The 57,671-nt window shown below is 28.5% G+C and carries 67 protein-coding genes and 1 pseudogene; 13 read left to right on the forward strand and 55 right to left on the reverse strand.

What is annotated here, in order from left to right:
* Positions 1-40: 40 nt before the first annotated feature.
* The 13 genes from JK634_RS07540 to JK634_RS07600 form a co-directional block, all read right to left on the reverse strand.
* Positions 41-463: a transposase gene (locus JK634_RS07540; RefSeq protein WP_202767035.1), complete on the reverse strand. Its 423-nt coding sequence runs from the start codon at positions 461-463 to the stop codon at positions 41-43.
* A gap of 69 nt (positions 464-532) precedes the next feature.
* Complete coding sequence (locus JK634_RS07545; protein WP_202767036.1) at positions 533-1,609, reverse strand: glycosyltransferase; 1,077 nt, start codon at positions 1,607-1,609, stop codon at positions 533-535.
* 92 nt (positions 1,610-1,701) lie between these two features.
* Positions 1,702-2,316, reverse strand: a complete 615-nt coding sequence (locus JK634_RS07550) for a sugar O-acetyltransferase (protein WP_202767037.1) — start codon at positions 2,314-2,316, stop codon at positions 1,702-1,704.
* Between the two features lie 25 nt (positions 2,317-2,341).
* The gene (locus tag JK634_RS07555) at positions 2,342-3,229 is read right to left on the reverse strand and encodes a PHP domain-containing protein (RefSeq protein WP_202767038.1); all 888 of its coding nucleotides are present in this window, start codon (positions 3,227-3,229) and stop codon (positions 2,342-2,344) included.
* 15 nt (positions 3,230-3,244) lie between these two features.
* The gene (locus JK634_RS07560) at positions 3,245-4,276 is read right to left on the reverse strand and encodes an ROK family protein (protein ID WP_202767039.1); all 1,032 of its coding nucleotides are present in this window, start codon (positions 4,274-4,276) and stop codon (positions 3,245-3,247) included.
* 164 nt (positions 4,277-4,440) lie between these two features.
* Entirely contained in the window at positions 4,441-6,552 is a 2,112-nt protein-coding gene (locus JK634_RS07565) for a GGDEF domain-containing phosphodiesterase (protein ID WP_202767040.1), read from the reverse strand.
* Between the two features lie 136 nt (positions 6,553-6,688).
* Positions 6,689-7,126: a hypothetical protein gene (locus tag JK634_RS07570; RefSeq protein ID WP_202767041.1), complete on the reverse strand. Its 438-nt coding sequence runs from the start codon at positions 7,124-7,126 to the stop codon at positions 6,689-6,691.
* Positions 7,127-7,156: 30 nt separating this feature from the next.
* Entirely contained in the window at positions 7,157-7,771 is a 615-nt protein-coding gene (locus tag JK634_RS07575) for a nucleotidyltransferase family protein (RefSeq protein ID WP_338031220.1), read from the reverse strand.
* 134 nt (positions 7,772-7,905) lie between these two features.
* Complete coding sequence (locus tag JK634_RS07580; protein WP_202767042.1) at positions 7,906-9,072, reverse strand: AI-2E family transporter; 1,167 nt, start codon at positions 9,070-9,072, stop codon at positions 7,906-7,908.
* Positions 9,073-9,258: 186 nt separating this feature from the next.
* Positions 9,259-10,167 carry a chymotrypsin family serine protease gene (locus tag JK634_RS07585; protein WP_202767043.1) on the reverse strand — a complete coding sequence of 303 codons (909 nt, stop codon included), beginning with the start codon at positions 10,165-10,167 and terminating at the stop codon, positions 9,259-9,261.
* A 139-nt stretch (positions 10,168-10,306) separates the two neighbouring features.
* Positions 10,307-10,894, reverse strand: a complete 588-nt coding sequence (locus JK634_RS07590) for a CDP-alcohol phosphatidyltransferase family protein (protein WP_202767044.1) — start codon at positions 10,892-10,894, stop codon at positions 10,307-10,309.
* A gap of 36 nt (positions 10,895-10,930) precedes the next feature.
* Complete coding sequence (locus JK634_RS07595) at positions 10,931-12,523, reverse strand: FMN-binding protein (protein ID WP_202767045.1); 1,593 nt, start codon at positions 12,521-12,523, stop codon at positions 10,931-10,933.
* Between the two features lie 63 nt (positions 12,524-12,586).
* Positions 12,587-13,564 (reverse strand): FAD:protein FMN transferase, encoded by a 978-nt coding sequence (locus JK634_RS07600; protein WP_243425582.1) that lies wholly within the window; start codon positions 13,562-13,564, stop codon positions 12,587-12,589.
* A 193-nt stretch (positions 13,565-13,757) separates the two neighbouring features.
* Here JK634_RS07600 and JK634_RS07605 point away from each other — a divergent pair, with 193 nt between their 5' ends.
* The 3 genes from JK634_RS07605 to JK634_RS07615 all read left to right on the forward strand — a co-directional run bounded on the left by JK634_RS07605 (position 13,758) and on the right by JK634_RS07615 (position 17,328).
* Positions 13,758-14,447 carry a response regulator transcription factor gene (locus JK634_RS07605; RefSeq protein ID WP_202767047.1) on the forward strand — a complete coding sequence of 230 codons (690 nt, stop codon included), beginning with the start codon at positions 13,758-13,760 and terminating at the stop codon, positions 14,445-14,447.
* Positions 14,444-15,982, forward strand: a complete 1,539-nt coding sequence (locus JK634_RS07610) for a sensor histidine kinase (RefSeq protein WP_202767048.1) — start codon at positions 14,444-14,446, stop codon at positions 15,980-15,982. Before JK634_RS07605 ends, JK634_RS07610 begins: the two co-directional genes overlap by 4 nt.
* A 74-nt stretch (positions 15,983-16,056) precedes the next feature.
* Positions 16,057-17,328 (forward strand): ferredoxin reductase family protein, encoded by a 1,272-nt coding sequence (locus JK634_RS07615; protein WP_202767049.1) that lies wholly within the window; start codon positions 16,057-16,059, stop codon positions 17,326-17,328.
* Positions 17,329-17,375: 47 nt separating this feature from the next.
* On the opposite strand, the gene JK634_RS07620 is transcribed toward JK634_RS07615, so the two are convergent.
* The gene (locus JK634_RS07620) at positions 17,376-17,876 is read right to left on the reverse strand and encodes a nitroreductase family protein (protein ID WP_202767050.1); all 501 of its coding nucleotides are present in this window, start codon (positions 17,874-17,876) and stop codon (positions 17,376-17,378) included.
* Between the two features lie 171 nt (positions 17,877-18,047).
* On the opposite strand from JK634_RS07620, the gene JK634_RS07625 reads away from it, so the two are divergent.
* Positions 18,048-18,515, forward strand: coding sequence for a YsnF/AvaK domain-containing protein (locus JK634_RS07625; protein WP_202767051.1), 468 nt, complete (start codon positions 18,048-18,050; stop codon positions 18,513-18,515).
* Positions 18,516-18,545: 30 nt separating this feature from the next.
* Positions 18,546-18,896, forward strand: a complete 351-nt coding sequence (locus JK634_RS07630) for a YsnF/AvaK domain-containing protein (RefSeq protein ID WP_202767052.1) — start codon at positions 18,546-18,548, stop codon at positions 18,894-18,896.
* A gap of 62 nt (positions 18,897-18,958) precedes the next feature.
* Here the strand turns inward: JK634_RS07630 and JK634_RS07635 are convergent, their stop codons facing one another.
* From JK634_RS07635 to JK634_RS07645, 3 genes are all read right to left on the reverse strand, one after another.
* On the reverse strand, positions 18,959-20,428 hold the full coding sequence (locus JK634_RS07635; RefSeq protein ID WP_202767053.1) for a family 1 glycosylhydrolase: 1,470 nt from the start codon (positions 20,426-20,428) through the stop codon (positions 18,959-18,961).
* A 118-nt stretch (positions 20,429-20,546) separates the two neighbouring features.
* Complete coding sequence (locus JK634_RS07640) at positions 20,547-21,593, reverse strand: MerR family transcriptional regulator (protein WP_202767054.1); 1,047 nt, start codon at positions 21,591-21,593, stop codon at positions 20,547-20,549.
* A 299-nt stretch (positions 21,594-21,892) separates the two neighbouring features.
* On the reverse strand, positions 21,893-22,102 hold the full coding sequence (locus JK634_RS07645) for a hypothetical protein (RefSeq protein WP_202767055.1): 210 nt from the start codon (positions 22,100-22,102) through the stop codon (positions 21,893-21,895).
* Positions 22,103-22,178: 76 nt separating this feature from the next.
* Between JK634_RS07645 and JK634_RS07650 the strand changes: the two genes are divergently transcribed.
* Both JK634_RS07650 and JK634_RS07655 read left to right on the forward strand, forming a co-directional pair.
* The gene (locus JK634_RS07650) at positions 22,179-22,430 is read left to right on the forward strand and encodes a hypothetical protein (RefSeq protein WP_202767056.1); all 252 of its coding nucleotides are present in this window, start codon (positions 22,179-22,181) and stop codon (positions 22,428-22,430) included.
* 23 nt (positions 22,431-22,453) lie between these two features.
* The gene (locus JK634_RS07655) at positions 22,454-23,353 is read left to right on the forward strand and encodes an RICIN domain-containing protein (protein ID WP_202767057.1); all 900 of its coding nucleotides are present in this window, start codon (positions 22,454-22,456) and stop codon (positions 23,351-23,353) included.
* Positions 23,354-23,429: 76 nt separating this feature from the next.
* On the opposite strand, the gene JK634_RS07660 is transcribed toward JK634_RS07655, so the two are convergent.
* The 5 genes from JK634_RS07660 to JK634_RS07680 all read right to left on the reverse strand — a co-directional run bounded on the left by JK634_RS07660 (position 23,430) and on the right by JK634_RS07680 (position 28,143).
* Positions 23,430-24,668, reverse strand: a complete 1,239-nt coding sequence (locus JK634_RS07660; protein ID WP_202767058.1) for a hypothetical protein — start codon at positions 24,666-24,668, stop codon at positions 23,430-23,432.
* A 70-nt stretch (positions 24,669-24,738) separates the two neighbouring features.
* Positions 24,739-25,305, reverse strand: coding sequence for a DJ-1/PfpI family protein (locus tag JK634_RS07665; protein ID WP_202767059.1), 567 nt, complete (start codon positions 25,303-25,305; stop codon positions 24,739-24,741).
* A complete protein-coding gene (locus JK634_RS07670; protein WP_202767060.1) occupies positions 25,305-26,141 on the reverse strand; it encodes a DUF2785 domain-containing protein in 837 nt (278 codons plus the stop codon). The genes JK634_RS07665 and JK634_RS07670 overlap by 1 nt, the downstream gene beginning before the upstream one ends.
* A gap of 68 nt (positions 26,142-26,209) precedes the next feature.
* Positions 26,210-27,133, reverse strand: a complete 924-nt coding sequence (locus tag JK634_RS07675) for a helix-turn-helix transcriptional regulator (RefSeq protein ID WP_202767061.1) — start codon at positions 27,131-27,133, stop codon at positions 26,210-26,212.
* Positions 27,134-27,171: 38 nt separating this feature from the next.
* Complete coding sequence (locus JK634_RS07680; RefSeq protein WP_202767062.1) at positions 27,172-28,143, reverse strand: tocopherol cyclase family protein; 972 nt, start codon at positions 28,141-28,143, stop codon at positions 27,172-27,174.
* Between the two features lie 183 nt (positions 28,144-28,326).
* On the opposite strand from JK634_RS07680, the gene JK634_RS07685 reads away from it, so the two are divergent.
* Together JK634_RS07685 and JK634_RS07690 are read left to right on the forward strand one after the other, a co-directional pair.
* Positions 28,327-30,060, forward strand: a complete 1,734-nt coding sequence (locus JK634_RS07685) for an ABC transporter ATP-binding protein (RefSeq protein WP_202767063.1) — start codon at positions 28,327-28,329, stop codon at positions 30,058-30,060.
* Positions 30,057-31,784, forward strand: a complete 1,728-nt coding sequence (locus tag JK634_RS07690; RefSeq protein WP_202767064.1) for an ABC transporter ATP-binding protein — start codon at positions 30,057-30,059, stop codon at positions 31,782-31,784. The genes JK634_RS07685 and JK634_RS07690 overlap by 4 nt, the downstream gene beginning before the upstream one ends.
* 67 nt (positions 31,785-31,851) lie before the next feature.
* On the opposite strand, the gene JK634_RS07695 is transcribed toward JK634_RS07690, so the two are convergent.
* From JK634_RS07695 to JK634_RS07705, 3 genes are all read right to left on the reverse strand, one after another.
* Positions 31,852-32,280, reverse strand: a complete 429-nt coding sequence (locus JK634_RS07695) for a GNAT family N-acetyltransferase (RefSeq protein WP_202767065.1) — start codon at positions 32,278-32,280, stop codon at positions 31,852-31,854.
* Positions 32,281-32,341: 61 nt separating this feature from the next.
* Complete coding sequence (locus JK634_RS07700) at positions 32,342-32,977, reverse strand: class I SAM-dependent methyltransferase (protein ID WP_202767066.1); 636 nt, start codon at positions 32,975-32,977, stop codon at positions 32,342-32,344.
* Between the two features lie 228 nt (positions 32,978-33,205).
* Complete coding sequence (locus tag JK634_RS07705) at positions 33,206-34,627, reverse strand: aspartate ammonia-lyase (RefSeq protein WP_202767067.1); 1,422 nt, start codon at positions 34,625-34,627, stop codon at positions 33,206-33,208.
* Between the two features lie 352 nt (positions 34,628-34,979).
* Between JK634_RS07705 and JK634_RS07710 the strand changes: the two genes are divergently transcribed.
* Entirely contained in the window at positions 34,980-35,423 is a 444-nt protein-coding gene (locus JK634_RS07710) for an Lrp/AsnC family transcriptional regulator (RefSeq protein ID WP_202767068.1), read from the forward strand.
* 52 nt (positions 35,424-35,475) lie between these two features.
* Here the strand turns inward: JK634_RS07710 and JK634_RS07715 are convergent, their stop codons facing one another.
* From JK634_RS07715 to JK634_RS07725, 3 genes are all read right to left on the reverse strand, one after another.
* Positions 35,476-36,348, reverse strand: a complete 873-nt coding sequence (locus JK634_RS07715; RefSeq protein ID WP_338031221.1) for a DegV family protein — start codon at positions 36,346-36,348, stop codon at positions 35,476-35,478.
* A 146-nt stretch (positions 36,349-36,494) separates the two neighbouring features.
* Complete coding sequence (locus JK634_RS07720; protein WP_202767070.1) at positions 36,495-36,779, reverse strand: hypothetical protein; 285 nt, start codon at positions 36,777-36,779, stop codon at positions 36,495-36,497.
* Positions 36,780-36,944: 165 nt separating this feature from the next.
* Positions 36,945-37,337: a hypothetical protein gene (locus JK634_RS07725; protein ID WP_202767071.1), complete on the reverse strand. Its 393-nt coding sequence runs from the start codon at positions 37,335-37,337 to the stop codon at positions 36,945-36,947.
* Positions 37,338-37,370: 33 nt separating this feature from the next.
* On the opposite strand from JK634_RS07725, the gene JK634_RS07730 reads away from it, so the two are divergent.
* Positions 37,371-37,634, forward strand: a complete 264-nt coding sequence (locus tag JK634_RS07730; RefSeq protein WP_202767072.1) for a hypothetical protein — start codon at positions 37,371-37,373, stop codon at positions 37,632-37,634.
* Between the two features lie 91 nt (positions 37,635-37,725).
* On the opposite strand, the gene JK634_RS07735 is transcribed toward JK634_RS07730, so the two are convergent.
* The 12 genes from JK634_RS07735 to JK634_RS07790 all read right to left on the reverse strand — a co-directional run bounded on the left by JK634_RS07735 (position 37,726) and on the right by JK634_RS07790 (position 46,666).
* Positions 37,726-38,745, reverse strand: a complete 1,020-nt coding sequence (locus tag JK634_RS07735) for a DUF1048 domain-containing protein (RefSeq protein WP_202767073.1) — start codon at positions 38,743-38,745, stop codon at positions 37,726-37,728.
* A gap of 12 nt (positions 38,746-38,757) precedes the next feature.
* Positions 38,758-39,084 (reverse strand): PadR family transcriptional regulator, encoded by a 327-nt coding sequence (locus JK634_RS07740; protein WP_202767074.1) that lies wholly within the window; start codon positions 39,082-39,084, stop codon positions 38,758-38,760.
* 156 nt (positions 39,085-39,240) lie between these two features.
* Positions 39,241-40,110, reverse strand: a complete 870-nt coding sequence (locus JK634_RS07745; RefSeq protein WP_202767075.1) for an N-acetylmuramoyl-L-alanine amidase family protein — start codon at positions 40,108-40,110, stop codon at positions 39,241-39,243.
* Positions 40,111-40,249: 139 nt separating this feature from the next.
* Positions 40,250-40,528 (reverse strand): DUF503 domain-containing protein, encoded by a 279-nt coding sequence (locus JK634_RS07750; protein WP_202767076.1) that lies wholly within the window; start codon positions 40,526-40,528, stop codon positions 40,250-40,252.
* Between the two features lie 20 nt (positions 40,529-40,548).
* The gene (locus JK634_RS07755; RefSeq protein WP_202767077.1) at positions 40,549-41,451 is read right to left on the reverse strand and encodes a 3'-5' exoribonuclease YhaM family protein; all 903 of its coding nucleotides are present in this window, start codon (positions 41,449-41,451) and stop codon (positions 40,549-40,551) included.
* 119 nt (positions 41,452-41,570) lie between these two features.
* Positions 41,571-42,212: a GyrI-like domain-containing protein gene (locus JK634_RS07760; RefSeq protein ID WP_202767078.1), complete on the reverse strand. Its 642-nt coding sequence runs from the start codon at positions 42,210-42,212 to the stop codon at positions 41,571-41,573.
* A 3-nt stretch (positions 42,213-42,215) separates the two neighbouring features.
* Positions 42,216-43,016 (reverse strand): MerR family transcriptional regulator, encoded by an 801-nt coding sequence (locus tag JK634_RS07765; RefSeq protein ID WP_202767079.1) that lies wholly within the window; start codon positions 43,014-43,016, stop codon positions 42,216-42,218.
* 293 nt (positions 43,017-43,309) lie between these two features.
* On the reverse strand, positions 43,310-43,849 hold the full coding sequence (locus tag JK634_RS07770; RefSeq protein WP_202767080.1) for a GNAT family N-acetyltransferase: 540 nt from the start codon (positions 43,847-43,849) through the stop codon (positions 43,310-43,312).
* A gap of 23 nt (positions 43,850-43,872) precedes the next feature.
* Complete coding sequence (locus tag JK634_RS07775; protein WP_202767081.1) at positions 43,873-44,325, reverse strand: hypothetical protein; 453 nt, start codon at positions 44,323-44,325, stop codon at positions 43,873-43,875.
* A gap of 96 nt (positions 44,326-44,421) precedes the next feature.
* Complete coding sequence (locus tag JK634_RS07780) at positions 44,422-44,796, reverse strand: nuclear transport factor 2 family protein (RefSeq protein ID WP_202767082.1); 375 nt, start codon at positions 44,794-44,796, stop codon at positions 44,422-44,424.
* A gap of 39 nt (positions 44,797-44,835) precedes the next feature.
* Positions 44,836-45,516 (reverse strand): DUF5680 domain-containing protein, encoded by a 681-nt coding sequence (locus JK634_RS07785; RefSeq protein ID WP_202767083.1) that lies wholly within the window; start codon positions 45,514-45,516, stop codon positions 44,836-44,838.
* A 145-nt stretch (positions 45,517-45,661) separates the two neighbouring features.
* Positions 45,662-46,666 carry a MerR family transcriptional regulator gene (locus JK634_RS07790; protein ID WP_202767084.1) on the reverse strand — a complete coding sequence of 335 codons (1,005 nt, stop codon included), beginning with the start codon at positions 46,664-46,666 and terminating at the stop codon, positions 45,662-45,664.
* A 193-nt stretch (positions 46,667-46,859) separates the two neighbouring features.
* On the opposite strand from JK634_RS07790, the pseudogene JK634_RS07795 reads away from it, so the two are divergent.
* Positions 46,860-47,726: pseudogene (locus tag JK634_RS07795) on the forward strand (MerR family transcriptional regulator); the annotation flags it as partial.
* An 84-nt stretch (positions 47,727-47,810) separates the two neighbouring features.
* Here the strand turns inward: JK634_RS07795 and JK634_RS07800 are convergent.
* The 11 genes from JK634_RS07800 to JK634_RS07850 all read right to left on the reverse strand — a co-directional run bounded on the left by JK634_RS07800 (position 47,811) and on the right by JK634_RS07850 (position 53,472).
* A complete protein-coding gene (locus JK634_RS07800) occupies positions 47,811-48,413 on the reverse strand; it encodes a histidine phosphatase family protein (protein WP_202767086.1) in 603 nt (200 codons plus the stop codon).
* A gap of 111 nt (positions 48,414-48,524) precedes the next feature.
* A complete protein-coding gene (locus JK634_RS07805; RefSeq protein ID WP_202767087.1) occupies positions 48,525-48,695 on the reverse strand; it encodes a hypothetical protein in 171 nt (56 codons plus the stop codon).
* Positions 48,696-48,789: 94 nt separating this feature from the next.
* Positions 48,790-48,969: a hypothetical protein gene (locus JK634_RS07810; protein ID WP_202767088.1), complete on the reverse strand. Its 180-nt coding sequence runs from the start codon at positions 48,967-48,969 to the stop codon at positions 48,790-48,792.
* A 22-nt stretch (positions 48,970-48,991) separates the two neighbouring features.
* Entirely contained in the window at positions 48,992-49,606 is a 615-nt protein-coding gene (locus tag JK634_RS07815) for a DUF2812 domain-containing protein (RefSeq protein ID WP_202767089.1), read from the reverse strand.
* A gap of 16 nt (positions 49,607-49,622) precedes the next feature.
* Positions 49,623-49,937, reverse strand: coding sequence for a PadR family transcriptional regulator (locus tag JK634_RS07820; protein ID WP_202767090.1), 315 nt, complete (start codon positions 49,935-49,937; stop codon positions 49,623-49,625).
* A gap of 144 nt (positions 49,938-50,081) precedes the next feature.
* Complete coding sequence (locus JK634_RS07825; RefSeq protein ID WP_202767091.1) at positions 50,082-50,924, reverse strand: MBL fold metallo-hydrolase; 843 nt, start codon at positions 50,922-50,924, stop codon at positions 50,082-50,084.
* A gap of 14 nt (positions 50,925-50,938) precedes the next feature.
* A complete protein-coding gene (locus tag JK634_RS07830) occupies positions 50,939-51,253 on the reverse strand; it encodes a DUF3795 domain-containing protein (protein WP_202767092.1) in 315 nt (104 codons plus the stop codon).
* 4 nt (positions 51,254-51,257) lie between these two features.
* The gene (locus JK634_RS07835) at positions 51,258-51,845 is read right to left on the reverse strand and encodes a DUF1349 domain-containing protein (RefSeq protein WP_202767093.1); all 588 of its coding nucleotides are present in this window, start codon (positions 51,843-51,845) and stop codon (positions 51,258-51,260) included.
* Between the two features lie 3 nt (positions 51,846-51,848).
* Positions 51,849-52,568, reverse strand: coding sequence for a HEAT repeat domain-containing protein (locus tag JK634_RS07840; protein ID WP_202767094.1), 720 nt, complete (start codon positions 52,566-52,568; stop codon positions 51,849-51,851).
* A 22-nt stretch (positions 52,569-52,590) separates the two neighbouring features.
* Complete coding sequence (locus JK634_RS07845) at positions 52,591-53,004, reverse strand: NUDIX hydrolase (RefSeq protein WP_202767095.1); 414 nt, start codon at positions 53,002-53,004, stop codon at positions 52,591-52,593.
* A 3-nt stretch (positions 53,005-53,007) separates the two neighbouring features.
* Positions 53,008-53,472, reverse strand: a complete 465-nt coding sequence (locus JK634_RS07850) for a GNAT family N-acetyltransferase (RefSeq protein ID WP_202767096.1) — start codon at positions 53,470-53,472, stop codon at positions 53,008-53,010.
* Between the two features lie 215 nt (positions 53,473-53,687).
* Between JK634_RS07850 and JK634_RS07855 the strand changes: the two genes are divergently transcribed.
* A complete protein-coding gene (locus JK634_RS07855) occupies positions 53,688-54,551 on the forward strand; it encodes a Cof-type HAD-IIB family hydrolase (RefSeq protein ID WP_202767097.1) in 864 nt (287 codons plus the stop codon).
* Positions 54,552-54,621: 70 nt separating this feature from the next.
* Here JK634_RS07855 and JK634_RS07860 read toward each other — a convergent pair whose 3' ends face one another.
* The 4 genes from JK634_RS07860 to JK634_RS07875 all read right to left on the reverse strand — a co-directional run bounded on the left by JK634_RS07860 (position 54,622) and on the right by JK634_RS07875 (position 57,569).
* Positions 54,622-56,577 carry an elongation factor G gene (locus tag JK634_RS07860; protein WP_202767098.1) on the reverse strand — a complete coding sequence of 652 codons (1,956 nt, stop codon included), beginning with the start codon at positions 56,575-56,577 and terminating at the stop codon, positions 54,622-54,624.
* Between the two features lie 140 nt (positions 56,578-56,717).
* On the reverse strand, positions 56,718-56,858 hold the full coding sequence (locus tag JK634_RS07865; protein ID WP_202767099.1) for a hypothetical protein: 141 nt from the start codon (positions 56,856-56,858) through the stop codon (positions 56,718-56,720).
* 66 nt (positions 56,859-56,924) lie between these two features.
* Positions 56,925-57,368: a hypothetical protein gene (locus JK634_RS07870; RefSeq protein ID WP_202767100.1), complete on the reverse strand. Its 444-nt coding sequence runs from the start codon at positions 57,366-57,368 to the stop codon at positions 56,925-56,927.
* A gap of 3 nt (positions 57,369-57,371) precedes the next feature.
* On the reverse strand, positions 57,372-57,569 hold the full coding sequence (locus JK634_RS07875; protein ID WP_202767101.1) for a helix-turn-helix transcriptional regulator: 198 nt from the start codon (positions 57,567-57,569) through the stop codon (positions 57,372-57,374).
* Between the last annotated feature and the right edge of the window lie 102 nt (positions 57,570-57,671).

Below are 57,671 nucleotides of genomic sequence, written 5' to 3' on the forward strand. Positions count from 1 at the left end.
TCTTCGTCTTTTGAACTATGTGCATTAGGCTTATCTTTTTTCACTTTTGCCTTCCTCCCTCTGTTATCTCTATACAGAGCTTCTGGACCATCCTCAAAATATATATGATCCCATTTGTCAGTAGGAATATCCCATGTTCCTGCCTTAGGTTGAGATCCTCAAAATATATATGATCCCATTTGCCCACGGTCGAATCACTTGGAATTCCAAAATGAACTGCCCCTTGGAATAGGGATAATCCATTCTCATGGATATATTCTACAACATGAACTTTAAAATCACCAGTATATGTTTTAGACTTCATATGTAGCCCTTCAACCCCAAACTTTTCATAAAGTGCAACCCATCTTTGGACTACAGAATGTACTGTGTTGAGTCCTTTGGCAACTGCACAAGCTGACATACCTAACTCTAGCACATCATTCACTGCTTTGATTTTAACTTCTAATGAATGTTTTGCCATAAAAAATACACCTCCAAATATTATTTTTGTCTAACATTTGGGGTGCACTTCAAAAAATTAGCTCTTTTTCTACTTACTCTTTAAACTTTCAAAATATTTTTTATTATAAAGTACTGCTTGATCATTTGGTTTACATTCTGCTGCTTTGTTATTATATCTCATAGCTTCATTTATATTTCCTAGCCTATCATAACATACGCACAGTTGCATAAATGGAATGTAGTCCCAGTAATCATTATAAATAAATCCCCATCCACTTTCTGGTTTCTCAATGCTTGTAGCTAACTTATACCAAAAGATTGCTCTTTTATAATCATTTTTTTCAAAATAATAATAGCCAATATTACAACATGCCTCAGCTCTTGGTGTATCATATTCAAAGCTTCTTAATAAAATTCTTAAACAATTCTTTTTATCATTTAAATTACTATAACATTTAGCCAAGTCTAAACAAGCATTTATATTGTCTTCTTGCCATCCTTTATTTGAATCTAGAAATTTATTAAAACTTTCTATTGCCTCACTATAATATTCATTATAATAAAGCTCTCGTGCATAATAAAATAATCCTCTTATAGTAAGTTTTTTCCCTTCAGATAAATACTTCCTATAAATTATTAGATTTCTTCCTTTTTCATTTTCATGTTCTTTTTTATGTGTTATGCAAATATCAGAATTAATTACTTTTCCGTTAATTTCAAGGTATTCATGAACTGGTTCATGCCACTTATATCCTTTATTTCTTTTAGAAAGTCTTTCTCTATAATAGGATAAAGTCACTTCCCCTCTTTGATTTAGTCCCACATTATACTTCATCATTACCTCATCAATATCAGGCATCATAGTTTCTTTTAGCTTAAAAAACTTCTTTCGATCTTCTTCTAATAATACATCATCAGCATCTAGCCACAAGATATAATCCATGGTTGCCCTATCAAACGAAAAATTTCTTGCAGCCGAAAAATCATCAATCCACTTAAAATCATATATTTTATCTGTATAATCTCTTACAACATCCTTAGTTTTATCTGTTGAACCAGTATCTACTATAATTATTTCATCTACAATATCTTTGATGGAATTAAGACATCTACATATAACATTTTCTTCATTTTTTACAATCATACATAAACTTATAGTAATCATAAATACCTCCATATAAGTTAACATTATAAAATATGTTTAACTACATGAAGGTATAACTTAAAAATTGCTCTTTTTTTTAATTAAGGATGAGACTAACCGTTATAATCATCTACATCAAATTCCTTCTGTTTATAATAATACTTACGATCATCCTCTGTTATTTCACGAATAACCTTACATGGATTTCCTACAGCAATAACATTATCTGGAATATCTTTTGTAACCACACTTCCCGAACCAATAACAACATTATTTCCTATGTTAACACCTGGGTTTACTACAACATTTCCGCCAAGCCAAACATTATTTCCTATTGTTATACCTATACCATATTCATAACCAGAATTTCTTGAGTCTGGGTGTATTGGGTGTCCAGCAGTATATAGAGAGACATTTGGTGCAAATTGCACATTATCCCCTATAATGACTTTCCCAACATCTAAAATTGTACAGTTATAGTTTGCAAAAAAATTATCTCCAACCTCTATATTCTTTCCATAGTCACAATGAAACGGTGCTTCGATATTTATACCTACACCTGTTTTTCCAAGAATTTCTCTTATTAATTTATCAATTTTCTCTTTTTTTTCTGGGTGACAGTGATTATACTCATATATCTTCTTTTGATTTTCCATTCGTTCTTCTGGCAAGGTATCTAACCATGCTTTATAGGGCAATCCTGCTAACATTCTATCTTTTTGATTCATAGTTATTCCCACCTCTCAACCTAAACTAAAATTCTATAAATTTTCTTAACCCCTTTATTATCTCTTCTTCAGAATTTTCGCATTCTGTACTTCCTAACTTGATACTTGGTTTTGTTTTTCCGTGAAAATCACTTCCGCAGGTTGATATTAAATTATTTTTTAAAACACTTTCTTTATAGTACTCAGTCTGCTCTTTATTATGATAGCTACTATAAACTTCCATACCCTTTATTCCGCTTTCTATAATCGCCTTAAGTAATTCCTCTTTTTCTTTAACATTATTACCTGGATGTGCAAGTACAGGTACCCCTCCTGATTCTAAAATTATGTTTATTGCTTCTTTAAGACTTATAAACTTAACTTCTGCATAGGCTTGCTTGCCTTGAGAGCAATAATCCCAATAAAAATTAACATAAGGATTATCACTTCTTCCCCCATTTTCATAATAAGGTTTCAATAAAGGATTTTTCTTATGCTTATCAAATTCCATTGCTGCTTCTGCTATCATCTCTCCATTCACAACACCATTTCTTGAAATAGAGTTAATATAGTCATCTGAAAAGTCTATTCCCAGTTCTCTAACAAGCTTCATTCTTTTTTTTGATGCAAATTTCTCTTGAGATATTATATCTTCCTCAATTTCATTAAATATAGGATTATTATAGTCAACTCCATATCCTAATAAATGAAGATTAACCCCATTAATAGTGCAGTCTAATTCTATGCCAGGTATTATTGTTATATTTTTATCCTGACAATATTTTTTTGCTTCACTTATTGCTTTTACAGAATTATGATCTGCAATTGAAAAATATTTTAATTTCTTCTCTAAACATAAATCCACTATAGTTTTAGGTGAAAATTCACCATCATCACTGTAATTTGAATGCATATGCAAGTCTATATAACTCATTTTAAACCCTCCACCTTATAATTTTCTTTCAATTAATTTAATATTATAATTTAAACTTTCTAACGTAATTGAAACAATTCCATTCATATAATCTTCATGTATATCCTCTTTTATAAAAATATTAGCCATGTGTTCTTTTGGAATGATTTTTGTACATTCTTTGTAAATATCATCTAGTTCATTACCTTTAAATAAATCACCACTTAACACTATAGTTTCAGGATTAATTATAGCAATGATTGAAGTAATTGATTTTACTACAATCTTTAAAAAATCTCTATTATTATTTAACTTTATAAGTTGTTCTTCTCTTTTCATATCAAAAGGCAGAAAGGATAATTCACCTGCAAACTTGGTATTACCTTTAAACATATGTCCATCGATTATGATACCTGCTCCAGGCAAGTTATCTTTAGGGAAAAGAGCATAAACTAAGGTTTTATCTTCATCATTTTCCTGTTTTTCATAGAAACCAAAAGCAGTAAAATTCATATCATTTTCAATAATAACTTCCACTTGATATTTTTCCTTCAACTTTTCTCCAAGTGGGAAATTAACTAAATCACTGATATCACAAACCCCAATATGACCATCATGTACTACTCCAGGGACTCCGATTCCTAAAGCCATTATGTTTTCATATCTCATAATCAATTCTTCAATGGTAGTATCTATAAGTTCAAAATTTATTGATTTTACAATAATCTTTTCCTCTTGAATGTTCTCCCCAAGCAAATTTGTTATTACATAATTTATCGAATTTTCTTTGCCTTCAGTTCTAAGATACATACATGCAATATATGCGTAATCGGCATTATATATAAAACGTCTTGCTGGGCGCCCCCCATTAGATTCCTCTAAGTCTATTTCAAGCACTTCACCTTTTTCTAAAAGTTCATTTAAAATATTTCCGCAGGTTGCAATACTAAGTCCAGTGGCCTTAGCTATAGTAGTTTTTGTTCCATAACTTGAGGCTTTTAATGCATTCTTTACTAATTGTGTATTTATTTGCTTTACTCTGATTGTATTATTAGATATTTGTAGCATTTTTCCTCCTTAAACTTTCAATAATACTTATCAAAAGTCTTTTCTTAAGTTAAATTATAAATGTTTATTTTATCCTTGTAAACATTTAATTATATCTTTTTATTATTGACTAAAGGGCTATGTAATAAATATCACATAGCCCTTAAAATCAACTAATTTTATATTTAGTTTAAAACAAATTGTGAAAGCATTAATAACTTTTCAATTTCTTCTTTATCAACTGGCTTTTTAAATAAATAACCTTGCCCATAATTGCATTTTTTATCTTTTAGAAATTCTAGCTGCTCCTTTGTTTCTATCCCTTCTGCAACTACCTTTAATTTTAAGTCATGCGTAAGCTTTATAATATTCTCTAAGATTATATTATCTTCTTTTGATTGAGAAACCCCATCTATAAAACTTTTATCAATTTTGACTACATCAATTGGTAGTTTTTTCAAGTATGTTATTGAAGAATATCCTGTTCCAAAGTCATCTAGTGCTATTTTAATCCCTTTAGCTTTTAAAACATTTAATACTTCTATTGCAGCATCAACATCTTTCATTACCGCTGTTTCGGTTATCTCTAGTTGAATTTCTTCAAATTTTAATCCTACTTCATTTATAATATTGATAATATCTTCAGTTAAACTCTTTCTAGTAATTCTACTTCCTGAAATATTTACTGACATTTGTATATTGTGGTAACCCATTTCCTCCCATTCTTTTTTTTGTAACATTGCAGCTTTAAATACCCAACTGCCAATATAAAATATAAGCCCTGTTTCTTCTGCTAACGGAATAAATTCCCTTGGAGATATAATTCCCTGTATGGGATGATTCCATCTAATTAATGCTTCTACACCTATTAATTCAAATGTATTTAAATTTATTATAGGTTGATACACTAATTTAAATTCTTCCTTTTCAATTGCACTTCTAAGATCATTTACTAACTCAACATATTTTAGTTCTTTCTCCTGCATTGCTTCGGTATAAAAACATAAGTTGTCTTTTGAATTTTTTTTAACATTATACATTGCTATATCTGCATTTTTTAGCAGTGTAGATAAAGTACAGCCATTTTCAGGGTACTGCGCTATTCCGATACTATATGAGTTGAAAAACTTATGTTTATTACAAACCCAAGGCTCTTTTAGCTTAACTAATATATTATTTAATTTTATCCTAACCTCTCTTTTATTCTCAGGATTCTTAAATAAGATTGCAAATTCATCTCCACCAAGTCTTCCTGCAAAATTTGGTTCTTTGATTTCTTCAATTAAAATGCTTGATATATATTTTAACAGTATGTCGCCTGTCTCATGTCCTAATGTATCATTAATATTTTTAAAATTATCCACATCCATATAAACTAGCGAAAATCTACTATCTTCACTGCAGTTATAAATTATCTCATTAACTTTTTCTTCAAAGTAAAGTCTATTAGGTAATTTTGTAAGCGAATCATACCTAGCAAGAAAATTCAATCTATCATCAGCAATTTTATGTTCTGTGATATCAGTATGTGAACCAGCAACTCTTATTGGCCTGCCTTCCTTTGTCCAAATTCCTTTTCCTTTACTCAATATCCATCTATATTCTCCATTTTTACTTTTCATTCTATATATGCTTTCATAAGGCCCTTCCCTAGAAGATAAATACTCATTGATTTTTTCTATCACATCTTCTCTTTCATCTGGATGTATTAGATATACCCATGCATCAAAGTTATTACTTATTTCATTTTTCTCATACCCTAAATAATTTTTCCACTTATCTGAAAAGAAGTAAACTCCATTTTCTATATCCCAATCCCAAATTCCACAATCAGCTCCTTCAACAGCTAATTCATAACGTTGCTCACTAATTGCTAATGAGTTTTGACTTTCCTTTAATTGTTCATTTTGTTCTCTTAATTCATCTTCAAGAACAAGAAGCTCTTCATTTACTTCATTAATTTCATCTAAATAATTATAGATTTTATCCACTGCTTTTTTAAATAACTTTAATCTTCTTTCAATTAATACAAGTATTAGTGCTGTTGTTATAGCAACATACACCCAGCCTTTATACATAGCAACTATTTTATAATCAGTAAAATTTGGAACAAACTTGCTTACTATTTCATCGGATAAAACAATCCATAATACACCTGCTACTCCGTATATTATTGAAATTCTTATTGATTCTGTTAATGGATTGATTTTATAATTTTTATTCAAATAATAATTTATATCATTTTTCATGTTTGAATTATTCCTTACATATCCCTTAATCTTATTAAATACCGTCATTAATAACATCACCACTTTATAATTAATTAAATAATTTAATTATAATTTTATGATTTCCTAGATTACTTTAAATATGTAATCGGTAAATTTGTATAAAAAAATACCATTGAGAATTTACTCCCGATGGTATTAAATACTATCTTCGTAGTTTACTATAAAGGCTTAAAATTATATTTGTAGGGAATTGACGTCTCTCAAATAAAACTGCTATAGATAAAACTGCTTGTACAACTCCGATTGAAAAAAATAATACATGTAGAAAAACAATATCATTTAACATTATACATTGAACTATTATCCAAATTACTAATGCAAAACTTATAACTCCACTTATATAGCCTTGTAGTTTAGTTTTAAAAATAAAAACTAATGCACTTATTATATTTCCTAAGCCAATTACCACAAATAAAATTATTCCTGGAATTAAAAAATTAGTGAATGGTGAATTTTTCAATGTCGTTGTTGGCATTCCCATAGGCGATTGTGGATTAAGAATTGCTTCCAATCCTCCCGCCATTGCTCCAATCCCAACAATAAGATGTAAAATAAGTAATAACCTATATACTATTTTCATATTAAATCCTCCCAACAAATTTCTAATAACTTATCTTTCCCATGGTATAATATTTAAATCTGGCCATTTTGATATCCATTTCTCTACTTTATCTTCATAAATTTCTTTAGTTATCTGTGCTTTATTAGCACGTACTATTTTCCCAAATAAATCATTAAGTCCATAAGGTGCATAAATCTTTAATTTATTATTTTTATCTTTCCTTACACCAATTGCTGTTGCAGTAGTTGGCCAAGTATTTATTGCTTCTTCAAGATTGTTATATGGTGTAATATCATACCCGAAATGTTCTTTATACCAAAGGTGTACTCTTGCTTGGTTTTTAATATCAATTTCTATATTCATATCAGAATATAAGCTTCTAATCTTATTAATTATTTTATTTTCAGATTCAATATTTAAGTTTTCATTATCAAAGTATACAAAATCAATATCTTTTATTCCATAACTTAAAGTCTTATTAGAAATATAATTCCAAACTGTTTGTGCAATACTCCCTGCCCCAATATAATAATTTTCTATTTCTAACTTTTCAGCTCTTTCTAGAGCAGTTTTTATCATTTCACTTGAATAAAGTATTTTTTCTAAGGCTTCTATTTGTAATCTTAAGTCTAAGTTATATGCTTTAATTATATTATTCTCCACTTTAAGCTTCACCTCTGTATTTTTTTGTTACTTATACCCTATTATACCATAACATCCTAAGTTTATTTTTATTCATTAGAAAACTAAAAAGTCTTACCAAACTTGTAAGACTTTCTAATTATAATTTTATTTAATTATTCTTGAGCTCTTTCCATATAGGAAGCATACCACTTGCTAAATAAGATTTTCATTGAAGCTGCAACAGGAACTGCTATTAACATTCCTATTAGTCCTCCGACATTACCCCCAATAAGAATTGCAAGCATAGTGAACACTGGATGTAGTCCAACACTATCTCCAACTATTTTGGGAGCCAATAAATTATTGTCTAATTGTTGAACCACAAGCATTCCAATTACTGCATATAAAGCTGTTATTGGCTCACCACTAAGTAGTGCCATTACAACTGCAAGAACAGTTCCTACAAGTGGTCCTATATATGGGATCATATTACAAATACCTGCAATTATACCTATTACAATTGCATAATCGATTCCTATAAAATATAAAACTATTGTCGATAAAATTCCTACCATGCATGCCTCTAAAAGTTGTCCTCTAATGTAATTATTAAATGTGTTATCAATTATACTGAATATTTCTTTGAGCTTATATCCTGCATTACTTTTCTTAAATATAAGATTAAATATCTTATTCCACAAATCTCTAAAATATTCAGAATCCTTAATTAAATAGATACTCAATACTAAGGCAATAAAAAATGTAGCTATATTACCACCTAAATTAACTATAAAATTTGTTATACTTCCTATACTTGTTGAAACGTATGATTGAACAGAACTTATACCTTGAGCTATTTTACTATTTAAATCTTCTGGAATTGAAATATTTAGACTTTGTAATTTTTCAGTTATAGAGTTTACGGATAATGTTGAATTATTCAAATGCTCAGTTAAATAAATAGTCATATTTGCTATAGTTGTATTATTTGAAAGCTTGCCTCCAACCATAACATATATACCAGAAATTATACCAACGAAAACTGCCAATACTAAAGTATACATAAGCAAAATACCAATTGTCCTTCTTGAAGAAGCTTTTTTTAAGATTTTTCTACTCTCTAAAAATCCTTCAATAGCATGGACCCCTGGCTTCAATAAGTATGTAATTACTAAAGCTATAATTAATGGCTTTACTAGGTTAACTACTTTTACCAGTGTATCGGAAACTACTAAAATAATACTCCCTAAGTTGTTAAAAATTGATATACACATATAAATCAGAAGCACAGTCCCTGCTGCATATAAACAATATTGTACTAATCTCTTATCTAATTTCATTTTAACCTGCCTTCCTAATTAGTAAAAATATTTAAAATCAAATTTATCTTATAATTAATATTATAATAAAAGTATACTAAATGGTAAAGAAAAACTCATTTTATCATGATACTATAAATATAGCTACTATTACACTTTATTTTGTAATAGTAGCTTTCTTAATTTAGCGAAATGCTTGTCCAATGATTATGCCAAATTTACATTTAATACTCTCAATACATTTTTTATTGGATTATAGACTGTAAACTCTGAACTTCCTGCAAATAATAGCCCTACAGCATTGTTTTCTTTGTCCAATAAAAGACTACCTGAATCTCCACCCATTGACATATTATTAGTAATAATCTGATTTACAAATAATGCATCGCCTGTATCGTAACCTACTATAACAGTTGCATTAGTATATAATATATTACCAATAGTAAATCCAGTTGTTCTACCTGTTTTCTTAACAGCTAGTCCTACAACTGGGCTTGTTATTCCATTAATATAGCCTTGCCACATAATTTCGGAAGATATATTTTCATTTGGACATAAAGCTATTGCACAATCAACGATATTTATCGGTATTCTAGTTGTAGAAATAAACCTGATAGGTTCAAAATCTGCTAAATTCCCTATAATATCTCCTGGAATTACTCCACCATCTATTGGTCCTGGTTGAACAATTGGAGAACCTAAAGGTGCTCTATTTTCATCTGCTAAAACGTGATTATTACTCAAGATATAATGCTGAGTTCCAAGTCCATATCCATTAAAAGCTGCACAACCAATGGTACCAGCTGTAATCCCTACTACTCCAACACTGTATCCACCCATGGCAGGTCTTATTCTTTGGGTTAAGCCCAAAGCCTTTATCTCACCAACTTGAACAACATCAGTTGGTATCCCATTAATTGTTTTTGGAATTATTTTTGATGGATCTAGTGCGCTAGTAGGTAACTTTTCTTTAACAAAAATTGCAATACACTTTTCGCCTGTGTTCTTTCCACCAACTACTTTTACACCGTTTGCTAATCCAACAATATTATCATAGTCAATGATTTTAGAATACTCCTCATTACAGATTCTAACTATTTCATCATTCTGACTCATTCTCATCTTCCCCTTGTATTGTTAATTATTTTTTTATCATTAGTTGCTTAATATATAATATGTTTTAAGGGAAGATTTGTGTCACATTATTAGAGAAGTAGCATATACTGATATGCTAATTTTCCCATTTATGACTATTTTATGTTTCTAATGCTTTTACATTTTTAAACTCCAAACATTTTTTTATTCTCATGCTAGAAGAATAAATTCCAGCTAATAATGTTGCATAAAGTAAATATTTAATTAAGCTTTGTTCATAATAAGGTGCTATATAACTTACTAAGCACGTAATTCCCGGAATTATATAAAAGCTAGCTGCAGTTATTCTTCCTAACTTATCAAAAACAAATGGATTTTCTGACTTTCTATTATAATTTCTCATAAAATTCGATGTCACTGTAAATTCTAAGAATTTAATAAATATAAATCCTAAAAACCAAAAGTAAATCTTTCCTGCCACTATTAACGCTGAATAAGAAATTGTCATATAAAATAAATCGGCAATAACATCGAACTTAGCTCCAAATACTGTAGTATTTCCAGTCTTTCGTGCTATTTTACCATCTATAAAATCAGAAAAACATATACATAAAAATATTAAGGTAATTGCCTCAAAATTTTCATTTGAATATGTATCTTGTCTTAAAATTAAATATGCAAATGAAATTGATAAGAATATCCGTAAACTAGTTATAATGTTAGGTAATTTTGATAGTGATTTTTTCATTTTTTCCATCTCCAATTAATTTATTTTAATTTAGTACTACATTTTAGCTTTACTTAATGCATCTTCTACTGCCGCTTTAATGCCGTTACTACTTCTCGTTGCTCCTGATATTCCATCTACATTAGTAGATTGAGCATTAACAATTTCACTAGGTAAATTTTGAAATGCTCTTTCTGCAAATCTTGGAGTTTCATTATTGTCTCCTATTTCAATTGCTGATATTTTACCATTTTGTATTGTTACAGATACTTGAAGATTTGGCCTATAACCTCTTCCTATGCCTTCATATACTCCATCTTTATACTGTGATTGACTAACTTGAGTAGAACTATTTTTACTTGTTTGAGCATTAGAGCTATTGTTGGTATTATTAGTAACGGTACTTGCTTCATTATTTAAACTATTATTTGTAGCTTCATTATTACTTTGTGTATTAGTATCTTCTGCCTGACTTAATGCATCTTCCACTGCTTCTTTAATTCCATTACTGCTTCTTGTTGCCCCTGATACTCCATCAACATCTGTAGATTGAGCTGTAACAATTTCACTAGGTAAATTTTCAAATGCTCTTTCTGCAATTCTAGGAGTTTCATTATTAGAGCCTATTTCAATGTTAGATATTTTACCATCTTTAATAGTAACTGCAACTTGAAGTCCAGATCTATACCCATTTCCTGTTCCTATATATGTTCCATCCTTGTATTTTTTAGATTTATTATTTGTTTGTAAGCTACCTGCTATATTATTTTTCTGACTTTGTGTTATAGATGAATTTTCTATAGTTTTACTTAATACATTTCCACCAGTATATAGTACTGTTAATCCTCCTATGGCTACACAAGCAGCTAATGCTGGGTTTACATTTTCACCACATATTTCAGCTTTTGTATTTTTCCTTGGACAAACATCTAAACATTTAAAGCAATTAATGCATTCACCGCTTCTTATTTTGTCACTTTCATACATTGGTATTCCCATTGAGCAGTTATTTGTACATATTCTACACTTTCCACATTTATCTCTTTTCTTTGAAATGTCGAATATTCTCAATTTAGATGTAAGAGTAAAAATTGCTCCTAACGGGCATAAATATCTACAAAAAAACCTTTCAACAAATAATGAGCCAATAATTACTAAAAAAAGAATTATTGAACCTATTGTATACTGAGATATTGCATCTCCAAACTGAGGCAATTGAGCAAATGCATCCCAAGGACTTGATGCCTCAAATAGTGTGCTTTTTTCAGTCCAGATGAAATAGATAATAAAAAGTAGAATCAAGTATTTTAAGGTCTTTAACACAGTATCTACGATTTCATCTACTCTAAACTTTAACTTAAATATCTTATTTGATATTAGATATAGAAAATCATTTAAAGTTCCAAAAGCGCATAGCCACCCACAAAAGAATCTTCCCAAAAATATTGTTATTGGAATTACTGTAATTACTTCTGCAGACTTTCCAATCATTTGAATAAAGCTGAAGTTTCCATTTATTATTCCTTGATATATGTCCCTTATCTCACTAAAAGTTAAGATAAATACTCCTGGAAAAAGTATTAACCCTATGACTTGTACAATCTTTCTTGCTATTTGAATTTTAGAAATCTTTTTACTTAAATTAGCCATTTTGTGCCTCCCTATTTGTTATGAATAATGTGATAAATTCTATTTCTTCGTAAATAAATTTAATTAAGCTACTATATACTCCTCATTTACTAATTTAAAGTTGTTTTTGATACCATCTGTAATATAAATTTTCTTATTCCCAGTTATAAATATCGCATCAACATTTGGTATTGATTGAATTAATTTATACCCATTCTCTAATCCCATAACATATGCACAGGTTGATAGTGCATCACCATCAATGGAATTATCAGAGATGATAGTTACGCTTATCACTCCATTTTCAGACGGAAATCCTGTTTTTGAGTCTAAAATATGATGATATCTTTTCCCTCTAGATATAAAAAATCTTTCATAATTTCCTGAAGTAACTATGGATTTATTTCTAACAGAAATTATCCCCATATATGTTCCTGTTGGTTTTACTGGATCTTGTATTCCTATTCTCCATGGATCTCCATTTAAGTTACTACCAAGTGTAAATATATTCCCCCCTAAATCTATAACTGCACTCTTCACATTATTTTTTAATAAAATATCTCTTGTTTCATCCGCAGCAAACCCTTTTGCAACTGCTCCTAGATCTATTGATTGATCTTTATTATTAAGTCCAATAGATTTTTCATCTTTATTAAGACTAATCTCTTTATAACTAACAAGTTTCAGAGCATATTCTATCTTCTCTTTATTAGGGACTCTTTCTACGCCTCTCCCAAACCCCCAAACATCAACCAAAGGCCTAATCGTTGGATCAAAAGCTCCTTTTGACATATCTGAGTATTTTAATGAAGTTTCAAGAACATAGTAAGTATCCTTACTTACTCTTTGTAAACATACTCCAGCATTCTTATTTATTTTTGAAACCTCACTATCTTCTTTAAAGACTGACATCTTGTCATCTATCTCTTGTATTCTTTTTAAGCTTTTGTCGATACCTTTCGCGGCATTTTCCCCATATACTTTTAAGTTAATTATTGTGCCAAGCATATATGAACACTTAATAATAGGAAAATTATCTTTACTCTTTTTGAACCATAACAAATTTAAAACCTCCTTCCTATCATCAATGTAAATTATAAACATGCTAGCTTAAACTAAACTGAGAGAAACCTTAGAATAAGCTGAGAATCCTGTTAAAATTTTTAGAATTATAAAAAAGTTATCAAAAATCTATTGAAATTTTTGTATTTTTATTTAAAACTTAATTTAATAACAAACAAAAGGAGAAAAAATTATGCCTTCACTTTTTAATAAACAAATAAATATTCTAATAGTTGATGATGAAGAAAGTATTGTTGAGTTTATAAAAATGGGATTAGAAGCTGAAGGATTTACAGTTCACACAGCTTTTGATGGAAATGAAGCTATAAAATTAGCTCAAGAAGTGAGTCCACATATTATTATTTTAGATATAATGCTTCCTGGTATTAATGGATACGAAGTTTGCTTAGAAATCAAAAAATTTATAAAAACATCTATAATAATGTTAACTGCAAGAGATGACGTAGATGACAGGGTTAAAGGATTGGATTTAGGCGCTGATGATTATATGATTAAGCCCTTTAGCTTTAAAGAACTTCTTGCAAGGATAAATGTTCGACTTAGAAATAGTTTTCCTGAATTAGCTGATCTTTTATCAATAGGCGACTTTTCTGTAGACAATGGTGCTCATGAAATTTGCTATAAAGATAAACTACTTGAGTTATCACCCACTGAATATAATTTACTTAAATACTTACTAATAAATAATGGTCTTGTACTTAGTAAATCTACTATTCTAGAAAATGTTTGGGGATTTGATTTCAATGGAGAAATGAATATTGTAGAGGTATATATTAGATACCTCAGAGATAAAATTGGAGACAAGGATCACAATATAATTCGCACAATTCGAGGAGCTGGTTATAAGGTGGCGATACAATGAAAATAAATTTAAAATTTCCTAACACTAAAAGTTTACGTTTTAAGCTTTTATCTCGCTTTTTACTAATTCTATTGTTTTTACTATTAGTTATTGGAGCATATCAATATTTTACTATGAAGCAATATCTCTATAAAAGTAAAGAGCAAGTATTAGAAGCAAGAATTCATAATATTGATACTAAAAAATTAAGTGAAATACAATCTTCAGATTCTTTAAAATCATACAGTTCTGAAATCATAGATACAATTATAGATAACTATACAACAGTTGCTGTTATTGATGCAAAAGGTAATATTATAGCTGGTGACAGTAAAACTAAGGATGAAAATGGGCATAATAGCTCAGATATTCTACAAGATGCAGGCGATATAAAAGAACATGACCATGCTCCAATATCTATTCCTAATCTTTCAAGTAATTATTACTTAAATTTACTGCAAATGAGTGGAAATCTTGAAGGTTATAGTTTAGTTAAAGATCAAGATAACAATCTACAAATTGTTATATGGCGTAAAGTAGGAAGTCTTGATTCACCAGCTGGATTGATACAATTAAGTACTTCAGCAAAGCAAGTTCAGGAAATACTGCTTCAACAGATATACATTTATGTGGTCGCTTCAATACTTGTATTATTTATTGGTTCACTACTTGGAGTTACTATTTTTAAATTAACTTTAAAACCTTTATATAATGTTACCGACACAGTAGGTAAAATTAATGCTAGACAACTAGATGTGAGATTGCCTATAAATACTGGGCAAGCTGAAATTGATACCCTCTCAAATTCCTTTAATAATATGCTTGAAAGAATTGAAATTTCTTTTGAACAAGAACAAATTATACGAGAAAAAATGAGACAGTTTGTTTCAGACGCTTCACATGAGCTAAGGACTCCACTTACATCCATTCATGGGTTTGTAGAAGTTTTATTAAGAGGAGCTGCAAAAAATGAAAAGCAGTTAGATTTAGCCTTAAATAGCATTCTAATTGAGAGCGATAGACTTACCAAATTAGTAAATGACTTATTATTACTAACTAAACTTGATCAAAAAGTTAAAGTTGAAATAAAAAGAGAAAATATAAATGAGATAATTCAGGAAGTCTTTCCACAACTTCAAATTTTGTCAGGAAACAGATTAATTGATTTACAATTAGATACAGATATATTTGTTGACACTAATAAAAATCAAATTAAACAAGTTATATTTAATTTGGTACAAAATGCTGTACAACATACAGATGAGATAAATGGAGTTATTACTATAAGTACAAGTTCTGTTAATGGTGCTACTGTCGAATACTTAAAACTTCAAATTTCAGATAATGGTACTGGAATACCTAAGGAGCACCTAACTGAAATATTCGACAGATTTTTTAGAAGTGAATCTCATAGATCACGTAAACATGGTGGCTATGGTTTAGGACTATCTATTGTTAAATCTATAATTGATTCAAATAACGGAAGCATTAAAGTTGACAGTGAATTAAATAAAGGAACTACTTTTACTATTTATTTAAACGTCAGTTCTTCATAAATTTTTTAAGATTATGAACTAATATTAAAAATACCTTACTGTCAGCTAATTTTAAATGATTGAAGGTGTTAAAAATGAAAAAACAAAAAGGATTAATAATTATAATGATAAGCATTATAATAACATATATTTCATGGGCTTTTATTAGACCTACTAGAGATATCCCAGCAATAACTCAATATTCTCAATTAATCGCTGCAATAGTCATGGTGTTTTTCTGCTTAGTAAATTTTATATCTACTCGCCATAAATTTGCTGAATACATGTTTAATGGGTTAGATAAATCATACTTATACCATAAATATTTAAGTATTTTTTCACTAATACTTATATTAATTCACAATGAGACAATTGATATAGGGAAAAAGCTACAAAGAACTTCGGGAATTAGAATGCCCAAAGATCCCTATGCAATGTATGGAAGTTTTAGTTTATACTTATTCGTAGCACTTATACTAATTGCTCTTTTAGCTAAAAGGTTAAATTATGAACGTTGGAAAGTGATTCATAAGTTTATGATTATTCCTTATTCATTAGGTATTTATCATTATTATGGTAGTTCAAACTACCCTACTTTTTCCTTAGATTTCTTTAGTATTTGGATGAATCTCTTAAACTTTATCGGGATAATTTCAGCAGTTTATAGTATCTTTATTTATGAGAAAAAATCCTTCAAATATAAATATAAGGTTAAAAGCCTAAGAACTGTTGCAATAGGAACCTTAGAAATAACAGGAAGTGCTCTAGGTAAAGATTTAGAATATAAACCAGGACAGTTTGCATTCCTAAAAGTACTAAATGGGGAATCTAACTTTACTTCTCATCCATTTACTTTAAGTGAAGCTCATAAAAAAGGGGAACTTCAATTTACAATTAAAGCCTTAGGTGATCATACTAAAAGATTGATTGAAACTCTTAAAGTAGGTGATAAATTTAGTGTTTCAGGTCCATATGGCAAATTTGATTTTAAGCGTGGAGCTAATAATCAAATTTGGATAGCAGGTGGTATAGGAATAACTCCTTTTAGAAGTTTTGCTCAAGCAGACGTACCAAAAGATTTTTCCATAGACTTCTTTTATGCTTACAATAGTGAAGATGATGCTCCATATGTAGAAGAATTACAAGAATTAACTTCAACTTTAAATAATGTAAGGCTACATTTATTTAATTCAAAAGAAAAAGGGTTTTTAACTGTTAAAGAAATTAGTGAACTTATAACAATAAATGCTCCAATTGATGTTTATTTTTGTGGTCCTAAGCCTATGAGAGAAGGCTTAATGAAACAATTTAAAAATAGCAGTATTAATGTATCAAATTTTCATTATGAACATTTTCAATTTAAATAATAAAGATAAAAAGACCAGAGACAATGTTTCTGATCTTTTTATCTTTATTACCACTTTTCATAATGCACTTTACTTTCATTATATCTATCTACAAATTTAGGTTCTTCAAGAGGATAACCTATTGCAACTACTGAATATGGAAGAATGCTTTTAGGTAAATAGAACATCTCCTTAACGTAATTCATTCTCTCTTCTACCGGTGCACATGCTAACCATAAACCACCTAGTCCAAGTTCTACAGCTTCTAGTAAAATATTTTGAGTTACTGCTCCTAAATCTTGTTCCCAGCATTCAGCTGACTTCATACTGTCTTTATTTGCACATACTATAATTGCAAGAGGTGCATCTCCAACTGGCTTTGAATAGGAACTCATACCTTCTAGTTTTTTTAAAGTATCTTTATTTTCAACTACAAGAAACTCCCACTCTTGCTGATTATATGATGATGGTGCCTGCATAGCTGCTCTTAATAGTCTTTCAATTTTTTCTTTTTGTACTTTTGTATCTTTATATGCTCTTATACTTCTTCTTTTATTTATAACTTCCATTTTATCACCTCAAATTTTATTTTTCTAAAATATTATTTGCACTTTAATAGTTTTTTATTTTGAAATTTATTTTATAATAACTTATCCAATATTAACTAAGGATATATCTATAATTATTGGACATCCTATTATTGAGGTAGTTTTTATTATTTACTACAGGAGGTAATTATAATGAGCAAATTTTTAGACGACTTATTTGGAACTAAAGAAAATATAGATGAGGAAAAAAGAGATGGAAAGCTTGAACTTAGACAAGAAGAATTAGATGTTACTAAAAATAAAGTAAAGACAGGTGAAGTAACTTTAAGTAAAGAGGTTATTGAAGAAGAAAAACATGTTGATGTGCCAGTTATGCATGAAGAAGTTGTTATAGAAAGAAAAGCTCTTAACCATGAGCCATCAGATGCTCCTATATCTTCTGGAGAAACTATACATATACCAGTGAGTGAAGAAAAAGTGGATGTTGGAAAACATACAGTTGTAACTGGAGAGGTTTCTGCACATAAACGTGAAATAGAAGATACAAAAACTATAAATGAAACACTAAAAAAGGAAGAAGCTCGTATTGATAAAGATGGTAATGCTAATCTAGCTTCTGCTGACCCACAACAAGATGAAGAAACAAGAGGCTTTTATTAAGATATAATGGATAAGTATAAAGAGGAAAAAATGCAGCTACATGAAGAGAAACTTGATATAGTGAAAAAGTGGGTAAAAAATGGCGAAGTGAAAATTCATAGTGAAATAATTATCGAAGAGAAAAATATTACAGTTCCTTTAAAAAAAGAAGTGTTAGTAATAGAAAAAATTAAAAACGATAAAAGTACTAATACTTCCGACGTTATTAGAATTCCAATAAGACAAGAAGACTTAGAAATTGTAAAACATCCAGTTGCTTTAGAAGAGGTTTCTGTTTATGTAAAAGAGATTCAAGACATCGTAAATATTGATGATAAAATAAGAAAAGAGAATGTTAAAATAGATTCAAACGTTGATGATAAAATAATTTATAGTAAATAACTTTATATAAAGTAAAAAAGATAATGTATTTGCACTACATTATCTTTTTTACTTTAAATTTTCTATTCTAAACTAATATCTTCACCATTTGTTGAAATTACTTTTTTGTACCAATAGAAAGATTTTTTTCTACTTCTATTTAAGGTACCCTTTCCTTTATCGTCCATGTCAACATATACAAATCCATAACGTTTTTTCATTTCACCAGTTCCAGCTGAAACAAGATCAATACACCCCCATGGAGTATAACCTATTAAATCAACACCATCTAATTCGATTGCCTTTTTCATCTCAGCTATATGATCTCTTAAATATTCAATTCTATAATCATCATTTATTGAACCATCTTCTTCAACAGTATCACTTGCTCCTAAACCATTTTCTACAATAAATAATGGTAATTCATATCTATCATATAAGTAATTTAATGAAGTACGTACTCCAAGTGGGTCTATTGGCCATCCCCAATCTGACTCTTTGAGATATTTATTTTTCATTACTCTAATTACATTTCCTTCTGTAGTTTCAGTATCCTTTCTCGCGCTAGAAACTGAAGAATTGTAATAGCTAAATCCAATATAATCGACTACACCCTCTTTAAGAATTTCATCATCGCCCTGTTCTTTTTTGATTATAATACCTTTTCTTTCAAACTCTTTTAGTTTATATGCTGGATAATATCCTCTGCATTGAACATCACAGAAGAAATATTTTAAATCACGTGATGCAAATAAATCTTCTTGAACATCTTCAGGCTTGCAAGTTTCAGGATATGAAAGTATATAAGCAACCATCATTCCAATCTTAAAATCAGGATTGGTTTCATGCCCTAATTTAACTGCTTTAGCACTTGCAACAAATAGGTGATGTATTGCTTGATAACGTGTTTGGTCATCTGTTTTTCTTGTACCTAAAGTAGCATACCCATTTAGTAAATTTATTTCATTAAAGGTCATCCAATATTTTACCTTGTTTTTGTATCGTTTAAATATTGCTTCACAATAGTTTGTAAAATAATCTACAACTCTTCTATCTAACCATCCATCCATTTCATCTGCTAAATATTTAGGTATATCAAAATGGCATATAGTAACCACTGGTTCAATACCATATTTTAAACATTCATCAAATACATCATCATAGAATTTTAATCCTTCTTCATTTGGAGTTGTTTCATCACCCTTAGGAAAAATTCTAGACCAACTTATTGACATTCTAAAGCACTTAAAACCCATTTCAGCTAATAGTGCTATATCCTCTTTATAATGATGATAAAAATCTGTAGCCACATGACTTGGATAATAGTAATTGTCATCAATACATCCTACTGCCCCTTCTGGTATAGGATCATGACGACCAATCGAAGTAACTGTTCCGTCTATGAGTCTAATAGAAGCCTTTCTAGGTATATTCAAGCTTCCTTCAGTTATAATATCTGAAGTTGCAAGCCCTCTTCCACCTAAATTATACCCTCCTTCATATTGATTCGCAGCTGTTGCGCCACCCCATAAAAAGTTTTTTGGAAATCCCATATATTTCTCTCCTCCCTAAACTTTATGTTTTTAAAGTACTTCTTTTGTTCAACCTTTAACCAAGGTTGTTATAACATTAGATTTAAAGGTCTATATCTTTATTCTATCATATTAGAAATTATTTTACTTCAATAATGTAGTTTAAATTATCAATTTTAGTATAGTTTAGTTTTCTATTATATTTTATAAATTCTTTTTCTAAAAAATCTATATGAGAGTAATATTCATCTTTTATGATTTCAATTTCTCTAGAATCTAAGTTTTTTAACACATCCTGCTCTTCTTTTCCATCTCTAAACATCAAATCTCCAATAACAATCTTTCCATTGTCTTTTAGTACTCTAAGCATTTCTACTATGGCTATGCATTTTTCTTGATTGTTAAGATGATGAAATGCATAAGTAGAAACTATTACATCAAAATATTTATCACTATAAGGTATTTTTAAGAATTCTCCTAATCTAACTTTCAATCTAGGAAACTTTTCTTTAGCTACTGCTAACATTTCTCTTGATTGATCAATACCAATAATATTAATATCTTTATTTAAGAATTTACTAGCTAAATTTCCTGTTCCGACGCCTATTTCTAATATATTCTTAGCGATATGCTCTGTATTAATCGCTTTATTATATACATCTTCAAGTATAAATTCATAATTCTTATATATATTTAGATTTCCTTTATCTTCTTTTATAAAGACATCATATCTTCTAGCCCATTCATTAAAATCCCATTTATCCTTCCAATTATCCTTAATATTATTTATTTTATTTCCTTTTTCAACTATTTCTAAGAAGTCTGTAGTTATTTCATTTGTCTTACTTTCATAAATATTATCTAATACTTCTTCAAGTGATTCTCTTATTACATTTAATCTTTGTATTTCATTATTTACTACTTGCCATTGATTGTTAAAATGATTTAAAAAATTCATCTTATTGTTATTATTTATTAGTTCCTTAATTTGGTCAATTGGTATTCCAATAGATCTATATAATAATATTGCCTGCAACTTTATAATGTCTTGACTATTAAATTTTCTGTATTCATTTTCAAGATTTCTTTTTGGGCTTAATAATCCTTTTTCTTCGTAAAATCTTATTTTATTTGTTGAAATATTAAATAGCTTAGCTACCTTTTTTATACTATATTCAGTACTCAAAGCTGACATCTCCCCTTTCAATTTCAATTTTAAACCTTTGCCTAAGGCTAAAGTCAACTATATTTTGGGTTTAATATGTATATTGACCTTTGAATTTTAGATTGCTATAATATTTATTATAATAACATATTTTGTAAATCAAACTAATTTTATACAATTAGCTTCTTGCTTATAATTTTTACTTAAAATAAAAATTTTTCTTTAAGAAAGGAGGGATTTACAGTTACTAAAAAAATAACTTTAATCATTGCATTATGCATTCTCTGTATTCTCATATTAATTGACTTTCGTATTTTTTCTCAAAGCAATTCTAGAAATTCATCATCACAAAATATAAGTTCAGCTAGCGAACTTTCATTAATCCAGGCATATAACATAGGATTAGAACATGCTAGTGAATGGTATAAAGATGCTAAGCTAGTTGTAATAACTAGCACAGATGATGACGAAAATGAATCCGCTGGAAATACAGGAAAGCGTAAAAAATGGAATCTTCTTTTTTCAAACATTTCTACAGAAGAAACACTTCAAATTTCTATTTCTAATGGTGTAGTTACAAACTTATCTTCAAATCATGATAAAACTATGGAAAACACTCTGATAAATCCAGTTGACATTAAAATTGATTCTACTGATTTGATTCAAAAAACAAAAAAAGATTTTGATTTAAAACCAGGAATTAATTGGGCTAATGGATACCACTTTTCGCTAATGAATAATGGTAACCAAACCTTCTTAACTATTACTGGGTTAACTGGAGATAATCAATTTACTCAAATATTTTACGACTCTAAAACTGGTGCTTTGATTGGTTCAAAGGTTCAACCTAAACAATAAAATATAAAAGGATGTGTTTATAAATGAGTAAAAAGTTATTTTCAAGAAAAGTTTTATCTGCTGCAGTAATCTCAATACTATCTTTAGGGATAGTGCGTCCTATACATGCTTCAGCTGCTAGTATAGTTTCTGGACAAACCTATAAGCTTATAAATGTAAATAGTGGTAAAGCCCTAGATGTTTATAATGCTGGTTCTTCTGATTATACTAACGTTGATATTTATACTGATAACAATACCGCTGCTCAAAAATGGAATATTATTCAAAACAGTGATGGTACCTATAAGTTAATTAATACTAATAGCAGTAAAGCTCTAGATGTTTATGCAGCTGGTACTTCTGATTACACTAACGTTGATATTTATACGGATAACAATACTGCTGCTCAAAAATGGAATATCAGTCAGAACAGCGATGGTACCTATAAATTAATTAATACTAAGAGCAATAAAGCTTTAGATGTCTATGCTGCTGGTACTTCTGATTTTACTAATGTTGATATTTATACGGATAACAATACTAGAGCACAAAAGTGGAACATTATACCTGTAGGAGGCTCGAACAACGGCCAAGCCTATACAAATCAAGACGTTACAGCTTACACATCTCCTGTGGGTGGAATAACTTCCTCTGGTGTTTCTCCTACTCCATATACAACTTGTGCTGTTCATCCATCTGATAGAACTAATGCTTACTCTGCTCCAGTTTTTCCTTTTGGTTCTATAATTACTACTACTAGTCCTTTATATTTACCTGGTTATGGAAATAAAAGTACTTTTGTAGTACAAGATAAGGGTGATTTAGCATTTCAAAAGTCACAGTACTGGGTTGACATATTCTTCGATTATGAAAATAATCCAAATGCAGTTCCCAATGCTATAAGCTTTGGAAACCAAAAAATTAGCTATACAGTAAGCAAATAATGTATTCAGTGTATAAACAACCTAAAAAGTCACTAAAATAGTATTCTTTGTAACCTACTTTAGTGACTTTTTACTTTTATTCTATTTTTCCATTTAATTCTTGCTCTATATATTTATCTATATAAGCGCTTGGATTCTCTTTGAAACTATCATACTCTTTTGCGAGATCTTTAATACTTTTATTTATGTCTTTTAAGTCTTTTTCAACTTCTACTTTTTCTTTTTCAAGGTCTTTCATAGTTTCATTATGCTGCTTAGTTAAATCTTCAACAGGATCATCTTTTTCTGTTACTTGTTTCAATGAAGATTTCATTTTATACATTTCAAAAATATCATGTTTTAATTTTTCTATTGCCTTTTTATATTGTTCTTCCATTTTTTCTTTTGCTTCTTTTATATTTTTAAGCATTTCTTCATACTTAGTTTTCAACTTATTTAGTTCTTTTAGCTGCTTATCAAACACATCATTTAGCTTGTTATATATATCGATTCTAGCGTTACTACCTTTATTTTGTTTTATAGCTTTTTCAAATGTATCTATTAATATTGAAGAAGCTCCATCCTTTTTTAAACCTACTAAAGCTGCATTTGCGGCTTCCTCTTTTTTCTTTTTATATTCCTCTCTAGATAATTTACTTGGATCTAAGTTGCTATTATTAATTGTATTCATGGCTTTATCTAATGCTTTAATGTCACTATAACTTAAACTTTCTACCCTACTGGTATGAGCATATTTCTCTCCTAAAAATTTCTCTAAATCATCTTTAGTGGCATTTGCATTATTTTTATAAAAGTTTCTTGCAGAAAGAATCACATCTTTAAGATTTTTTTGAAATTCTTCTCCATTTATTAACTTATCTCCCTTGATTCCGATATCTTTACCATTTTCTAAATAAGATAACACTTGATAATATGCTTTATTAAAAAGGCCTGAAACCTCACCTGTAAATTGTGCTATCTGTCTATTAGTATAAAAATCAAAAGAATTATCTAATATTTTTGTTAATTGAGTTTTAGTATTATCATCAAACTTTGTATTATTATTTATACTCTTAAGTATGTCTCCATACTTATCCATAGAGTCAAACATAGTTAAATTTGTCCCCAAAATATCTTCGCTATCATATACATTGCTAATATTCTTTAATACTGAAGCTACTTCATCATCGGAATAATTAATACTAAAATCTACATAATCACTATTATTGGGTGTATTTATTTCATTTATCGCTTCTGTTTTATTATCAGATTTATCATTAGTTTTCTCATAACTTGTTATAAATGAATTTATTGAATCTATATTGGTAATATTCATAAACCTCTCTCCTTCATACCAAAATATAACTATTATGGAAATACTCATGATTATTATCGTATTAAACTTGCTAATCTTTAAGATTTTTGTAAAAGTTATAAGCTTTAGTCCTTTCCTCTCTTTTTTCGTATAAATTCATCATATCTGCTAATTCAAATGCAAATTCAATAAATGCCTTTCCTGTTGACGTAACTATATTTCCATCTACTACTACTTCTTCTTCATTCATAATTATTGAATCTTTAAATACAGTTATATACTCAGCTTTTACATCTAAACCTTCATTATCGCCTGTACATTTTTTATTTTTCAATATATCATAAGCAGCTAAAAGTTTAGTTCCACTACAGATTCCCCCAATTACTTTATGCATCTTATTAAGATTTATAACGAAATCTTTTAGCACTTCATTTTCATAAAGGTATTGTGGTTTCCCGCCTGGAACTATGAATAAATCTACTTCATCCGGATTAATTTCTTTAATTAGCTTGTCAGGAATAAATTTTTGCTTTTCTTCACTTATATAAATTTTATCTTCAAGTGCTACTGTAATTACATTATAGGATTTGAATTCAGAAGCAATTAATACAACCTCAAATTCGCAAAAATTATCATAATATAGAATACACACATTCATCACTCTATCTCCTTAAGGATTTTCTTAATCTCTTTATTTATCTCTTTATTTATCTCTAATAAATCTTCTTTCTCAGTTATCCTAAAATACAAGCTCCTTAAGAATCCTTTTAAGTTTACTTTTAGATGCAATTTACATATATAATCCTCTTCATTAATCTTTTCTTTAAATTTTTTTATCCAAGCTATCATTTCACTATTTTTTAAGACATTTCTTTTTAATATACTTTCTATAACATTAGTAAGTCTCTCACTCTCCTCATCTATGAATACATAATTACCTATACAGACTTTATCTATTATTACATTTAACATCTCTAATAAATCTATTTTGGATAAGCCTTCACACTGAGCTAATTCATCAAGTGCATCTGCTATATGAGCAACAGCATGTGCCCATCCCTTAATTTCAACATATCCTCTTAAATCTTTTTCATTAATAAAATAGTCTAGCACCTTACTATTGACTCTATGCAAATCATTCTTATCTAAATATTTTTCTTTTCTATGTTTGTTAATAATAAGCGCAATTAGAAGGGCTGAAAAGGCTCTTGTAAAAACTGCATCCTTGTCATCATAATCTAGCCTATAAAACAAATGATTCTCATCAAGACTTATATCTAATAGTTCCTTCAATTCTTTATGATTAAACCTCCCTCTTAATATCCACCTATTAAATGTTTCATATATCAAGTCATCTCTTAAATACGAATCAACTGTTCCAATATAATGCATCATTTTTAATGCATATATAAAATACTTGTTTTCTTCTAGAATATAATTATTCTTTCTAACTTCAATTAAACTTTCTTTTAATTCTATTTCTTCTTTGATCATTTACTTATTCTCACTTTCTTAAATTATTGTTTATTTTAATATAAAACAAAATGACTGACACCTATATGTCAGTCATTATATTTATCATATATATTTTTAATATATTGTTTAAGTTCATATTTTAGTTTATCTGGAGCTATTACTTTACATACCTCTCCAAACCCTAAGATGAATTTTTTAAGTCCTTCATCGTCTGGAAAATACTCTTTTACAATAAATCTACCATCTTCTAAAGCACATATCTTATCTTTATAAAAATATTCACTTAGCTGTTCACCTATTTTATTTGAAAACATTAATGTTACAAGAATACTGTTTTTTTCATATCCTTCAGTAAATATTTGTTCAATTTTATCTTTGGAAATTTCTCTTTCTTGAAAATAATCACCTAACTTAATATTTCTTGTTCTAACTAATTTAAACTTTCTGTAATCATTTCTTATTCTACAAAATCCAATTACGAACCAATTTCCATCATCAAACTGAAGGTTTATTGGCTCAACAATCCTTTTTGAGAGCTCCATTCTCCTATTTATATAATCAAACTCAATTAATCTGTTGTTGTCTATAGCTTTATTAATTGTAGATAGAGATTCTTTTAGCTCTTTTTCCATGCTAAAATGTGCCATCTTGATGTTTAACTTATTATATTCATCTTCCTGACTCTTACGTATAGTATTAAATTTTAGTATTATATCATTAAACTCAGTGTTATGACCAAATAAAACACTTAAATTATCAATTACACTTATTAAAGGTTCAAGCTCCTTCTTATTTAAAAATAGATTATTTATATTATAATTCTCCATAATATAATAGCCTCCACCATTACCACCTGTGGCTGCTATTGGTATTCCCGCTTCCCCTATTTTATCAATATCCCTGTATATGGTTCTTAATGATACTTCAAAATGTTCCGCTAGCTCTTTTCCAGTTACTAAACCTTTTTGAGATATTATAATAATTATTGCTAACAGTCTATCTAATCTCATAATCCTATTACTTAAGTTTTAATCCTTTCCTTAATAATTTAAATATCTTTATATCCCACTACTTCAATTCCGGCTAATGTTCCAAAATCAATAAATGTAGTGTTCTTTTTTTTATCAAAAAGATATAACTTTAACTTACCTAATAATTCCTCATTAATACTTTTATTCATTTTACCATTTTGTGGAGCTATCAGTCCACCCATTAAATTCAAACTTGCTTCAACCTTTACTAACGCCTTATTATTTTCTATTGATATATTTATTTTACTTTTTGTAATACTTTCTATTATAACTTTGCTATTATTATAAGTTGCAAATCTATACTCTACTCCATTTATACATATGTTACATATAAGTCCACTAAATGATGTATGCAAAAAAGGAATATTCGCGATAGAACATATAAAGCTTGTAGTCTGATTTTTAAAATTATTACATTGAATCCAGATATACTCTTTTGGGAAAGAAGTTCCCCGATCTTTTTCAATATATCCTTTACCCTTAGTGAAATCAATTATTTTTCTATTTACAGCTAATATTCCATTTAATCTATGATTCATACTAATTATTCCATGACAACATTCCATCTTTGGTATATAAGCAAAGTAACCCATTATATTAGGACTTAAAATTGATTTCTCTATTTCAGTTAGTGCTCCAAATTTTAAGGTGCCTTGAATCTTTATTTTTTTATCTTTCATATTTAATGAAATAATTGATTCAGTAAAAACATTATCTCCAATTTGAATCATAAATGGTGCATCTCTATATTTAAAAGCATTTAGTGGATATCGTATATATCCTGATTTTATTATTCTATTTTTATCTAGTCTTATAAATATATATTGAATAAAACTATGATAATCATTATGAAATAAACTAACTCCCGGAATAATACATATTACAAACTTCCTATCTCTAGAAATCTGTTTAAAATACCACCCCTCAAAATAATGGTTTTTTTTACAACTTCCTTGAAAAATTATTGGATTATTTATCTTTCTAAACATTATAAGAATCTCCTTTTAATTGAGTATAATGTTTATTATTTGATTAAATAAATCCTTTATGCTTCGATATAACTTGTTTTGAGTATATTAATTACTTTAGTGTAAAATTATTCAAGTTAGTTGCATAATTATGGTATAATGTTCTGATAAGGCAAATTGTATTTTAGAAAGGAATCATAGCATATGAGTCAATTATTTTTAATAACTAAAAAAGCAAAACTCCCTCGGTTTCTATTTACAATATCATTACTAATTATGGGTTCCTTAGGAATTATATATGTAATTGAAAGTATTTACTTTGGAAAAGTTTTAGATGCTGCTGGTACAAGCTTAAACTCAGTTAAATCAGCAATATTTATTATTTTTCTAATAACTCTTATTGAATATGTATTAGGAATAGTTAGCAAATATACTGTAGCTAGGTTCTCTGAAATTGGAATGTTCAATCTAAGAAATTCATTAAGTCAAAAAATTTCTCACTTAAAATACAAAGTGTATGATGAAACTTCAACTGGTGATATACTTTCTAGGACAATGAGTGACTTAAATGGAATTGGTGCATTTTGGAGCGATACTTTTATTAATCTGTTCCAAGACTTCTTTGTTTTTACTACTGGTTTATTTGTATGTTTATATATTAGTTTAAAGCTTACATTAGTTGGATTTATTTTTATACCTATCGTATCATTCATCATCTTCAAAACTAGCTCTATTGTAGAAAAAGCGTCATATGACTCAAGAAAATTTTCAGGTAAAATGAATTCCCTAGCACATAATATTTTAATGGGTATGATGACATTAAAATCTTTTACTCTAGAAGATATTATGAGTAGAAAATTTAATGAGTCTTCCAAAGATTTTATAAAAGCTGAAAAGAAAGTTGGAATTGCAAGTGCTAAGGTTTATGCTATTGGATCATTAATTGATTATGGTCCCAATATTGCAGTTATTATATTAGCAGGTATTATGAGTATAAATAATATGCTTACTTCAGGAGAATATCTAACATTCACCTTCACTTTTGGATTTGTATCAAATGTTCTTTATGATCTTCAAAGATATATTATCTCCTATAGAAATAGTGAAGCAATGGCAAGAAGATTAATGGGTATTTATGCTTATGAAGATGAAAAACTTTTTGGGATTAAAACAAAAGAATCATTCGATAACCCAATTATAAATATAACTAACTTATCTTTTTCATATAGCGAAAATCATAAAATCTTAGACTGTATTAGCTTAAAAATTAATAAGAATGAAGTTGTTGCTTTTGTAGGTGCCAGTGGATCTGGTAAAAGTACTTTAATTAAAGTAATCTCAGGTATGTATGATATAGACTGTGGTAATGCCGAAGTTGCTGGTTTTAAAATAAAAGAAGAAAATATACCTTCTATTAGGAATCAAGTCGCTATTGTTTCTCAAGAGTCTTATTTATTCCCAGGTTCAATAATTGAGAATGTACGCTACGGTAAGCCAGATGCTTCAGATGAGGAAGTAATTGAAGCTTGCAAAAAAGCAGATATACATGACTTTATAATGGAACAGCCTAACAAATATAAAACCCTTGTTGGTGAAAAAGGTATTTATATGTCTGGTGGACAACGTCAGAGAATTTCAATTGCTAGAGCTTTCCTTAAAAATGCAAATATTTTAATTCTAGATGAACCTACTTCTGCACTAGACTCAGAATCTGAGAAAAACATTCAATACACCATTGATAAGCTTATGAATGGTAAAACAGTTATAATAGTAGCTCATAGACTTTCAACTATTATAAATTCTGATTCGATATATGTATTTGACAAAGGTAACATTAAGGAAAAAGGTTCTCACGAAGATTTAGTCCTTAAGCAAGGTTATTATTATGACCTTTATAAAAAACAATTTGAAAATAATCAAGAGGAGGAAACTGCATGAAAAACAATATAATATTATTAAAATGGATGTTTTCCTTCACTAAAGAATTTCGCTTTAGATGGATTTTCAGTAGGATTGCCCCTCTAATTTTTAATTTTAGTGAAAAACTATTTGAAGCTTTATCTTTTAAACAGTTATTCCAATGCTTCATAAGCAAGGACATAAAAGATCTTTACCTAACTGTTGTTTTTTATATAATTGCTATGCTTGTAGATACTGTTGGTAAAAGTTTGACCTCCTATTGCAATACCTACTCTAATGCTCTACTTAAAGCTACAGTTAAAGGTGAATTTATTCAAAAATCTTGTTACTTAAAAATTGAAGAAGATGACGAACATAGTGGAAGAAAATTATCTCGATTAAATCAAGATGTAGATACAGCTTGCGATGTATTAAACAGTTCCGTTGATAATGTATTAATTCCACTAATACAAGGACTTTCTTATTTAATTCTTGTATTTACTGTAAGTCCTCAAATAGGACTGTTTTATGTGGTTACATTAATCCCTATTTGTTTTCTAAACTTTATTTTCACAGAAAGATTTCATAAAGTTGGTCAAAAAATACAAAGTAGACTTGCCGTTCTTAATGAAAAATTTCAAGATACCCTCGTTGGTGCAATGGTCGTTAAATTATTCATGCTTGAAAATATAATGGAAAAACAAATAGAAAACTTGTCTTCACAAGTTTTAGAAGCAAAAAAGGAAGAACAAGTTTTAAGATTTAAATATATGTCGATTGTTAATGTCTTTTCACATGCATTTTCAACCTTCCCTATAATACTAGGATGTTATTTAGTTACATTAGGAATAATTGCTTTACCAAATGTTATGTTTGTAAGTAGATACACTTATGCTATAAGATACTTAGCAAATAGTTTAATAACCTCTGCTACAGATGTTCCAAAACAAATATCTGGTATTGAGCGTATATACGAAGTATTTAGTAAAAAAGACCATAGAAATGATTTTGGAACTTTAAAGCCTGTTAATGAAAATGATATAATGATTTCTTTTAAAAATCTTTCTGTAAATTATAGAGAAAAAAATGTTGTAGATGATTTTAGTTATAACATTGAAAAAGGTAAAACAGTTGCATTAGTTGGACAAAGTGGTTCCGGCAAATCAACGGTAATTAAAACAGTTATGCAGTTCGTTAACTATTCTGGAAGTATGGATATATTAGGGAGACCAGTTAATGAATATGATTTAATCTCACTTAGAAAACTAATTTCCTATGTACCTCAAGAAAGTATGCTTTTTGATTGTTCTATATATGAAAATATATTGTATGGAAATATGGAAGCTACAAAAGATGAGATAATTGATGCTGCTAAAAGAGCTTATGCTCATGATTTTATAATGTCACTTCCTAATGGGTATGATACTATTGTTGGAGAAGATGGTTCTAGGCTTTCAGGGGGACAGAAACAAAGGATTTCAATAGCAAGAGCATTCCTCAAAAATTCACCGATACTTCTTTTAGATGAAGCTACTTCTGCTCTTGATCTTAAATCCGAAGGTGAAATCCAGAAGGCCCTTAATGAATTAATGAAAGGGAAAACAATTTTAGTAGTTGCTCACAGACTATCAACCATTATTAACGCTGACGAAATCATTGTTATGGAAAATGGAAAGATAATTGAAAAAGGATGTCATGCAGAGTTACTAAATATTGATGGTACTTATAAAAAATTATATGAACTCCAAAATGTTGCTAGTTAAATCTGTTTAAAAATGAAAAGAGAATTTATTCTTAGTTTAAGATAAATTCTCTTTTACTTATATTTTCTTAAATATTTTTAGAAAATGTAACTATATCATTTCTTTTTGTCCAACCTACCTTACTCCAGAATTCTTTTCCCAATTCATTATCTCCTAATGCAAAAAGATGACATTTATTTATCCCTTGTTTCTTAAGTTCATCAAGTGCCTTATTAACTAAAATCTTCCCAATACCTTTCCCTTGATATTTAGGCAAAACACAAGCATGATGAATATATCCTCTTCTTCCATCATGACCGCAAAGTATAGTTCCAACTATTCTACCATCAATTAAATATACGTAAGATAAATTTGGATTTCTTGCAAGATAACTAGAAATTGATTGCTTAGAATCTGCATCACTTAGTCCAATTCCAGGAATTCTGTTCCAGATTCTATATATTGCTTCATAATCCTTTATATCAAGTTCTTTAATTAAACTGCCCCTCTCCTCCATAAATAGTCTCCCTTTATTTGATATATGTTACAATTATATCCAATGCTCAAATCCGCTGCTGCTAAACTAATTCTTTCTCTATTTCCACAATCCAAGTGAAATTTACTTTATGCTCACACTTAAATTTATATCCTAAATCTTGAATATATTTTTTAAATTCTTCAACATTTGTATAGTATTTATAATCTATAACTTCCCATAGGTCCTTTCTTTTCTTATCTAATAATTCTTTCTTACGCTCCTCTTTTTCCAAATCATTTTTAAACATAAAATCAACAATTATAATTTTTCCATTATCTTTTAGGAATCCTAACATATTATTAATTGCTTCTTTCTTCTCTTCATCATTTAGACTATGAAAGGAATATGTAGTTACAACAATATCAAAATCATGTTCTACAAAAGGCTTATCTAAAAAACTTCCTAATTTAAAGTCCATGCTTTCATATTTCTTTTTTGCTAGAGAAATCATTTCTAAGCTCTGATCAATCCCTAATATATAGATTTCTTCACTTAAATCGCCACATAAATTTCCCGTTCCACAGCCAATATCTAATACTTTAATTGCATTATGATTAATGATCTTTCTTCTTATTCCAGATAGAATTTCATCATATTTCTCAAATAAGCCAAGTTCATCATCTTCACGTTCTCTTACCATCTTATCAAACTTAATTGCTTTATTTTCTACTTTCATTTAATCACCTCCATATAAAGATAAACTCTACCTTTTAGACAGAGTCAATTAAGATAGCTTTATTTTATTATTATATCTCAAAATTACCAATGTCTGTAATTTAATTATACTAAATATATAACTAATTTGTTTTTAAGCAAAGTATCAACCATATAAACTCAATAAGTAAGGAAGTAATTAAAGAAAAAATAGTAGTTTCCAAAATTTTTAGGAAACTACTAAAATAACTTATATTGCGTGCTTATTAATTTTTACATCAGATGTTCTATCTACTTCTGTCATAGTAAATGGATTTAATACCTCTTTTAGCTGTTCAGGTGTCAAAATCCTTTTAGATGTTATTATTTCTTTAATAGGCCTTCCTGTACTTAAGGCTTCCTTTGCAAGTTCGGATGCTTTTTTATATCCAATATGTGGGCATAGTGCAGTTACTAATCCTATGCTATTATTAACCAATTCTTCGCATCTTTCTTTATTTGCAGTAATCCCACTAATACAGTTGTCTATAAAAGTCATTGTTGCATTTTGCAAAGTTTCAATAGATTCAAATAGGTTGTAAAATAGCACAGGTTCAAATGCATTTAATTCTAGTTGGCCTGCCTCTGCTGCCATTGTAATAGTAAAATCATTTCCTATTATATTATAAGCTACCTGTGAAACCACTTCTGGAATTACTGGATTTATCTTACCTGGCATTATTGATGAACCATTTTGTTTAGCTGGCAAATTAATTTCGCCTAAGCCGGTTTTGGGACCACTTGAAAGTAGCCTTAGGTCATTAGCCATCTTAGATAAATTAACTGCACAACTTTTTAATGTTCCTGATATTGTTACAAATCCATCTAAATTCTGTGTTGCATCAATTAAATCCTCTGATTGAACTACATTTACGCCTGTAACTATCTGTAGATTCTTAATTATATTATTTAGGTAATCAGTGCTTGCATTAACTGAAGTTCCAATTGCTGTGGCTCCCATATTTAATGTTAACATTTCATCCTTTACTTTAATTAACCTATCAATATCTCGTTTAATCATTGATGCATAAGCATTAAAAGATTGTCCTAGTCTTATTGGTACGGCATCTTGAAGCTGAGTTCTACCCATCTTTATTACACTATCAAATTCTATAGCTTTTAATTTAGTAGCTTGATACAAACGTTGAAGCTCTAATATAGCCTTAGGCAACATCTTCAATACTGTAAGCTTTCCTGCAGATGGAAATACATCATTAGTAGACTGTGCCATATTAACATGATCATTTGGATGCACAATGCTATAATTTCCTTTTACTCCACCAAGTATCTCAATAGCTCTATTTGCAATAACTTCATTTGCATTCATATTTGCAGAAGTTCCTGCCCCTCCTTGTATAGGATCTACAATAAATTGATTATGAAATTTTCCCGCGATAATTTCATCGCATGCATATATAATAGCGTTTGCTATATTTACCTCTAAGGTATATGAATCTCTATTAGTAATAGCAGCTGCTTTTTTAATTTGGGCTAAACTAACTATAAATAACGGATGAATTGTTTTATTTGTAATTTTAAAATTATTATTTGCTCTAAGTGTCTGGATTCCATAATAAGCATCAACTGGTACTTTCATATTTCCTATGGAATCATATTCTATTCTTGTCTTCATATAAAAAACTCCTCTAATCTCTTATTATTCCTACCAATTGGAGATTAACACTCTTTTTTATCAATGTAAATCCATATGATGAATTTGCTAAGAAAAGATAAAAAAAGACATGCTTTACTTAATTAAAATTAATTTTTATATAGTATTAGTTAATTTTATTAAGAAGATTTTTTATCATTTTAGTGTATTAAGCTTAATATTCTAAACCAAAGGTATGTAATAATTATTTGAAAACTAATGCAAAACTTAATTATATTAAGTATAATATATAGATGTAAGTTAGTTTATTTTTAGAAAGGGGATTAATTTAAGTTGACTTGAATTTAAAATTCAACTCTCTTAAGTAATGTTTATGGATGATATAGATTTAAAACTAATTGAACTTTTACAAGAAAATGCACGATATTCACTTAAACATTTAGCCAAAGAAGTGTTTTTATCTACGCCAGCAGTATCTGCACGTATTTTAAAATTAGAGGAGGCAGGAATAATAACTGGTTACTCTGCTCAACTAGATCCATTAAAATTAGGATATAATATTAAAGCCTTTATTAATCTAGAAATGTCTCCAAAACAAAAACCTGAATTCTACCCCTTTATTGCTTCGTGTCCTAATGTACTTGAATGCAATTGCGTAACAGGGAAGTATTCTATGCTTATTAAGGTAGCTTACCATACAACCTTAGAGTTAGATTCTTTTATAGGTGAACTACAAAAGTATGGAAATACAGAAACACAAATTGTTTTCTCTACACCTGTTGAACATAGAGGTATTGATATTTCTAATAATAGATAAAATTCAAAGCAGAAATCTTGATTATACCCTATCTAGACTTCTGCTTTTGTTATTAATTACTTCTTTTATCTAATTCATCATTAAAGAAAAATATTCCTACACCACCTATACCTAGATGGCTTCCTAATACACTCCCTATTTTATTAATTATAAATTGTTTATATCCTAATTTTATTTTTATCATATTTACAAGTTCTTCTGCAGTTTCTATATCATCTGCATGACTCACGCCTATAATTTGTTCTTTATAGTTACCTGCTCGTTCCTCCAAAATATCCACCATTCTATGTAATGCTTTCTTTTTACCTCTAACTTTTTGGATTATCTCCATTTCTCCATTACTTACGTCCAAAATAGGTTTTATATCTAAAATATTACCTATAACCCCTTGAGTTTTACCAATACGACCGCCTTTAATTAGCCAATTTAGATCTGCAATTGTAAAAACATGTTCTATATGAGTAACTAGATTCCTTATCTTCCCAACTATTTCATAAAAACTATGTCCACTTTCTTGAGTAAATTTTATTGCTTCAAGAATGATTAATCCAGTAGCTGTAGAACCACTTTTAGAATCAATAACTTCCATGTTTATTTTGGGGTATCTCTCCTTTAATTCTAGAACTATAGTTTTAGCTAATCTATATGTTCCAGAAAGTGCTGAGGAAAAAGATAAAAATATAAAATCCTCACCTTTATTGCAGCATTCTTCAAAAATATCATACATGTCTTTTGGATTAGGTTGAGATGTTTTAGGTAAAATTCCTCTTCTCATAGCGGAATACACCTCATCTACATTTATTGTCTTTTTATCTAAATAGTCTTTATCGTCAATAAGTACTTTTAAGGGTATTAAGCTAATATTGCTTTTTATAATCAAATCTTCTGGTAAGTCACAGGTGCTGTCCACAATAAATTTAACCACTGAAATCATCACCTTTTTATAAATTAATATATTACACATTATATATTATAATTATAGTTATCATTTAATTCCTTGTCCAATTACTAAGCATATTATTATATTATGGTTTTTCTAGAAAATATAACAAATAGGCACTAAAATAGTACCTATTTATTTATTGAAAATCTATATATTCTTGATTTTCCATTATTTGAATTGATATAAAATAAATTATTTCCCTCATTGGTCCATAGAATTTCATTTCCATATTGTGCATTCCTATAAATCATAGTATCTAATTCTATTTTATCTTTATCAAATAATGCTACATGCACCTCATTGTTATTAGATGAAATATCGCTAGAAATATATGAAATTTTATCCTCATCTTTTGTTAGTTTTACTTCATAAACATTTCCAGACTTTAAAATCTTGTATGTGCTGTTTGACATATTATAAATAAAAATTCCGCTATTACCGTCAACACTTCCACTAAAAATAAAGTTTCCATCATTTAATGGAATAACATTATAAGCAGAACCTTTTATTTTTAAATCTGTTATCTCTTTATTATCGATATTTATTTCCTTTATGCTTAAATAAGTTTCATTATCTTTTCAAATTCCTTGTTCTATAGCATATAAAATTTTTCTATCCTTAGACATAAATAAGTTGTAAGTGTTTTTATAATTCTTATATAGCATATTAGTTGTACTATCATCAAAATTCATTAGTTTCTCTACTTTATCTGTATTTAATTCCTTAATAATAATAGAATTATCTGCAATTCCAACTATTCTATTATCATCTATGAACAAAGCTGAAGTTAATGCACCTTTATAAATTTCATCTATTCTATTTGTATAAATATCCTGTAGATAAGTTCTAGTTTCTCCATTGCTCTCACTCTTTTCAATATATACCACTTTATTTGTATCATTTGTTTCATATAAATTATTTATATTGCTTTCATACTTTGCTAGTATTGTATTATTTTTTTTACTTTCCATATCAAATATACTAATTCCTATATAACTTCTTGTATGGGGCTAGAGAATAAACCAGCTTTAGATAAATCACAAGCCTATTCTAAAGTTCAAATGAAACAAGTGGCATACCTAGATGAAAATACTGGTCTTCCTACAAAAATCGAAGCATATATATTAAAAAACGATAAATTTGAGCTTCAAGATACTACCCTATATGAATTTAAATACATTGAATCTGTAGGAAATCTATTTGACACTTCAGGAGTAAAACTAAATCAGTTACCTGAATATAAGTATGATGCAAATGCTGTAGGATAAATAAAAAAAGGCTTTTATAAGCCTTTTTTATTTATCCTTTTAAATTATTATTAGTTTAAAGAATCTCCTATATACAATTTCTCCATAAATTCTATTCAAATTCAGAAAACATTTTATTTCTATTAGTTCCTTCCATTACAACTCCAAACATAATAACAAATAATATCGAAAAAATAGCTATGAAAGCTATTCCAAAGAAATCCAACTTTCCTTCTTCAAGCATTACTTTCCCTATCAAAAGAGAAATAATCAAAAATATAATACCATAGACAAAATAAAGTTTAGTGTAAATTGAATTTTGCTTTTTCTTTTTTATTAGATAGCTATTCCAATCTAATGGGTTTTTATTTTTGCTATTACATTTATTTATATATTTCTTATAATCTTTACTTAAGAATTCTATATATTGCTCTTTTCTACTATCTAAATTTTTATTATTAGTCATTCTAGTAATTGACCACACAATAAAATTTAATAGTGTTAAGTATAAGATTATCAATACTGAATTATTAAAAGTTATTGTTACTCCATAGACATCAAAAGTTTCATTAGTAAATGTATATATTGTAATAGGTATAAGTATCATAAAAAAAGACACACAATTACCAATTCTTTTACAAAGTTTAGGATTTTCGAAATACTTTTTTGTTATTAAATCAGTAATTATTGGTGAACTTATTATTCCTAGCATTAATATTATTTCACCTATTCCAAAACGCATTTCAGAAAAGACATTTGTATTTTTACCATTGAATATTCTATTGCAAAAGCTTATAAATAAATGAACAAAAGAAACAAAGTAAACTGAGCTAAGAAATGTTGAACATATTCTTGACATCTTATAAACATATATGGATTCTCCATAAATCATATTGTCACAATAACCTTTTAAGTTATTGCCTGTTATTTCAAATACATTCTTTCCTTCTTCTTGCGCTGATAAGAAACTATCCAATACTTGTAGTAAACAACTATTCTTCTCTTTATAATTTAATTTTGAAGATATATTTATATATGCCTCAACTTTAAAAAATTGAGTTTTATACTCCATTTCTAATTGATTTATATAGTCTCTATAATTATCAATAATAATATTTTTATCACTTTTCACAATATCTTCCCCTTATAAATTCTCTGCATTAATAATTTCATATGTTTTTGATGTTATATCATTGAATACTTTTTTAAAATCTTCATAATACTTTTCTCCTAAGGTAGTAATTATATAATACTTTCTTTTCGGCCCTAATGGTGATTTCCGAATACTACAGCTTATGATGCCTTTTTTCTCCATCCTTGTTAATATAGGATATAATGTACCTTCATATATATCCTTAAATCCATATTTATTTAGAATTAGTAATATCTCATATCCATAGGTTTCTCCTCTAGATATAATACTAAGAACATTACCTTCTAATATTCCTTTTAGTAATTGTGATTCATCCATTTCTTATCCCTCCCTACTATGCAAACAATAGTAGTATCTATATTTTACCATCCTACTAAGCATTGTCAAGTAGCATCCAAAAAAAAGAATCTCAAATTAAAATGAGATTCAAATTTAAAGAATTTTTATTTTACATAATCGCTTGTACAACTTTTTTTAATTTAAAGCTTTAATAATACCACTAGATAATCCTGATGCTATTTTGTCCTGATATTCATTACTACTAAGCCATCTATCTTCATTAGGATTTGACATAAATCCAGTTTCAACTAAAACAACTGGTACTTTTGACCAATTAAACCCTGTAAGGTCACTTCTTTCTGATATACCTCTATTCTTCATTCCTGCAGATTTTATTAGTTCACTTAGTATTATCCCGCCATCTTTTTTACTCATATCTTTAATGTTTTTTGCATATCCCACTGCCGCAGGTACAAGCATAGTAGCTCCACTTGCACTAGAATCTTCTGCTGAATCGCAATGTATTCTTATTACTAAATCTGCATTATTATTATTTCCAACTTCTGCTCTATCTATATTTCCTGGATCTTGGTTATTGTCAGTTTTAGTCATAATAACTTCTATTCCATTATTCTCTAGTTTCGTCTTGAGCTTTGAAGCGATCTGCATTGCAACTACATATTCTGGTGTTTTAGTATTGATACCTTGAGCTCCTCCTGGATCTTTTATTTTCATTACATTTGAATCAGGAGATATTTTCTCCGTTCCCTTATTTCCCCCAGCACCATGACCAGGATCGATAACTACTTTCTTCTTATTAGTTAAATTTTTATTACTTGCTATTTCAGCATTATTATTTTTAGTTTCTTCAGTGTCTTTTTTCTCACTACCCGCTTTGCTACTTTCAACTTTAGGTGCATTTTCTACCTTTTCTTCAGTTGTATTATTTTGAGTAGCTTGTACTGTATCTTCTTGTTTTTTAGGAGCCTCCTCCTTTGCCTTACTACAACCTAAAAAAGTTAATGTCATCGCTATAATAATTAAATAAGCTATAGGTTTTTTCATTAATATCTTTCTCCTATTATTAAATAGTCTATATGATTATTTGATAAATTAATTATAATTGAGTTTGTCAAATAATCATATAGATTTTACTATATCTAAACTAAATTTTACTGATTGCGGAATGTATCCTGGCTATTACTTAGTCTTCTCTCTCAATATTTATTATCTCAGCATCTGTGTTTTCTTCGATGAAGGTTATAATATTTTCCATTGTTGAATCCATTTGAGATGCACTACCACATATCCCTGCAATGCCTATAACTATAGTTTGATGTATATCCTGTTCATCTATTTCTGCAACTGAAATATTAAACTTATTTTTAAGTCTTTGAGTTATACTCTTTACAATCATTCTTTTTTCCTTTAAGGAATGTACCCATGATGCTCTTAGGGTAACTCGAAGTAATAATATTCTCATAATCTCTCCCTCTTTCATTATTACAAATATAATTTCATTGATATTTTTCTATCAAATTCTGACCAATTACCAGGCTCAGTTTTCTCCTTTAATTGTGATATTTTATTCATAGTAGCGTCTATCGTATCTGCAAAATTAAGTATATACGACTCTTCCATTTTCATTTCTCTCGGTGAGCCAAATTCTAACTTTCCATGATGTTGTACAACACACCCTTTTATTCTATTTACGAAGTCTTCTGTGTATATTGAAGAATTTTCACTAATAGCTTTATCTATTAATTCTACTCCAATTACAATATGTCCTTCTAATTCCCCTCTTAATGTATATTTAAATGGCCCATCATAATATAATTCATATATTTTCCCAATATCATGAAGTTTCGCTGCAAGTACTGCTGTTTCAGTTCTTCTACATTCATATTTTTCACATAGCATAGCAGTTAATTGCATTACACCTAAGGTATGTTCAGCTAGCCCACCTATATAGTTATGGTGCATTGAGACTCCACCTATTCCTCTTTTAAACTTATCTACAAATGCTTCATCCTTAAAGAAATAATCATTTAAGGCTTTAGCTTCAGGAGATATTATATATTCATCTGTATAGAGTTCAATCTCATCCATTATTTCCTCAATAGGCCTTTTTACAGTTGGTAGAAAATCTGAATAGTCAAATTCTGAAATGAATTCATATTTCTTAACTTCTAAGGTTCCATCTTTAATTCCTTCAATCTCTAATACTTTTCCTTCTTTAATATCATCTCTTCTATTTGGGATTGTTGCCTTAATATCACCTGTTTTATCAGACATAATACATATAACCCTTGATGCTTCCCTAGAAATAATTCTATTCACCATAAGATCTATTTTCATGTTACTTCCTGTTTTTATTTCACTTAAATATTTCTTTTTTGTAGTCATTTTTTCCTCCTAGATATAACAGATTCTAAAGGTAGTATGTGTAGAATTATTTTTACTATAGCTTTTTTACAAACTAAAATACCTATGCTAGTTGCTCTTAGCATAGGTATTTTTATGAGTTAAATTTTTGCCACTGGATGTCTAATAACTGTCTTCAATTTCTCAGCTGGTGTTTTAAGATAATTTGATATATATATTTCATGATGTTTTCTATTTGAGTTAAAATCATTTTTGAGTGAATTGTTATAAATAAATTCATCAATTTTTTTAATAGATTCCCCCTCATTATCAAAAGATCCTACATGCATAATCTGCACACATAAACCTTCTTTAAAAGAACTAAATCTTGCTTTTTCGACTAAAATGTGAGGTTTCTTTCTCTTTACTTCATTACAAGCCCAATTAAAAACTTCTTCTGTTACAAATTCAGGTTGTCTAATCATAGATGTCCAATGAAACTTATCTTTTTCAGTAAAATCCATCTCTAAGTCTCCTCTCCACCATAACCCTTCAAGCGGCGGAACTACATACTCAAAATATCCTTCAGGTTCAAAACTGCCCATTTTGCTCATTTTAATTGTATAAGAAATGGCATATATTATTTCTACAGCTTTTTGATATTCTCCATCTTTATCATTAGGATTTCCTTTTCCGTCAACCATTATAAATTTCATCTCTGGAACATCTATTAAACCTGGTACAGTCTTTGGTGAATATAAGTCTTTGAATTCCTTTTTATAATCTAATTTATTCTCTGCCATTAATTATTCCTCCTCTTCTATAGGAATGATTATTTCAGTTATATACTTATTAGGATTACCTTTAAATATCATTCCTGGTCCCTTTACATATATTTCTCTTGATGGTGTTAAGCATTTTAATTTATTTTCTTTGGCATAATCAAGCAGAGCCTTATAAGCCATATTCAAGTTTTCATAATCACCAATATGTGTTGTGAATAAAGCTTTTATCTTAGGTAATTGTCTTGAATTTATATCATTATTACTAACTACTTTAGATGTTGGAAGGCATAACTCAATATCAGCTTCTTCTTTGTATTCACTATCGTAATAACAATTAAATGGAGCACCATTTGCATTACCCTTAACTATCTTATATAGTTTTCCTATATATTTCCCTACATCCTTATACTTCCCCTTATATCTAATGGATGCGACTAGTATTGGTTCAATATCTTTAGTTTTTATAGTATAGTTCATAAATACCTCCCTATTTTCAGGCTTAATATAGAGGTCAATTTTTTTTAATAGGTTTTTTTCTTCTTCTATTCTTTTCTCTATCATCTTCTTTTTCTCTTCAAGAAAATATGAAAGATCAGATGTATTTTCATAATTTATTAGTAAATCTTTTATTTCTGAAATGGAAAATTCAAATTTACGAAGAAGCATAATTAACTCTGCTTTCTTAAAATCCTCTTCACTATAAAATCTATAATCATTTTCTTCATTCCTATAGGATGGTTTTAAGATATTTTGTTCATCATAATATCTTAGTGTTTTCACAGTAAGACTTGTAATCTTAGAAAATTCACCTATTTTGTACATTTATTCACCTCTTATAGTAGATAGCCTGCTACTTTAAGTTGGCTACCTTGATGTAAGTATAAACTATCCTCCACACTGGAGAGTCAATATTATTTTAAATATATTTCTATCTTACCTTAAAACGCATAATTTTTCCAAAACAAAAAATCGTCACCGCAATTCCTATAAAGTAAAAAAGCACCCACAATTGTGAGTGCCTTTACAAAGGAGATTCGTAAAAAAGAAAACTTATTATGTATTTATTATAAATAATAAATATGTCATTATTATGACAAACCGATTTCAATTTATTTTTATTTAAAATATTCATCTCTATAGATATTATAGAACAATTCATTTTCTACTCTATTTTCAAATAAAGCTAATTTAACATCACGATTAAATCTATAATTGAATCCGCACTTTTCAATTACTCGTTTAGATTTCATATTAAAATCATAATGTCCACACCATATTAAATCTAAATTTAATTCTTCAAATCCATATTTAAGGAGTACTTTTACTGCTTCAGGAACATATTCATGTCCCCAATATTTAGGGTTTAGCACATATCCAATTTCCCTTTGTTTTAAATCTTCAACTGTTTTATCAGGGGTTTTATTATGTAGTCCTGTGCCACCAATTACTTTATTCTCTGCTTTCAATACTATTGCATAAGATTCATTATCATTAATAAATCTCTTAATTATTGTCTTACTTTCTTCTATATTTTTATGAACAGGCCATCCTGCTACAGGTCCTACCCTATCATCACAAGCGTATTCGTATAAATCTAAAAAATCTTCTTCTTTCCAGTCCCTTAATATAAGTCTCTCTGTTTCTAATGTTTTCATTTTATTTCCTCCTTGATATAATTCTATTGAAAATGTTCTAAAACAAATACTTCTTTCTTATCACTGTCGAATATAAAATATATCTTAGAATTATCATCTTTTATCCTCCAATAATATTTATAGCTATTTTTAAAATCTGGATAATACTCTTTAGGAACTTTTAATTTCTTAAGTATTTCTTCTGAACTTGCCTCAATTGATTCATTTTTTTCACTTTTCCACTCTAAAGATGAATCGATTTGTTTAATATCATTATATTGAAATATATGATATCTATCTCCATCACCAAGAAAGCTTGGACCTTCATCTTTTTCATAAATTTCATCATACTCTTTAGGTAAAGTTATTTTCCAATTTGATTTAATTATATTTGAATATATATTTCGCTCTTTAACATAGTCATATATAACATATGCTGAAATTAATCCTAACAAGGTTAGTATAGAAAAAATACCAATAATAACTTTTTTCATCATATTAATTTACGCCCTTTATATAATAAAATAAACTTCTTATGAAGCTTATTTTATTATATATGAAATGATTATTTCTTTCAAATATTTCCTTTTAAATCAAATATTAGATATTATAGTTCCCTGATGAAAAATCATCTTCCAATTACCATTAATACTTTTCCAAATTGAACTTCTAAGTGAACATTTCTTTTTCTCATCTAACTCATCATGCTTTATTAATTTATATGTTGCTAAGACACAATCCTCACTAATATATGAAATATCAAAATCTATAACTTCCCACTTTAATTCTTTTTGACTTTCACTTTCTTCTATTACTTCGCCTTTCTTATATTTATAAATATAACCTGAACTACAAAATTCAGTAAAGCCATTAGATAATAACAAACTAAGTTTCTCAGGAGATTGTCTTACCTCAGGTTTAAGTAACTCTTCTTCTAATTCTAAAATATGATTCTTTAACTTCTCCATTAAACAAACCTCCTAAAATATCATATTTGTCTCATAAAATCATAAAATATTTCCGCCATGAAAAAAACATTCATATACCTTTTTATCATTATAATAAATTTCCTCATAACCTTGAAACCAATTGAATTCTCCAGTTATTATTGTATGATACTTATATTCTCCATTTTCATATACTAGTGGTCCTCTATAAGGATATTTACTATTTACGCTAGACAATACTTCTTTTAGAAACGAACCTGAAAATTCTTCAGATAGAACTCGACCAATATAATTCATTGACCATATTGGAGTATCCTCTTGCCATACTGCTTCCTCACCTGCAAAATTTCTTCCGCCTAAATAAGTATCAATATATTTAAAATCTCCTTCTATATAACGTAAATCATGTGAGCTTGGTCTTGAAGGCTCAACTTCAGCTCCTCTACCTGCATATGTTTTCTTTTTAGCTTTACATAAAAACTCTATAACTTTTTCATTTTTCTTAATTTCTTGTGAGCTATCTTCTCTTAAGCCACATGGGCCATCACTACTTTTAACCAATTTATCAATACTTACTTTAAATAAATCACTTATAGAAATTAAATTCTCAATATCAGGATATGATTGACCTATTTCCCACTTTGCAACTGCTTGTCTAGAAACACCAATATATTCAGATAATAATTCTTGGGATAACCCCTGCTCTTTTCTAAGTTCTTGTAACTTTGCTCCAAAACTCATTTTATCACCTCAAGATAAGTATACAAAGATTGTAAATATATGCCTATCACCTAACATTAACATTCTTGACAACTAATAGTTGCACATTTAAATATATTATATCATTATAAAATAAAAGAGCTTTTCAGCTCTAATAATTTTATGTCTATTTTCTATTAGCAACTAATACCCCTACAAGTGGATGTAACTTGTGTAATTCTACCGTAAAATCATAATTTTTAAAACAATTCTTTAATTCTTCTACTGTAGATGGAGAATCTACCTCTGGGCCATATCCGACCATTGAAAATTCTTCTATATAGCTGCTAGGCTTTTCAAAAAACATTAAATCTCCAATAATTATACTTTCTAAACTTTCTCCTCCTAAAGAAATCATCTTCTCTATAGCTTTTTCTTTAAATTTAGTTGTTAAATGATGTAATGCATAGTTAGATATTATCTTTGTGATTCTCTTTTCTTTTAAGTTTATATTTAATTCTGGCTCTTCAAAAGTTCCAATATAAAATTCAGCATTATTTACCTTTTCAATTGCTATTCTTTCAAATGCCTTTTTGATCATTCCTTCACTAATATCTATACCAATTGCTAAATTTACGTCTTTAGATAATTCAATAATCTGTTTACCATTACCACACCCTAAATCTAAAATCACATCTCTAGTATTTGGTGTAAGCAATTTATTAATTAGTTCTTGAGTTTTTGCTCTCCAATAATAGCTATCTGTCTTATATTCCTTACTAGCATCCTCAAATCTATCTCTTGCTTTTACTTCCATATTTGTTATCTTGATTATATCAATAAGTTCTTCAATACCTTCAAAAGCATTATTTTGTATTTGCCTTTGCGCCTTATTTAATGAAGAAATAACTATATCTATATGCTTCTTTTTTTCTTCAAGTATATCTATTTGTGAATTTATTACATGCTTCAGTGATTTATTATTTTTATCAACTATACCTTTTATTTCATCAAGCGATAATCCCATATATTTAAGTGTAGTAATTTGCTGTAATATTATAAAATCATTATCTGAATAAATCCTATATCCAGCTTCAGTTCTTGATGATGGCTTAAGTAGTCCAATTTTATCATAATGTAATAAGGTTTTAACTGTAACACCTGTCCTTTTTGCGAACTCACTAATTTTCAAGATTATCCCTCCCCTCTAAATAATTATAAATTCTACCCCAAGGTTAGAGTCAATATTTTATTATAAAAAATTATTGACTCTAACGTTACGTTATAGCTTAATATAATATTAGAGCTAGAATATATTGTCAAAAACTCATTGCCGGCAAAGCGTTAGATAATACTAACTCTCAAATCAAAATTGGAGGTAATTTATGCGAACAGTAAAGGAAGTATCAGAACTAACAGGAGTAAGTGTACGTACACTACACTATTATGATGAAATAGGATTATTAAAACCAAGTGAGGTTACAGATTCAGGTTATAGACTTTATGATGATGAAGCTCTTGAAACCTTACATCAAGTTCTATTTTTCAAAGAACTTGACGTTCCTTTAAAAGAAATTAAAAATATTATGTCTAACCCCAATTTTGATAAAAAACAAGCTCTAAAGAATCAAAAAAAGCTGCTTACTATAAAAAGAGATAGATTAAATGATTTAATAGGGCTTATAAATAAACGAATAAAAGGAGAGAATGCAATGAGTTTCAAAGAATTCGATATGAGTGAATATTTTAGTGTATTAGAAGAGTTTAAAAATGGTCATGAAGATGAAGTTATAAAATATTATGGCAGTAAAGATGAATTTAATGAATTTATTGAGAAATGTAAATCTAATGAAGAAGATATTGCTAAAATGGCTATAAAGCAGTTTGGCAGTATAGAAAAATATACAGAAGCCATGAAAAACAACCTTAATAATTTCTCAAGTATAATGGATCAATATGATACGTTTAAGAAAGATTATTTGGAAGAAAGTATGCAAAAGTCAGAAGAACTTTATAATAAACTTACAGCTGACTTGAACAAAGATCCTAAATCAGAAGAAGTACAAAAAATTGTTTGTGAAATAGATACTATGACTAAGGAAAATTATAAATTTTTAAAAATGAATATGGGAGAAAACCATTGGGGACTTATGGCTGATTTTTATTTATCAAAGCCTACGTATATTAAAGTTAATGATCAAAAATATGGTATTGGTGCATCAAAGTTTATTGGTGAAGCTTTAAAATATTATTCTGAAAGTCATTAATTGATTTTGTTTATTAAAATAGCCACATTAAGCTAATAAGATTATTCTTTAGCTTAATGTGGCTTAAAATTATATATCTAAACTTTGATTAAATCTAATTACTCTCCATGAATTTAGTTTTTTATCGAATTCAAATTCCATTATGCCACACATCTCAACCTTAAATAGATGTCTTTTATATACTGGAAGTTGTAATAAATTACACATTAAGAGTCTTATATATCCTTCATGACTAACTAAAAGAACGTTTTTATTATCCTTTTTAAGTTCTTCTAGAAGTTCATCTTGCCTTTTCTTTACCTCTTCTCCTGTTTCCCCCTCAGGAAATCTCACATCTTTTGCGTATGTAAAAAAGTCATTCCAGAAATCTGGATATTTTTCTATTATTTCTTCATCACTCAAGGATTCAATTATTCCATTATCTATTTCATTTAATCTTTTATCTCTAATTATTTCTAATCCTTCATTTTCTGCAACATATTTAGCTGTTTGAAACGCTCTTAAATATTCACTAGCAATAATTTTATCAACTTTCTCATATTTAAAATAGTCTACTAATCTTTTAGCTTTTTCTACTCCTTCATCACTTAAAGGTGAATCCTGATGTTTAAGTTTATCATTATAATAATCTCCAAACTCTTTACTAGCATGTCTAACTATAAAAATCCTCATTTTAATCCCCCACAACCTATATATTTTGTAACCTATTACATATTATTTAAATTAAATAAAAATATTCTCATTACATTATTTTTATAAAAAAATAAGTCCTTTTCCTAGGACTTATTTCTTAAAACTATTATTATTTTGTTTTAAATCTACCATTCCGCTTAACATGTCGCCAATTGAATCTAGAACCCTAACATTTTCCTCTAGCACCTTTAAATCTTGCTCTAATTCTTTTTTGTTCTGATTACCTTGAATACTCAATTCGTTAAATGATATTTCATCCATTTAAATCACTCCAAACTATATTAATATATATTATTAATAGTTTGATTATTTTAATATTTTATATTCATGGGTCGTAATAACAGTTAAATTTAAATTATTTTTTATTTCTAAGACGATGCATACTAAAATTAATTATTGATGATAAAATCATTGAAGTCCATCCTATTATCCAATACTCATCAAACCCACCACTAAGCATTGCAATTAAAATACATATCACTGCAACAAATAAAGTGGCTATTCTTAGAATATTTAAAAACTTATTTGTTTTCAAGTTAATCCACCTACCTCATAATCTACATTTCTTTTCGTCTTCTATATAAAAGCTCTGCTTTTACTGCACATAAAATATAAGTAATTATGAGAAGTGGGATTAACAACCAAATAAAACCTCTTGAAATTGCAAAAGGTGTTTCAAATAAGAAATGTCTCCAAAAGGTAAAACCACTCATTTCCCACAGCCCAGGTGTAAAGTATAATAGCTTAGGATTCATCATTGCATTAACATTAATAGACCTAAAAGAATTTAAAAATCCTAAAAGTGGCAAGTATACAATAGCTAATGATGCCCACATATTAGATAGCCTTTTATATTTTCCCGCCTTAGACATAGCATCTGAGAAAATATCTTCTTGGCTATTTTCACTCACTTTCTTAAAATACTGAGCTCCATAAAATTTACTACCAGCTATATGCTTCCAACCACTATCTTCAAATAAGGTGGTATAATCAATGAAATCTTCTTGATTATTAAACTTTCTAAAATCAATTCTTATAATTGCATCCTCTGGCTTAACTTTTCTAAATTTATACGTAAATATTACATCCTCTAATTCATAACCTTTTTTAGCCATATCATTTAACCATTTTTCTTCTTTATCATAATCAATAAAAAACTTTATTTTTCTCACATCAATACCCCCTTAATTACAATTTCATCAGTTCTTTTGTCACACTAACCATTCTGATCATTCTTTCATAGTCAAGCTTTAATATTTCTCTTCCCTTATCCGTTATTACATAAACCTTTCGTCTGCTATCATCACTTTTAACTGATTCTATAAGCTTTTGCTTTTGTAAATTTTCTAAAGCTCCATAAAGGGTACCTGCGGCTATCTTTACTTGTTCATTACTTAATTCTTCAATCTTTTGCATAATAAGATATCCATGTGAAGGTTCTATTAATGCTAAAAGAATGTAATAAGTTGTTTCTGTTAATGGTAAGTTTTTATCTCTATTCATAGTTCCTCCAAATAGTAAGTTAAACTATATAGTTTACCTGTATAGTTATATTATATACAGTCTAACTATATATTGTCAACATATGGATATATTGATTTATTTTAGCATAAAAAAAACAGAGACTGCCGTCTCTGCCTTAATATACTATACTTCAACTTTCATTCCATCATATGCAAATAGTATTCCATCATATTGTTCTTGAAATTTTAAATAGTCATCATATGACTTGCCCCAATCTTCTTCCAGATGTGTTATAATAACTTTCTTAATTTTATATTGATTTTTTAGATCTTCAATTTCATTCATTCTGAAAAGTTCACTAAATATATTACTCTCATTATTCAATATGTAGCCATCCTTAAGCTCATCTCCAACAATTGTATTTCCAATTATCATAACATCAGCATCCATAAATATATTATTTATAGGAAATGGCTTAACATCACAGGGTGCATATATAACTTTTTTATTCTTTTCTTCAAATACAAATACTGTTGCAACTCCAGCTTTAATAAATGTTAATTTAATTTGATCTAAGTATATATGCTCTTCTATAACTTCTCTTTTAATTAAATTTCTGACTTTTTCATAGTAATCTAAATATGAACCATACTTAGATTTTATAGAATTTATATCTTCCATTACATGTTTCATAGCATGTACCATTATAGCGTTTGAGCATTCCTTCTTCTCTGCTACTTCAAACCAATTAAGTCTTAAATGCTCAAACACTCTCATTCCAAGCACATGATCAGGATCCATATGGCTAAATAACACTTTATTTACCTCTTTAATATTAGAATAATTAAGGGCATGGACTATATCCTCAGGCGTATCAACTAATAATTCTATATCCTCAAGATATAAACTACAGCCATATCTTGAATATGGTTTTCCCTTTTCTCTTGCTTCTACACACACCTTACACTGACATAAAGGTTTAGGCAATGCTACACATCCTCCACTACCTAGGATTGTAAAATTCATTTATGTTCCTCCTATTACCTGTCTTTTGTATTTATAGTTCTTAACTTTAAAAACATATCTTTACCATCTGCCCAATTTTTCAAATTTATTAACCTTTCACCATTATCACCATGTTCTTCATCGTTATACGCATCTATTAGCTTTTCACATGGTACACTTGTACAGTGACCACAATGACTAAAGCCTTTTTCTATTGAACAACTTGCAATTGAACATTTTCCCCAGAAAGGTTGTCCTTTACTTTTTTGACAACCTGGGCAATTTGTCTTTTCCTTCCACTCGCAAACTCCACAATAAGTACCACACATTCCTATCAAATCTTTGTCCATAACCTTACTCCCTCTCCCATAAACATTCACTTATAGTTAATTCAGAAAATACTGCTTCAAAACTTGAATATGAAGGACTACAAGCATATATTCCAATGTTAATTTCTTTACTTCCCTCAAACAAATGAAAAATTCTCATTTGCTTAAATACTTTACCGTCGTATGAATTTTCAATACAAAAATCACTTTCTCTACGACTTAATCTATAATACATTGTTTTTATATTTCCATCTATATCAGTAGTTGCCCAATCAGAATATCCATTATTAGTAACTACACTACCTAGCCTTTGATATTCATCATTCTCATACTCAATTGAAGCCTTAAACCAGTTGTCTGAGTTTTGATAAATAATGACTCCGCATTGATCAAATAACTTTTTACTATTGAAATCTGTCCTTATTGTAAATGAAAAATATTTTTCTTCTGTTTTAATTAATAATGCTGGAGCATTATCATTCCTAAAGCCATAATAAGTTCTTTGCCAAAAATCTGTATTAGGATCTGTTGTAATAATAATCTTATCCTTATTTACTTCATGATTTTTGGGCTCATTAATCCAGAAACAATTACTTAAATCAAAATTAAACATACTTCACCTCTTATAATTATTTATAATATCTAGAGACCTTTTTGCTTCATTTCTTATAATTTCATTACTATCACTTTCCATAATATCTTTTAGTATTTTTAGTGTTTTTTCAGTTTTAAAACTTTCTAAGGCTCTAACTATTTTCCACCTTATAATTTCATCTTCTCTGTATTTCTCTAAAACCAATATTAGCTCTTCTAAAGCACTGTTCTCAGATACATTATTATAAAAACATATAAATCCAATAGCATCTATAGCTTCTCTAATACTTAAAACATAATTGGATTTTAAAACATTTATAAGTTCAGGTAATATCTCTATTCCCATGTGTGATAAAGTCCTTGCAATAATATCTCTAGGAAGCGGATAACTCTTTTTATTAAATTTCTTAGCAGGTAATTCTCTATATTGGTTATTCCCGATACGCCCTAGGTAATTTACCATAATTTTAGCTGCTTCAATAGAACCCTGTGATAAGGCTTCACATATTTCAAGCTTTGTATAAAGTTTCTTTTCATCTTCTAACATTTCACAAAACAAATAAATGGTGTCTTTTTCTAAACCATATATACTCCTAAATAACTTTATTGCAATGGTTCTTTTATATGCTTCTTTAGATTTTAATAGTTCTAATAGTTCATCTTTATTTAAGCTTAAGTAATTCTCTATTTCTTTTGATTCTACATATCCACGATTTTTTAATTGTTCATCTGAACTTCTCATTTACTTCTCCTATGTTACATAATTATTGTAATTCTTTTAATAGAACCTCAAAATCCCATTTGTTCATTCTACCTTCAAATATACAGTTCATATATTTAGTAGATTCTTTTTCAAATGGTAACCATTCAAATCTGTCATGCTCATCTGATAAAGTTACTGTACCTTCTTTTATTGTACATAAATAAATAATTCCAGCTATCTGAAAATTATCATCAATATATGTCCAAGTATCGAGAATCCTTAATGGATTTACCTTTAAACTAAGCTCTTCCTTTATTTCTCTATCTAATGTTTCTTCAGGTGTTTCGCCATATTCTAACCTACCACCAGGTAATTCAAATAAATTATGATCAACAGATGATTTGTGAACAGCTAGAAATTTATTGTCCTTAATAATTAATGCCTTAGTTGCAAAGTATATTATTTTATTATTCATATTCTACTCCTTTATATATTCCATTGGCGTAAATCTAATTCCATCAACTAATTGTTCAACATCCTTATCCTTAAATCCAAGTGAATGGTAGAAACCAACTGCATAAGGTGAAGAATTTACAGTAATCTTTATTTCTTGTATTGATTCTTTAACCTTTTCAAATAGTTTTTTCCCAATTCCTTGTTTATGATATTCCCTATCTACAAAAAGCAAACATATATGATTTACCTTCCTTGTTCCTATAACGCCAATTATTTTGTTATCATCAAAACATCCAAAGAACCTTAAGGCTCCCTCTTGAAATTCATCCTTTAATGAATCTGATTCAATAAATTTTATAAATGTTTCTACTCCTTCTTCCGGAAAATCAGGAGCTTCAAACTTCATAAAAACTTTTTTGATAAGCTCTGTGGCATCCTTTAATTCAATTAGCTTTAGTTCTCGAACTTCATATCTAAAATCACTCATATTTACTCCTTTTTAAAAGAAAGCTTTTTTATTAAATCATAGCAAAATATTCCTTTAATTACAAATTCATGATGTATGGGCATTTGACAAGCTTATTCCATTATTAATTTATAAACTTAATTATTTTTGATAAATTCTTTTCATTCTTTGCTCCCCCTATTTATTTCTAAAAATAGAATCTATATAATCAAATAAAATGGTAGGGGGGAATACATATGAGTAATATAAAAGTAATTATTATGGATGTAGACGGTACATTAACAAATAGTAAAAAAGAAATATCTAAAAAGACAAAAGAAGCTTTAATTAAAGCTCAAAAATTTGGAGCTATATTGATTCTAGCTTCTGGAAGACCTACGTCAGGATTAATGGATTTTGCTAAAGAATTAAAAATGGATGAAAATCATGGCCTTCTTGTTTCTTTTAATGGAGCTAAGGTTGTTGATTGTGAGACAAACGAAACTTTATTTAATGAAACCATGAGTATTGAGCACGGACAAGCTGTACTTGAGCATATGAAAAAATTTGATGTTAGTCCTATGATTGACAAAGGCGATTATATGTATGTTAATGATGTTTTTAACAATCAAATAAATAACAATGGTACTTCTATTAATATAATTGAATATGAATCTCGTGGCGGGAAATTCAAATTATGCGAGAAAGATGACTTAGCAGCATTTGCTGACTATCCATTAAATAAAATTTTAACTGCTGGAGACCCTGATTATCTTAAAGAGCATTATAAGGAAATGATGGAGCCATTTAAAGATTCTTTATGCTGTGTGTTTACAGCACCTTTTTACTTTGAATTTACTGCGGAAGGAATTGATAAGGCAAAGGCTTTAGATACAGTGCTAACTCCAATGGGATATAAAAAGGAAGAGATGATAGCTTTTGGTGATGGTCATAATGATGCTTCAATGGTTAAATATGCTGGTATAGGTGTGGCTATGGCTAATGCAGTAGAGGATTTAAAAGATATTGCTGATGAAATGACTTTATCTAATGAAGAAGATGGTATTGCTTATACATTAAGCAAGTACTTTGAGAATTTAGATTTAGAGCCAGCAATTTAAATTCTCATATTAAAATACTAAAACTGTTCATGAAATAATCTTCGTGAACAGTTTCTTATTAACAAAATCTTTATTTTAAACAATGCATATAATCTTTTGCTTCACTTCCATCTACCAAGAATGATTGACCTTTTGAACAAAATACCGAAGTTGAAGTATATTCTATATCAGCATTTCTGTTATAACCTATTTTTTCAATCACTTCATTCTCATTATGGCAAATATCATATCCATCAAATATGAAGTTTAATTTCCCTTTTCCTTTAGTAATTGCCACAAAATCAGTTCCATAATTCATAAAGGTGGCTACTGGTCCTCTTCCTATAATAATTACTTTTTCATTATTAATTTCAGGTGTTTGAAAGCTTCCATTTAACTTTTCTATATCTGATAATAGTCTTCCCATATTATCTATATGTGCTTCAATTTTATATCTATAGAATGGCTCTATCAATGCATTTTTACAACTTTCTAAACCTTGCCTTAATGCTCTATAGGTGGCTTCTCTAAAGTCTCCACCAGATGTATGCTTATTATGAGCTCTTCCAGTTAATAAAATTATTTTTACATCTGTTAAAGGTGATCCTGTTAGTATGCCATGGTGTTCCCTTTCGAATATATGAGTTCTCACTAAGTTTTGGTGACCTATTGTCATGTCATCAGCATGGCATTGATTTTCAAAAATTATTCCGCTATTTCTTTCAGCTGATTCAAGCTTTAAGTGAACTTCAGCATAATGCTTTAATGGTTCAAAATGGCCATATCCTATTCCTTCAGTTAATATGGTTTCCTTATATAAAATCTCACATGGCCCAAATTCAACATTAAGCCTAAATCTCTCTTCTAATAACTGTTTTAAGACCTCTAATTGAATTACACCCATTATATTAACTTGTATTTCTTGCAATTTATCATTCCACTCAACATTTAAAGAAGGATCTTCAGCTTCTAAAATTCTAAAATTATTTAACACATCTTTTATATTTAAAGACTTATCAAAAATCACTTTAGATTTTAATGTTGGTATCATTTCATAATTTACTTCTTCAAAATAGTTTCCTATCCCGTCACCAACCTTAGCTTCGTTTAGTCCAATAACTCCAAAAACTTCTCCTGCGGATATATTATCAACTGCTTTAAATTTATTACCATTATAGAGTCTTATTTGAGTAATTTTTTCAGTATATCTTTCCGTAGCTTCATTTACTTTCACTTCATCTCTAACCTTTAATTTACCAGTTAATGCTTTAATATAAGTTACTCTATTTCCCTGTTCGTCATATCTAATTTTATATACTTGTCCACCAAATTCATCATTTTCATTATATTGAGTATGGGTAAGCTTATCTAAAGCATATATAAATTCTTCAATTCCTATATCTTGTAAAGCTGAACCACAAAAACATGGGAATATTTTATTCTCCATAATCATCTTTTTAAGAGAATCTATCCATAAAGCTTCCTCAAAATCACCATTTAAATATAGTTCAAGTAGCTTTTCATCTCGCTCTGCTATAAATTCTATAACTTCTTCATTTAAAGGCTTCTTAGCAAATTCCTTTGAAATGAAAATCGCATCTTTCGTTAAGTTAGTCTTAATTTCATCTAGAACCCTTTCAGTATTTGCTGATGTTCTATCTACTTTATTTATGAAGAAAATGGTTGGCTTATTATACTTTCTTAGTAATTGCCATACTGTTTCTGTATGTCCTTGTACTCCTTCAACTCCACTTAATACAATAATTCCATAATCCATTGCATTAATAGCTCTCTCCATTTCAGGTGAAAAATCAATATGTCCTGGAGTATCAATTAAAAAATATGCTGAATCATTATAATTAAATAAGGCTTGGTCAGAAAATATCGTAATTCCCCTATCCTTTTCTATATTATGATTATCTAGCAAAGTATTTTTATGATCTACTCTTCCTCTATTTCTAATACTTTTTGTATGATAAAGTATTTGCTCAGCCAAAGTTGTTTTTCCTGCATCAACATGAGCTAATATACCTATTGTCTTATTCATTGTGTCCTCCATCATATGGTACAATATAATTTTCTATCGATATAATTAATTTTACAATTATATTAAAGATAATCAATATTAAGTTTAAATAAAAATGCCGTAATTCCAAGTAGAATATACGGCATTAAAAATATAAAGTATTATTTTTTAACAAATTTAGGTTGTGGTTTATTTGCTGTATGCGAAGTATTTGTTTGAACTTCATCTGTAGGTATATCATATTCGACCCTTTCAAATTGTGATCTACTTTTATCTGGTTTACGATTTTTATTTACTGCCATAATAATCACTCCTTTAGTTGTTATAGAGTTATTATGCTCATGTTAATTGATATTTATAATTTCAAATTATTCTTCTAATTCTAGTTTCTTATTATAAACTGATTTTACTATAAAGGTAATTACAATGGTTAATATAAATAAATCTGTTATTAACCCTGAACCTACATTAGTTAATTGACCATTTAATAAAAATTTGCTTTTCCCACTTAGCAATTCAAATATTGACATTGCAAAAGCTACTGTTCCACTTAAGCCCATTAATCCAATAATAATTTTATGATTATTTCTTTTGCCCAAGTATACATCCTGAAGAATCATCTCTACAGATCCTACCATAGTTGCAAACATTAATATAATGATATTTGAGTACATTTCATCAGCCCAGTAAATATCTGAACTTTTTAAAAATGCATCTAATAAAAGTAATACTGCCATGATAATTACAACATGTTTAAACACATTTCCTCTAACCCACAATTGTCTCTCATCAAATTCACAATTATCTCTCATAAACTATTCCTCCCAAAATAAATCATCTAATTTCTTACCTAAGACTTTGCAAATAGCAATACATAATTTAATTGTTGGATTATAATCACCTTTTTCAATGGCATTCATAGTTTGTCTTGTGATACCAACTGCTTCTGCTAAGTCCTTTTGTGTCATATCTATTGCTGCCCTTGCAGCTTTTATTCTCAAGTTTTTTGCCATCTGCTCACCGTCCTTTCTATATATAATATTATAATATATATTAATTTGTGTCAAATATATATTACATTTATTAATATATATTTTAATGCTAAAACAAAATGG

This window comes from Clostridium paridis, assembly GCF_016765615.1.
Classification (GTDB): domain Bacteria; phylum Bacillota; class Clostridia; order Clostridiales; family Clostridiaceae; genus Clostridium_T; species Clostridium_T paridis.

Bases quoted from the DNA above. Each gene is read 5' to 3' on its own strand.
- JK634_RS07540 (WP_202767035.1), bottom strand. From the start codon at position 463: ATGGCAAAACATTCATTAGAAGTTAAAATCAAAGCAGTGAATGATGTG.
- JK634_RS07545 (WP_202767036.1), bottom strand. From the start codon at position 1,609: ATGATTACTATAAGTTTATGTATGATTGTAAAAAATGAAGAAAATGTT.
- JK634_RS07550 (WP_202767037.1), bottom strand. From the start codon at position 2,316: ATGAATCAAAAAGATAGAATGTTAGCAGGATTGCCCTATAAAGCATGG.
- JK634_RS07555 (WP_202767038.1), bottom strand. From the start codon at position 3,229: ATGAGTTATATAGACTTGCATATGCATTCAAATTACAGTGATGATGGT.
- JK634_RS07560 (WP_202767039.1), bottom strand. From the start codon at position 4,276: ATGCTACAAATATCTAATAATACAATCAGAGTAAAGCAAATAAATACA.
- JK634_RS07565 (WP_202767040.1), bottom strand. From the start codon at position 6,552: ATGACGGTATTTAATAAGATTAAGGGATATGTAAGGAATAATTCAAAC.
- JK634_RS07570 (WP_202767041.1), bottom strand. From the start codon at position 7,126: ATGAAAATAGTATATAGGTTATTACTTATTTTACATCTTATTGTTGGG.
- JK634_RS07580 (WP_202767042.1), bottom strand. From the start codon at position 9,072: ATGAAATTAGATAAGAGATTAGTACAATATTGTTTATATGCAGCAGGG.
- JK634_RS07585 (WP_202767043.1), bottom strand. From the start codon at position 10,167: ATGAGTCAGAATGATGAAATAGTTAGAATCTGTAATGAGGAGTATTCT.
- JK634_RS07590 (WP_202767044.1), bottom strand. From the start codon at position 10,894: ATGAAAAAATCACTATCAAAATTACCTAACATTATAACTAGTTTACGG.
- JK634_RS07595 (WP_202767045.1), bottom strand. From the start codon at position 12,523: ATGGCTAATTTAAGTAAAAAGATTTCTAAAATTCAAATAGCAAGAAAG.
- JK634_RS07605 (WP_202767047.1), top strand. From the start codon at position 13,758: ATGCCTTCACTTTTTAATAAACAAATAAATATTCTAATAGTTGATGAT.
- JK634_RS07610 (WP_202767048.1), top strand. From the start codon at position 14,444: ATGAAAATAAATTTAAAATTTCCTAACACTAAAAGTTTACGTTTTAAG.
- JK634_RS07615 (WP_202767049.1), top strand. From the start codon at position 16,057: ATGAAAAAACAAAAAGGATTAATAATTATAATGATAAGCATTATAATA.
- JK634_RS07620 (WP_202767050.1), bottom strand. From the start codon at position 17,876: ATGGAAGTTATAAATAAAAGAAGAAGTATAAGAGCATATAAAGATACA.
- JK634_RS07625 (WP_202767051.1), top strand. From the start codon at position 18,048: ATGAGCAAATTTTTAGACGACTTATTTGGAACTAAAGAAAATATAGAT.
- JK634_RS07630 (WP_202767052.1), top strand. From the start codon at position 18,546: ATGCAGCTACATGAAGAGAAACTTGATATAGTGAAAAAGTGGGTAAAA.
- JK634_RS07635 (WP_202767053.1), bottom strand. From the start codon at position 20,428: ATGGGATTTCCAAAAAACTTTTTATGGGGTGGCGCAACAGCTGCGAAT.
- JK634_RS07645 (WP_202767055.1), bottom strand. From the start codon at position 22,102: ATGTTTGAAAAAAGAAGATTCCATTTTTTACGCTTTCCTGTATTTCCA.
- JK634_RS07650 (WP_202767056.1), top strand. From the start codon at position 22,179: ATGGAAAACACTCTGATAAATCCAGTTGACATTAAAATTGATTCTACT.
- JK634_RS07655 (WP_202767057.1), top strand. From the start codon at position 22,454: ATGAGTAAAAAGTTATTTTCAAGAAAAGTTTTATCTGCTGCAGTAATC.
- JK634_RS07660 (WP_202767058.1), bottom strand. From the start codon at position 24,668: ATGAATATTACCAATATAGATTCAATAAATTCATTTATAACAAGTTAT.
- JK634_RS07665 (WP_202767059.1), bottom strand. From the start codon at position 25,305: ATGAATGTGTGTATTCTATATTATGATAATTTTTGCGAATTTGAGGTT.
- JK634_RS07670 (WP_202767060.1), bottom strand. From the start codon at position 26,141: ATGATCAAAGAAGAAATAGAATTAAAAGAAAGTTTAATTGAAGTTAGA.
- JK634_RS07675 (WP_202767061.1), bottom strand. From the start codon at position 27,133: ATGAGATTAGATAGACTGTTAGCAATAATTATTATAATATCTCAAAAA.
- JK634_RS07680 (WP_202767062.1), bottom strand. From the start codon at position 28,143: ATGTTTAGAAAGATAAATAATCCAATAATTTTTCAAGGAAGTTGTAAA.
- JK634_RS07685 (WP_202767063.1), top strand. From the start codon at position 28,327: ATGAGTCAATTATTTTTAATAACTAAAAAAGCAAAACTCCCTCGGTTT.
- JK634_RS07690 (WP_202767064.1), top strand. From the start codon at position 30,057: ATGAAAAACAATATAATATTATTAAAATGGATGTTTTCCTTCACTAAA.
- JK634_RS07695 (WP_202767065.1), bottom strand. From the start codon at position 32,280: ATGGAGGAGAGGGGCAGTTTAATTAAAGAACTTGATATAAAGGATTAT.
- JK634_RS07700 (WP_202767066.1), bottom strand. From the start codon at position 32,977: ATGAAAGTAGAAAATAAAGCAATTAAGTTTGATAAGATGGTAAGAGAA.
- JK634_RS07705 (WP_202767067.1), bottom strand. From the start codon at position 34,627: ATGAAGACAAGAATAGAATATGATTCCATAGGAAATATGAAAGTACCA.
- JK634_RS07710 (WP_202767068.1), top strand. From the start codon at position 34,980: ATGGATGATATAGATTTAAAACTAATTGAACTTTTACAAGAAAATGCA.
- JK634_RS07720 (WP_202767070.1), bottom strand. From the start codon at position 36,779: ATGTCAAACAGCACATACAAGATTTTAAAGTCTGGAAATGTTTATGAA.
- JK634_RS07725 (WP_202767071.1), bottom strand. From the start codon at position 37,337: ATGGAAAGTAAAAAAAATAATACAATACTAGCAAAGTATGAAAGCAAT.
- JK634_RS07730 (WP_202767072.1), top strand. From the start codon at position 37,371: ATGGGGCTAGAGAATAAACCAGCTTTAGATAAATCACAAGCCTATTCT.
- JK634_RS07740 (WP_202767074.1), bottom strand. From the start codon at position 39,084: ATGGATGAATCACAATTACTAAAAGGAATATTAGAAGGTAATGTTCTT.
- JK634_RS07745 (WP_202767075.1), bottom strand. From the start codon at position 40,110: ATGAAAAAACCTATAGCTTATTTAATTATTATAGCGATGACATTAACT.
- JK634_RS07750 (WP_202767076.1), bottom strand. From the start codon at position 40,528: ATGAGAATATTATTACTTCGAGTTACCCTAAGAGCATCATGGGTACAT.
- JK634_RS07755 (WP_202767077.1), bottom strand. From the start codon at position 41,451: ATGACTACAAAAAAGAAATATTTAAGTGAAATAAAAACAGGAAGTAAC.
- JK634_RS07760 (WP_202767078.1), bottom strand. From the start codon at position 42,212: ATGGCAGAGAATAAATTAGATTATAAAAAGGAATTCAAAGACTTATAT.
- JK634_RS07765 (WP_202767079.1), bottom strand. From the start codon at position 43,016: ATGTACAAAATAGGTGAATTTTCTAAGATTACAAGTCTTACTGTGAAA.
- JK634_RS07770 (WP_202767080.1), bottom strand. From the start codon at position 43,849: ATGAAAACATTAGAAACAGAGAGACTTATATTAAGGGACTGGAAAGAA.
- JK634_RS07775 (WP_202767081.1), bottom strand. From the start codon at position 44,325: ATGATGAAAAAAGTTATTATTGGTATTTTTTCTATACTAACCTTGTTA.
- JK634_RS07780 (WP_202767082.1), bottom strand. From the start codon at position 44,796: ATGGAGAAGTTAAAGAATCATATTTTAGAATTAGAAGAAGAGTTACTT.
- JK634_RS07785 (WP_202767083.1), bottom strand. From the start codon at position 45,516: ATGAGTTTTGGAGCAAAGTTACAAGAACTTAGAAAAGAGCAGGGGTTA.
- JK634_RS07800 (WP_202767086.1), bottom strand. From the start codon at position 48,413: ATGAGGATTTTTATAGTTAGACATGCTAGTAAAGAGTTTGGAGATTAT.
- JK634_RS07805 (WP_202767087.1), bottom strand. From the start codon at position 48,695: ATGGATGAAATATCATTTAACGAATTGAGTATTCAAGGTAATCAGAAC.
- JK634_RS07820 (WP_202767090.1), bottom strand. From the start codon at position 49,937: ATGAATAGAGATAAAAACTTACCATTAACAGAAACAACTTATTACATT.
- JK634_RS07825 (WP_202767091.1), bottom strand. From the start codon at position 50,924: ATGAATTTTACAATCCTAGGTAGTGGAGGATGTGTAGCATTGCCTAAA.
- JK634_RS07830 (WP_202767092.1), bottom strand. From the start codon at position 51,253: ATGGACAAAGATTTGATAGGAATGTGTGGTACTTATTGTGGAGTTTGC.
- JK634_RS07835 (WP_202767093.1), bottom strand. From the start codon at position 51,845: ATGTTTAATTTTGATTTAAGTAATTGTTTCTGGATTAATGAGCCCAAA.
- JK634_RS07840 (WP_202767094.1), bottom strand. From the start codon at position 52,568: ATGAGAAGTTCAGATGAACAATTAAAAAATCGTGGATATGTAGAATCA.
- JK634_RS07845 (WP_202767095.1), bottom strand. From the start codon at position 53,004: ATGAATAATAAAATAATATACTTTGCAACTAAGGCATTAATTATTAAG.
- JK634_RS07850 (WP_202767096.1), bottom strand. From the start codon at position 53,472: ATGAGTGATTTTAGATATGAAGTTCGAGAACTAAAGCTAATTGAATTA.
- JK634_RS07855 (WP_202767097.1), top strand. From the start codon at position 53,688: ATGAGTAATATAAAAGTAATTATTATGGATGTAGACGGTACATTAACA.
- JK634_RS07860 (WP_202767098.1), bottom strand. From the start codon at position 56,577: ATGAATAAGACAATAGGTATATTAGCTCATGTTGATGCAGGAAAAACA.
- JK634_RS07865 (WP_202767099.1), bottom strand. From the start codon at position 56,858: ATGGCAGTAAATAAAAATCGTAAACCAGATAAAAGTAGATCACAATTT.
- JK634_RS07870 (WP_202767100.1), bottom strand. From the start codon at position 57,368: ATGAGAGATAATTGTGAATTTGATGAGAGACAATTGTGGGTTAGAGGA.
- JK634_RS07875 (WP_202767101.1), bottom strand. From the start codon at position 57,569: ATGGCAAAAAACTTGAGAATAAAAGCTGCAAGGGCAGCAATAGATATG.